46 protein-coding genes and 2 tRNA genes are annotated in these 45471 nt (G+C 66.8%); 16 read left to right on the forward strand and 32 right to left on the reverse strand.

From position 1 onward, the window contains the following. Nucleotides 1–1179 (reverse strand): AMP-binding protein (locus AAFP35_RS25075; protein ID WP_419224402.1); only part of this gene is annotated, 1179 nt, incomplete at its 3' end. Nucleotides 1180–1246: 67 nt separating this feature from the next. Continuing rightward, nucleotides 1247–2047, reverse strand: coding sequence for an enoyl-CoA hydratase-related protein (locus AAFP35_RS25080; RefSeq protein ID WP_419224403.1), 801 nt, complete (start codon nt 2045–2047; stop codon nt 1247–1249). 197 nt (nt 2048–2244) lie between these two features. On the opposite strand from AAFP35_RS25080, the gene AAFP35_RS25085 reads away from it, so the two are divergent. Next, on the forward strand, nt 2245–3459 hold the full coding sequence (locus AAFP35_RS25085) for a TetR/AcrR family transcriptional regulator (protein ID WP_419224404.1): 1215 nt from the start codon (nt 2245–2247) through the stop codon (nt 3457–3459). 61 nt (nt 3460–3520) lie between these two features. Here AAFP35_RS25085 and AAFP35_RS25090 read toward each other — a convergent pair whose 3' ends face one another. Next, nucleotides 3521–4318: a hypothetical protein gene (locus tag AAFP35_RS25090; protein ID WP_419224405.1), complete on the reverse strand. Its 798-nt coding sequence runs from the start codon at nt 4316–4318 to the stop codon at nt 3521–3523. An 80-nt stretch (nt 4319–4398) separates the two neighbouring features. On the opposite strand from AAFP35_RS25090, the gene AAFP35_RS25095 reads away from it, so the two are divergent. Next, nucleotides 4399–5112, forward strand: coding sequence for a GntR family transcriptional regulator (locus tag AAFP35_RS25095; RefSeq protein WP_419224406.1), 714 nt, complete (start codon nt 4399–4401; stop codon nt 5110–5112). Between the two features lie 112 nt (nt 5113–5224). Here the strand turns inward: AAFP35_RS25095 and AAFP35_RS25100 are convergent, their stop codons facing one another. Then, nucleotides 5225–5650 carry a pyridoxamine 5'-phosphate oxidase family protein gene (locus tag AAFP35_RS25100; RefSeq protein ID WP_419224407.1) on the reverse strand — a complete coding sequence of 142 codons (426 nt, stop codon included), beginning with the start codon at nt 5648–5650 and terminating at the stop codon, nt 5225–5227. Nucleotides 5651–5712: 62 nt separating this feature from the next. Between AAFP35_RS25100 and AAFP35_RS25105 the strand changes: the two genes are divergently transcribed. Beyond that, nucleotides 5713–6612, forward strand: a complete 900-nt coding sequence (locus AAFP35_RS25105; RefSeq protein WP_419224408.1) for an acyl-CoA thioesterase domain-containing protein — start codon at nt 5713–5715, stop codon at nt 6610–6612. A gap of 67 nt (nt 6613–6679) precedes the next feature. Here AAFP35_RS25105 and AAFP35_RS25110 read toward each other — a convergent pair. Then, nucleotides 6680–6755: transfer RNA gene (locus AAFP35_RS25110), tRNA-Asn, on the reverse strand. 145 nt (nt 6756–6900) lie between these two features. Between AAFP35_RS25110 and AAFP35_RS25115 the strand changes: the two genes are divergently transcribed. Continuing rightward, nucleotides 6901–6977: transfer RNA gene (locus AAFP35_RS25115), tRNA-Ile, on the forward strand. A gap of 61 nt (nt 6978–7038) precedes the next feature. On the opposite strand, the gene AAFP35_RS25120 is transcribed toward AAFP35_RS25115, so the two are convergent. Further along, entirely contained in the window at nt 7039–7542 is a 504-nt protein-coding gene (locus AAFP35_RS25120; protein ID WP_419224409.1) for a hypothetical protein, read from the reverse strand. Between the two features lie 231 nt (nt 7543–7773). Between AAFP35_RS25120 and AAFP35_RS25125 the strand changes: the two genes are divergently transcribed. Then, nucleotides 7774–9219, forward strand: coding sequence for a cutinase family protein (locus tag AAFP35_RS25125; RefSeq protein WP_419224410.1), 1446 nt, complete (start codon nt 7774–7776; stop codon nt 9217–9219). A 51-nt stretch (nt 9220–9270) separates the two neighbouring features. Here the strand turns inward: AAFP35_RS25125 and AAFP35_RS25130 are convergent, their stop codons facing one another. Together AAFP35_RS25130 and AAFP35_RS25135 are read right to left on the reverse strand one after the other, a co-directional pair. Beyond that, on the reverse strand, nt 9271–10653 hold the full coding sequence (locus tag AAFP35_RS25130) for an HNH endonuclease (protein WP_419224411.1): 1383 nt from the start codon (nt 10651–10653) through the stop codon (nt 9271–9273). 212 nt (nt 10654–10865) lie between these two features. Then, the gene (locus AAFP35_RS25135; protein ID WP_419224412.1) at nt 10866–11249 is read right to left on the reverse strand and encodes an acyl carrier protein; all 384 of its coding nucleotides are present in this window, start codon (nt 11247–11249) and stop codon (nt 10866–10868) included. Between the two features lie 168 nt (nt 11250–11417). Here AAFP35_RS25135 and AAFP35_RS25140 point away from each other — a divergent pair, with 168 nt between their 5' ends. Together AAFP35_RS25140 and AAFP35_RS25145 are read left to right on the forward strand one after the other, a co-directional pair. Then, nucleotides 11418–11804 (forward strand): TA system antitoxin ParD family protein, encoded by a 387-nt coding sequence (locus AAFP35_RS25140; RefSeq protein WP_419224413.1) that lies wholly within the window; start codon nt 11418–11420, stop codon nt 11802–11804. Continuing rightward, the gene (locus AAFP35_RS25145; protein WP_419224414.1) at nt 11801–12388 is read left to right on the forward strand and encodes a zeta toxin family protein; all 588 of its coding nucleotides are present in this window, start codon (nt 11801–11803) and stop codon (nt 12386–12388) included. The genes AAFP35_RS25140 and AAFP35_RS25145 overlap by 4 nt, the downstream gene beginning before the upstream one ends. 7 nt (nt 12389–12395) lie before the next feature. Here the strand turns inward: AAFP35_RS25145 and dnaG are convergent, their stop codons facing one another. The 4 genes from dnaG to AAFP35_RS25165 form a co-directional block, all read right to left on the reverse strand. Then, nucleotides 12396–14306 carry a DNA primase gene (gene dnaG, locus AAFP35_RS25150; protein ID WP_419224415.1) on the reverse strand — a complete coding sequence of 637 codons (1911 nt, stop codon included), beginning with the start codon at nt 14304–14306 and terminating at the stop codon, nt 12396–12398. A gap of 40 nt (nt 14307–14346) precedes the next feature. Further along, nucleotides 14347–15645, reverse strand: coding sequence for a deoxyguanosinetriphosphate triphosphohydrolase (locus tag AAFP35_RS25155; RefSeq protein ID WP_419224416.1), 1299 nt, complete (start codon nt 15643–15645; stop codon nt 14347–14349). Then, nucleotides 15638–16111 carry a cold-shock protein gene (locus AAFP35_RS25160; RefSeq protein WP_419224445.1) on the reverse strand — a complete coding sequence of 158 codons (474 nt, stop codon included), beginning with the start codon at nt 16109–16111 and terminating at the stop codon, nt 15638–15640. The genes AAFP35_RS25155 and AAFP35_RS25160 overlap by 8 nt, the downstream gene beginning before the upstream one ends. A 103-nt stretch (nt 16112–16214) precedes the next feature. Continuing rightward, nucleotides 16215–17603: a glycine--tRNA ligase gene (locus AAFP35_RS25165; RefSeq protein WP_419224417.1), complete on the reverse strand. Its 1389-nt coding sequence runs from the start codon at nt 17601–17603 to the stop codon at nt 16215–16217. Between the two features lie 140 nt (nt 17604–17743). On the opposite strand from AAFP35_RS25165, the gene AAFP35_RS25170 reads away from it, so the two are divergent. Continuing rightward, nucleotides 17744–18115, forward strand: a complete 372-nt coding sequence (locus AAFP35_RS25170) for an ArsR/SmtB family transcription factor (protein WP_419224418.1) — start codon at nt 17744–17746, stop codon at nt 18113–18115. Further along, nucleotides 18112–18528, forward strand: a complete 417-nt coding sequence (locus AAFP35_RS25175) for a Fur family transcriptional regulator (protein ID WP_419224419.1) — start codon at nt 18112–18114, stop codon at nt 18526–18528. Before AAFP35_RS25170 ends, AAFP35_RS25175 begins: the two co-directional genes overlap by 4 nt. 9 nt (nt 18529–18537) lie before the next feature. Here the strand turns inward: AAFP35_RS25175 and AAFP35_RS25180 are convergent, their stop codons facing one another. From AAFP35_RS25180 to hrcA, 13 genes are all read right to left on the reverse strand, one after another. Then, nucleotides 18538–18951, reverse strand: coding sequence for a hypothetical protein (locus AAFP35_RS25180; protein ID WP_419224420.1), 414 nt, complete (start codon nt 18949–18951; stop codon nt 18538–18540). After that, entirely contained in the window at nt 18948–19763 is an 816-nt protein-coding gene (locus tag AAFP35_RS25185; RefSeq protein ID WP_419224421.1) for an isoprenyl transferase, read from the reverse strand. The genes AAFP35_RS25180 and AAFP35_RS25185 overlap by 4 nt, the downstream gene beginning before the upstream one ends. A gap of 13 nt (nt 19764–19776) precedes the next feature. Further along, nucleotides 19777–20535: a DNA repair protein RecO gene (gene recO, locus AAFP35_RS25190; protein ID WP_419224422.1), complete on the reverse strand. Its 759-nt coding sequence runs from the start codon at nt 20533–20535 to the stop codon at nt 19777–19779. 87 nt (nt 20536–20622) lie between these two features. After that, nucleotides 20623–22032, reverse strand: a complete 1410-nt coding sequence (locus AAFP35_RS25195; protein ID WP_419224423.1) for a YhgE/Pip domain-containing protein — start codon at nt 22030–22032, stop codon at nt 20623–20625. Nucleotides 22033–22062: 30 nt separating this feature from the next. Continuing rightward, nucleotides 22063–23007: a GTPase Era gene (gene era / locus AAFP35_RS25200; protein WP_419224424.1), complete on the reverse strand. Its 945-nt coding sequence runs from the start codon at nt 23005–23007 to the stop codon at nt 22063–22065. Next, nucleotides 23007–23363 (reverse strand): cytidine deaminase, encoded by a 357-nt coding sequence (locus AAFP35_RS25205; RefSeq protein ID WP_419224425.1) that lies wholly within the window; start codon nt 23361–23363, stop codon nt 23007–23009. Before AAFP35_RS25205 ends, era begins: the two co-directional genes overlap by 1 nt. Next, nucleotides 23360–24769 (reverse strand): hemolysin family protein, encoded by a 1410-nt coding sequence (locus AAFP35_RS25210; RefSeq protein ID WP_419224426.1) that lies wholly within the window; start codon nt 24767–24769, stop codon nt 23360–23362. Before AAFP35_RS25210 ends, AAFP35_RS25205 begins: the two co-directional genes overlap by 4 nt. Nucleotides 24770–24771: 2 nt before the next feature. Then, on the reverse strand, nt 24772–25323 hold the full coding sequence (gene ybeY / locus AAFP35_RS25215; protein WP_419224427.1) for an rRNA maturation RNase YbeY: 552 nt from the start codon (nt 25321–25323) through the stop codon (nt 24772–24774). Continuing rightward, a complete protein-coding gene (locus AAFP35_RS25220) occupies nt 25320–26408 on the reverse strand; it encodes a PhoH family protein (RefSeq protein WP_419224428.1) in 1089 nt (362 codons plus the stop codon). The genes ybeY and AAFP35_RS25220 overlap by 4 nt, the downstream gene beginning before the upstream one ends. A gap of 116 nt (nt 26409–26524) precedes the next feature. Next, entirely contained in the window at nt 26525–27307 is a 783-nt protein-coding gene (locus AAFP35_RS25225) for an alpha/beta hydrolase family protein (RefSeq protein WP_419224429.1), read from the reverse strand. A gap of 10 nt (nt 27308–27317) precedes the next feature. Beyond that, complete coding sequence (locus tag AAFP35_RS25230) at nt 27318–28070, reverse strand: 16S rRNA (uracil(1498)-N(3))-methyltransferase (RefSeq protein ID WP_419224430.1); 753 nt, start codon at nt 28068–28070, stop codon at nt 27318–27320. 15 nt (nt 28071–28085) lie between these two features. Beyond that, a complete protein-coding gene (dnaJ, locus tag AAFP35_RS25235) occupies nt 28086–29249 on the reverse strand; it encodes a molecular chaperone DnaJ (RefSeq protein ID WP_419224431.1) in 1164 nt (387 codons plus the stop codon). A gap of 94 nt (nt 29250–29343) precedes the next feature. Beyond that, nucleotides 29344–30378 carry a heat-inducible transcriptional repressor HrcA gene (gene hrcA / locus AAFP35_RS25240; protein ID WP_419224432.1) on the reverse strand — a complete coding sequence of 345 codons (1035 nt, stop codon included), beginning with the start codon at nt 30376–30378 and terminating at the stop codon, nt 29344–29346. A gap of 98 nt (nt 30379–30476) precedes the next feature. Between hrcA and AAFP35_RS25245 the strand changes: the two genes are divergently transcribed. Further along, complete coding sequence (locus AAFP35_RS25245) at nt 30477–30914, forward strand: type II toxin-antitoxin system VapB family antitoxin (RefSeq protein ID WP_419224433.1); 438 nt, start codon at nt 30477–30479, stop codon at nt 30912–30914. A gap of 2 nt (nt 30915–30916) precedes the next feature. On the opposite strand, the gene hemW is transcribed toward AAFP35_RS25245, so the two are convergent. Next, the gene (gene hemW / locus AAFP35_RS25250) at nt 30917–32128 is read right to left on the reverse strand and encodes a radical SAM family heme chaperone HemW (RefSeq protein ID WP_419224434.1); all 1212 of its coding nucleotides are present in this window, start codon (nt 32126–32128) and stop codon (nt 30917–30919) included. A 407-nt stretch (nt 32129–32535) separates the two neighbouring features. On the opposite strand from hemW, the gene AAFP35_RS25255 reads away from it, so the two are divergent. Genes AAFP35_RS25255 through AAFP35_RS25275 form a run of 5 tightly spaced genes read left to right on the forward strand, consistent with a single transcriptional unit; the run spans nt 32536 to nt 38098 of the window. Next, complete coding sequence (locus AAFP35_RS25255; RefSeq protein ID WP_419224435.1) at nt 32536–34332, forward strand: nitrite/sulfite reductase; 1797 nt, start codon at nt 32536–32538, stop codon at nt 34330–34332. Then, nucleotides 34329–35096, forward strand: a complete 768-nt coding sequence (locus AAFP35_RS25260; RefSeq protein ID WP_419224436.1) for a phosphoadenylyl-sulfate reductase — start codon at nt 34329–34331, stop codon at nt 35094–35096. Before AAFP35_RS25255 ends, AAFP35_RS25260 begins: the two co-directional genes overlap by 4 nt. After that, nucleotides 35078–36046 (forward strand): sulfate adenylyltransferase subunit CysD, encoded by a 969-nt coding sequence (cysD, locus tag AAFP35_RS25265; protein WP_419224437.1) that lies wholly within the window; start codon nt 35078–35080, stop codon nt 36044–36046. The genes AAFP35_RS25260 and cysD overlap by 19 nt, the downstream gene beginning before the upstream one ends. Nucleotide 36047: 1 nt before the next feature. Continuing rightward, the gene (locus AAFP35_RS25270; protein WP_419224438.1) at nt 36048–37364 is read left to right on the forward strand and encodes a sulfate adenylyltransferase subunit 1; all 1317 of its coding nucleotides are present in this window, start codon (nt 36048–36050) and stop codon (nt 37362–37364) included. Beyond that, nucleotides 37361–38098 (forward strand): sirohydrochlorin chelatase, encoded by a 738-nt coding sequence (locus AAFP35_RS25275; RefSeq protein ID WP_419224439.1) that lies wholly within the window; start codon nt 37361–37363, stop codon nt 38096–38098. The genes AAFP35_RS25270 and AAFP35_RS25275 overlap by 4 nt, the downstream gene beginning before the upstream one ends. Before the next feature lie 44 nt (nt 38099–38142). Here the strand turns inward: AAFP35_RS25275 and AAFP35_RS25280 are convergent, their stop codons facing one another. From AAFP35_RS25280 to AAFP35_RS25300, 5 genes are all read right to left on the reverse strand, one after another. Beyond that, nucleotides 38143–39138, reverse strand: coding sequence for a sulfate/molybdate ABC transporter ATP-binding protein (locus tag AAFP35_RS25280; RefSeq protein ID WP_419224440.1), 996 nt, complete (start codon nt 39136–39138; stop codon nt 38143–38145). A 1-nt stretch (nt 39139) separates the two neighbouring features. Further along, complete coding sequence (gene cysW, locus AAFP35_RS25285; protein WP_419224441.1) at nt 39140–40093, reverse strand: sulfate ABC transporter permease subunit CysW; 954 nt, start codon at nt 40091–40093, stop codon at nt 39140–39142. Continuing rightward, nucleotides 40090–40971: a sulfate ABC transporter permease subunit CysT gene (cysT, locus tag AAFP35_RS25290; RefSeq protein WP_419224442.1), complete on the reverse strand. Its 882-nt coding sequence runs from the start codon at nt 40969–40971 to the stop codon at nt 40090–40092. Before cysT ends, cysW begins: the two co-directional genes overlap by 4 nt. Further along, nucleotides 40968–42047: a sulfate ABC transporter substrate-binding protein gene (locus AAFP35_RS25295; RefSeq protein ID WP_419224446.1), complete on the reverse strand. Its 1080-nt coding sequence runs from the start codon at nt 42045–42047 to the stop codon at nt 40968–40970. The genes cysT and AAFP35_RS25295 overlap by 4 nt, the downstream gene beginning before the upstream one ends. A gap of 224 nt (nt 42048–42271) precedes the next feature. Beyond that, nucleotides 42272–42472: a hypothetical protein gene (locus AAFP35_RS25300; protein ID WP_419224443.1), complete on the reverse strand. Its 201-nt coding sequence runs from the start codon at nt 42470–42472 to the stop codon at nt 42272–42274. Between the two features lie 168 nt (nt 42473–42640). Between AAFP35_RS25300 and AAFP35_RS25305 the strand changes: the two genes are divergently transcribed. Continuing rightward, a complete protein-coding gene (locus tag AAFP35_RS25305; protein ID WP_419224447.1) occupies nt 42641–44569 on the forward strand; it encodes a glycoside hydrolase family 15 protein in 1929 nt (642 codons plus the stop codon). Between the two features lie 55 nt (nt 44570–44624). Here AAFP35_RS25305 and AAFP35_RS25310 read toward each other — a convergent pair. Next, the coding region (locus AAFP35_RS25310; protein WP_419224444.1) for a DUF222 domain-containing protein at nt 44625–45471 on the reverse strand (847 nt) is incomplete at its 5' end.

Genomic DNA, 45471 nt, shown 5'->3' on the forward strand with positions numbered 1-45471 from the left:
CTGCGGGTTCTGCCAGTAGCCCTTCATCATGTTCGGGCCGCGGTAGACGATCTCACCGACCTCACCCTGGGCCACATCGTTCATCTCGGGATCGACCACGCGAGCGGTGACTGCGGGTACGACCTTGCCGATCGAGCCGAGCTTGCGCAGCGCGTCGCGACCGTCGAGAGCACAGGTGATCGGCGACATCTCGGTCTGACCGAACACCGCAACGTTGAGCGCATCGGGGAAGGTCTCGCCCATCGCCCGCAAGACCGTGTCAGACGCGGGCGCGGCACCCCAGCTGATCACGCGGAGCTTGAGGTCACGCGGCTTGGCCTGTTGCGCCGCACACACCGCCTGCCACTGGGCGGGCACCAGGAAGATCGACGTGATGCCCTCACGCTCGAGCATGTCGAGCATGTCGTCGGGATCGAAGGCGCCGAGCGGGTGGATCACCGAGGTCGCGCCCATGTAGAACAGCGGGGTCATCGCACCCAGACCGGCGATGTGGAACATCGGTGCCACACATGCGCCGATGTCGTCGGCGCTGGTGTGCAGGCACTGGATGCAGGTCACCGCCTGCGCCTGCAGGTTCTGGTGGGTCAGCATGGCGCCCTTGGGCTTTCCCGTGGTACCCGAGGTGTACATGATCATCGAGATGGTGTCCTCGGGGATGTCGATCTCGGGGAGATCGGACGAATCCTCGGCGACCAGCGCCTCGAAGTCGAGGTGCGCCTCGTTCTGGGTCTCCCCCACGACGATCGTCGCGTCGATGGCGCCGGTCGATGCGGCGACCGCGTCGGCCAGCGGAGCGAGCATCGACTCGGTCACGATGACCTTCGCTCCGCTGTCGGACACGAGGAACGCGATCTCCGCCGGGCTCATACGAATGTTGACCGGAACCGGGATCGCACCGATCAGGTTCGCACCCAGGACGGCTTCCACGTACTCGCTGCGGTTGAGCAGCAGCACCAGGATCCGGTCCCCGAAGCCGACTCCGCGCCGGTTCAGCGCCGCGGCGAAAGCTTGCGTGCGCTCGTCGAGTTCGCGCCAGGTCGTGGTCTTGCCGAGGAACTTCAGTGCGGCTCGGTCGGGGGTCATGAAGGCGTGGCGGCGAACCTGGCTGTTCCAGTGGTTACGCCGGGAACGCCACGGCTCGGTGGTGAGATCGCTCGCGGTGTCAACTGTGGCGGTCATCGGGTGCTCCTTGTCATGTGACGCGGCGTCGGTCACGAATTGTGCTGAGTAGGGGGTTGGTTCGGAATCACTTCTTGGCGGCGCCGGCAAAGGCGGTCATCGCGGCCTGGAACTCGGGAGACTGCAACAGCGCGGTCTGACCGTCCAACTCGCGATCGAGCGCTCCCTCGAAGTCGCTCAGGCTGTGGGCATCGAGCGCCGCCTTGGTCAGACGCAGCGCGCTCGACGACGTCGCGGTCAGCTTCGCCAGCGTCTTCTCCACGAGCTCGTCGAGGGCGGCACGGTCGGCGACCAGCTTGGTGATCAGACCGGCGTCGAACGCCTCGCCGGCAGGCAACTTCTCACCGAGGAGCGCCATCGCGTTGGCTCGGGCACGCCCGACCGACGCCGCGACCAACATCGACGCACCACCGTCGGGCATCAATCCGATGTTGATGAAGGCCAGCAAGAAGTAGGAGCGTTCGGTCGCGAACACGAGATCGGAAGCGAGGGCGAGTGAGGCGCCGATCCCGACGGCCGGACCGTCGACCGACGCGACGACCGGCACCGGCACGCGACGTACTGCTCGCGCGAGGTCGGAGCCCGACGAGATCACGCCGCGCGCCTGCGCCGGATCCAGTCCGCCACCGGCGTTGGACCCGGCGACCTGCGCGATGTCGACGACGTCGGCACCCGTGCTGAAGCTGCCGCCCACTCCGTCGATCACCACGACTCGGACATCGTCACGCTGCGACCATTCGTCGAGCGTCGCCATGATGACGCTGCTCGCCGCGCCGTTCAGAGCGTTCATCCGATGCGGTCGGTTGATCTCGATCCGCGCCACCCCTCGGTCGTCTACACCGACGCGGATCTCGTCGTCACCACTCACCCGTACTCACCCTCGCTTCCCGCAGATCTCGGCCACGTCGGCCTGAGGTCTCGACCACACACTACTATCACAGTGCGATACAGATCACGAGAATACTGATTAACTTATTCCAACGGAAGAGGCCGTTTTCCTGCCTGTTCAACGAACTCAATGGAAAACCAGATCGTGAACGACAACTCCGGATAGGCTTCCAACCCATGACCGCCCGCCCACCTGCTGCCGCGCCGTCGACACCGACCCGCGCGACCCGTCGCCGCCCCGCCGATCGCCGTGACTCGATCCTGCGGTCGGCGGCGAAGGCGTTCAGCACGAACGGCTATCACGCGGTACGTCTCGACGACATCGCCTCGGACGTCGGCATCTCCACGCCCGCGCTGTACCGACACTTCCCGAACAAGTACGCGCTGTTCGCGGAGACGGCGCGGACCCTCGCGGACGCCCTCGCCGAGGCGACCGGCTCGGTACCCGTCACCCCGGACGATCCTCAGCAGGAACTACGCGGGTTGCTCACCGCGTTGACCGGCGCATCGGTCGAGCACCGACGATCGGGCAGCCTCTACCACTGGGAGGCCGATTACCTGCACCCCGAGGACGCCGACCACGTGCGGCGCATCGTGATCGGCCAGCACCGACGCATCCGGGCGACGCTGATGGGTGTGCAGCCCAGCGTCGACCCCGTGACGGCCGATCTCATCACCGCTGCGATGACCAGCGTCGTGGCCAGCCCGGCGACACACCGGGCTACCCTGCCGGCACGCCAGATCGAGGAACTGATCACCGATGCCGCACTCTCGCTGGCGATGGTGACGGTGCCCGAGGAACCGGCCGAACCCCGTCTCACCTCGGCCCCCGGCCTGGCGCCGAACTCGAAACGTGAAGTGCTCCTGACCGAGTCGATCCGACTGTTCGCTGCCCACGGGTTCCACGAGGTCACCATCGACGACATCGCCACCGCGGCCGAGTTGCCGGCCTCCGGCGTCTACCGACACTTCGACAGCAAGGCGGCCATCCTGTCCGCGGCGTTCTGGCGGGCATCGGACCGGGTCACCACACTCATCGCGGACGCCCTGTCGTCGTCGCAGACACCACGTGAGGCGATCGTCTCGCTGGTGACGCGCTACGTCACCCTCTGCTCGACCAACAACGACATGCTGAGCGTGTACGTCTCCGAGATCGGCAACGTGCCCGGACCACAGCGGCGCGAACTGCGCAACCAGCAGCGCATCAACGTCGAGGAGTGGGCCGCCTGGGTCGGCCGAACCCGCTCCGAGCTCTCGCCGGTGCAGTGTCGCTTCCTGGTGCAGGCCGCGCTCAACGTCGCGATCGACCTCACCCGTCTGCGGCGCGCACCCTCAGCCGACCAGATCTCGGCACTGTGCATCCGCCTGCTCCTCGGCGACGGGACGGCCTAGCCGAAACCGAGGGGTGCACGGCCGACGGTGCGTCAGGCGGTCGGTCGTCCAGCCGGCTCACTCAGACCGTGTCGAAATCCGAGAGCAACCAGCGTCCGTCCTGCCGCACCAGGGTCACCTTGACCCGCGACTGATACGGAATCCCCTGGGGCACCTGCGCACTCACGTCCGGAGATCTGACCGTCTGGTCCAAGGTCACCAGCACCACGGCCTTGGAGTCGGAGATGGACTGCAGTCCCGCCTCTTTGGATTCCGCGTGGGAGGTGCCCTGGACACTAGCGTTGCCGCGGCGGGCGTCCTGCGACGACGTGATGTAGGTCTTCGCGAACTCCGGGGTCGAGATCCCCTGGATACGACGGTCGAGGTCCGCATAGTCCTTGGGGTCGTAACTCGCGAGTTGCGCGGCATAGTCGCGAGCGAGATCCATGGTCTCCTGGCGCGCGGCTTCGGTCGGGCCTGCGGCCTGATCGTCGGCGCGCACCGCAGCGTAGGCGAACCACGCCGTCGACACCGCGAGTGCGACGACGAGCACCGACAACACGATCAGCGCGATCGTGGTCTTGCCCGGCCGCCGCCGACGACGCACGGGCTCGACGATTCCCGGCGTTCGGTCGGATGGGGCCGCGGACCCCGGTGCGGACTCCGATTCTGATTCGGGCTCGGACTTCGGCGTGGGCTGGTCAGCGTCGCTGCGGTCACCGCCACCGCGTCGAGCGGCGCGTTCGGCCTTGCGTTCGGCCTCCTCGCGGTAGCGTTCCCGATTGGAACGGTTGGCCGCCAAGAAGTCGTCACCGTCGAGTGGCGTCACCTCGTCGTCGACGGACGACGGCGAACCGGACGGTCGCGTGGACTTGGGCATGCGACCAATGTAGCGACCGGATCCGTGTGCCAGATCACCAGGAGCCATATCAGATATATGTTGGGTGTTAGTTTGGTGAGATGAGTCCGAGCACGACATCCCCGCGTGAACGTCTGCGTCGGCGGCCCCAGTTGTCCGAGGAAGTCGCCGCCCACCTTCGCGAGCAGATCATGACCGCCGCGATTCACCCCGGCGAGTTCGTGCGCATGGACGAGACGGCGGAACGTCTGGGCGTGAGCGTGACCCCGGTGCGGGAGGCACTGTTGACGCTGCGCGGCGAGGGCATGGTGAATCTCGCGCCACATCGAGGTTACGTGGTCAGCGAACTCAGCCGGACCGACGTGGAGGACCTCTTCTGGCTCCAGGGCGAGATCGCGGTCAAATTGGCGTTGCGCACCGCCGACGCCATCACCGCCGAACAGATCAAGGAACTCGAGGCACACAACGAACGGCTGAAGGCGGCCATCGCCGCCGGTGACGGCGATCAGGTCGCCACCGCCGAGTTCGAGTTCCACCGGGCGCACAACCACATCGCGTCCAGCGGCAAGCTCGCGTGGTTCCTGCTCAGCGCCACCCGCTACACCCCCTCCCGTCTCTACGCGACCGATCCGGAATGGGGTGAGGTGGCCATGGATTCGCACACCAAGCTGATCGAGGCATACCGCGGCGGCGACCGCGAACAGGTCATCGAACAGACTCGACGCCAGTTCACCGACGGCGCGAGCCGCCTGACGCGACACCTCGAGAACACCGGCATCTGGGATGGCGAGTCGGAATCGCACAGCCCGGGCTGAGTCACGAGAGGACGTCAGGTAGTCTCGATGACGCGCCGCCCAGGGCGGGGCTGGTCACCCCCGACGACCAGCCCCGCCCTGGGCGGCGCAGTCGTCTCCGTGGACCGTCCGGTCAGATGGTTCCGAGGTCCAGTGAGACCCACTGGTGAGGTTCGAGAACCACCTTGGTCTGGGGTCCGTGGTCGGCGGATGCGAACTCGACGTAGCCGGCGACCTTGTCGGCCGGTAGGTAGCGCGAGGCCATCTCGGTGAGATCGTCACGGGTGCCGTCGGTGTATTCCACGGCATCGCCGGACACCGAGACATAACGGATGGTCGGTTCGAGTGTGTCCACCATCAACGTGAATCGACCTGCCGCCCTGATCAAGTCGAGCTTTCTGGACTGCGTACCGGTCAGTAGCCACGGGCGGCCGCCCGGCTGGTACTGATACCAGATCGGTACCACCAGCGGCGCACGGCCGGGCCCCGCCTCGACCGACAACGCGGCTACGTGGGGTTGGGCGAGGAACTCTTCGCGTTCTGTTCTGTTGAGTGCCATGTCTCGACGGTAGGCACGACCTCCGACATCCGAGCCCGTTTGCGCCGTGCTGTGATGATTCGATGAGTGATGTCTCGCCCGCGCACCGCCGCGGCCCGGCCCTCGTGCCGTCAGCGACCAACAGCTTCACCTCCGATATGGGGCTCGTCTCCCTGCAGGTGAGCCGTGACCGATCGTTGATCCTCGCCGAACTCACCGACCTCCTGCGCTCACCGGCAGGTGCCGCGTCGCTGGGACTATTGATCACCGTTGTCGACTTCGTCGCATCCGATCCCGCACTCGTCTCGGCGGCCCCGGACTGGACTGCCACGCAGGATCTCTCGTTGCATACCGTGGACTGGTTGCGCGACGGGCCCATCGTCGTCGATTGCTCAGCCGTCCGTGTCGGTTCGAGGACCGTCGTGGTGGCGGCCGACGTCTATGACGCGCACGGCCGGACCGACCTTCGCGCCCTGGCCGCATCGCTCGGCGAGGTGCGCGACGGCTCCGGACCGACACCGGTCGCGCGCGGCCTCGTCACGTTCGCCCGGATTCCTCGCTCGGCGGCCGTCGACGCCGACGACTACACCCCGGACCGCTGGATCGGCGAGGTCCGTTCCCGTCCACACGTCCCGATCGAGACGTCCATCTACGACCGCCTGGGCATGCGCACCGTCGATGCCGGTGCAGGCGTCCTCGAGCTGGACCTCACCGCCTTCGTGGCCAACCAGATCGGGACCATCATGGGCGGTGCACAGGCACTACTGGTGGAGTCGGCCGCGCACGCGATGCGGCCGGGCATGGTCGCCACGGACATGCAGGTGCACTACCTGTCCCAGGTGCGAACCGGACCGGCCCGCACCCGCGGCACGGTCCTCCGAGACGGCCTGGGCCACAGCGTCCTTCAGATAGAGATCGTCGACGCGGGAGCAGACGATCGGGTGCTGGCGCTCACCACCGTCACCATGCAGCCCGTACCCTGACGTCACCGAGGCCCCGGGCATCCGAGACGACAACGCCCGCCACCAGGGGCTGGTGGCGGGCGTTGTGTGGCTCCCCCAACTGGACTCGAACCAGTAACCGTTCGATTAACAGTCGAATGCTCTGCCAATTGAGCTATGGGGGAATGCTCTCGAACCGAGTGCAAACTTTAGCGCATGGACCGCCCGGAGAACAAAACGCCTGTACGCGGTGACACCGGGCCCACCACGCGTCGCGCAGCCGACCGCCGAGTGTGCGGTAATGTGCTGCGTCGGGCACGCGTTGCCCACGGGGCGGTAGCTCAGTCGGTTAGAGCCGCGGACTCATAATCCGCTGGTCGTGGGTTCGAGCCCCACCCGCCCCACCACATCTGGGCGACTCGGCGACCGCGCACCCATCCACACTACAGTGAATTTTGTTTGGTATCGTCACGCACGCTCCGGGATTGCCTCCTCCCCCGACGGGCAATCCCGGGGCCCTCCGGACACGAACCGCTCCTGCAGCCGGCGGATGTAGTCACGCACCTGCCGCAGCTCCGCGGTCGCAGCCTGAGTACGTCGCGGCCCCGTCCGCGGATTCTCGATCTCGCTCACCAAACCGTCCGCAATGCGCTCGAGCTCCTGCACGAACAGTGCCGCCTGCGCGTTATCTGACCCATCCCCCACCTGCATAGCTTGCGAATGTACGTGACCTCCGACATCGACGCAGCGGTTGGGCAGAGGCCGGGAAGCCGCCGCAACCTCGCCCAGGATGCGGATCTCCCGGGCCTCGACCGCGCGGACGCCACTGCCACGCCGAATCCATTTGGCGCAGAAGTTAGTTCGCAACGCAAAAGAGAAACTCAGCTGATCTTCGAAATCCGTTGCAGGAACAGGACATCCATCGATCGAGACTGCGTCAAGACAGAGGCGAAGAGATGAAATCTCGCCCATGTCTCATCGTTCACTCACACAACACGTTGCCGCACAACCTATTTCGGCCGACACCCCAGCCGTCCGGGACCGTGGCGGGCAGCTTGCGCAATTCGCTCCGCGGGCGACGGCTTCGGAGTATCTTCGAGATCGTCACACCGCGCATCACCATCGAACATCGCCGTCCTCACGTCCAACCGCGTCCCGCGCCCGCTCCTCCTTCTCCCACTTCCTCAGCCCGTGAGCAGCCCCATGGCAGATCCGCCTGTCTCGACCCAGCCGCCAGCGACCCGACACCGCCGCGTATCGCGGTCGGGATGCTGCGCAGCGCTGGCCGCGACGGCACTCGCCGCGGCTTTTGCCCCCGGCGTCGCCACCGGCCACCCGATCGACGCGGCCTCAACGTTCAACTTGTTCATCCCGGGCACATGGGAGACGGACGCCTCAGCCGACCCGGCCCAGGAAACCGGCGCCCTGCGTCCGATCGCGGACCGGATCCGCCACGACCACGGCGACTCGGCCGTCGTCTACTTCCTCCCCTACGTGGCGCGCGCCTTCGACAACGGCGAGAGTTACGGCTCGAGCAAGGCGACCGCCGTCGCCAACGCCGCGCAGGTCCTGCGCGCTTTTGCCGACGACCACCCGGGTGCACGGTTCACCATCACCGGCTACAGCCAGGGTGCCGACGCCGCCGGCGACCTCGCAGCCGCCATCGGCAACGGCTTGGGACCGGTCGCCGCCGACGCCGTCCTCGCGGTCGCGCTGTTGGCCGATCCACGGGCCGGGACCTCCGGGGAAACCACCGTGGGGCCGCGTCCCGACGGCGTCGGCATCGCCGACCCTCGTCCGCAAGGGATGGGCAGTCTGGTCGGGCGGGTGTCGTCGATCTGCGACCCCGACGATCTGTATTGCTCGATCGACAAGAGGCGCAACCCCTTCCTGGGTCAACTCGGCACCGCACTCGGCAAGACCGCGGACGAGGCGACCGTCGCGGCCGACGAGGCGGCGACCTTCGCCACGACCATCGCCTCGATCGACGTCGTCGGCATCGTCCGGGGGTTCGAGTCCCTGCCCCGCGCCATCGCCGACGGTGACCTACAGGCAGCCCATGAGATCTCCGGTGACCTGAACGGTCGCCTCCGCCCCCTCGTGACCCTCGCCGACGCCGTCGACTTCGAACAGATCGCCACCGTCCTCGCACTCATCCCCGACAAGACCGGCTTCACAGCAGCCGCGTCCGTGCTCGCCCGGGCCCTGGCCCATGTCGACTTCATGAAGGCCGCCGACCTCGTCGGCCGCATCCAGGAGGTCACCTGGTCGGCCGTCGGCCCGGTTGCCGTACGCGCCGGCGCCAAGACACTGCCCGACTCGACGCCCACGACACCGGCCGACCTGGCACACCTCGGCCGCGAGCTCGCCTCGATGGCTTCCAGGGTGATCTCTCCCTCCGCCAAGGCCGACACCGAGATGGCCGTGGTCGCGCCCGATCTGAGCAGCATGGCGACCTCGGTCACCGAGATCTCCGCACGGTATGCGATCACAAACCCGCGCACGTTGATCCACGATGCGGTCAGTGCACGGGATTTCTACGAGGGCGACAGCCACAACCGGTACGGCTCCTTCATCGTCGACGACCAGGGACGCAACGCGATCACATGGTTCGCCGACTGGATCTCCGGACGTATCGCGGGCGCCTGAGCCGAGACACAGGGCCGACGACCTCGGCGGTCCGGAGTCCACACCGGTAGATCACGGATAGACGGTGATCTCCTGTCCGGTGCCGACATCGCGCCACGTGATCGAGCGGTCGGCGTTCATCGTGGGCACCCACCTTCCGCCATGCTTGCGCTGGTGATCGGGCCGGCACAGTGGGCCGAGGTTTCCCTCGACGGTCCAGCCTCCACCGCGTGGGTCGTCGTGGTCGAAGGGCACCAAGTGATCGAGTTCGCACTCCTCGGCCGGCCGACCGCAGAACGGATACACGCAGTGCCGGTAGATCCTGGTGACCTCCTCTCGTAAGGCTGTCGACGGTGCGTACGTGAGCGCTCCCGGTGGCGGGACGGTGTGTCCTCCATGGCCTGAGCGGTCCAGCGGCGGTGCAGGCCCGGCGTCATCGGCGGTCCGTCCGCTCGCTTCTCGGGCGGGCGCCTCGCGAAGGCGGCGCACACGCACTCGTGTCGCCTGCGCCGCGATCTCCTCGGCTTGCTTGCGGTCGATCGCCCCGTAGCCACGCAGATACGGGACGGGGATGCTCGGGTCGACGACGACCGTCACCTCGACGGCAGGCCCGTCATGATCGGTCGGCCTGTCATGATCGGTCGGCCTGTCATGATCGGTCGACGACGGGGCACTGCGCCGTTTGGGGCAGTCGTCGGCTCCACACTGACACTCCAACCGTCGGCCGGGCAGCCGATGGATATCCGCCAGTGCGGCCACGCGCTGCCGTCCGATCGACCGCGGACCCCGCGGGCACAGCCTGCGCGCGATGAGCGCTGCGATCCGCTTCTTCAGATAGACGCCGTGCTCGGCAGGAACGCATGCATCGATGGTCGAATGCCCTTGTCCCTCACTGACGATCGTCACGTTCTCGTGGAAGTCCGCGTACTGTTCGCGGCTGTCCACGGCGGCGTCGACATCGGTGTCGATGACGAGTTCATCAAGCTGGTCACGTAACACCGGGTCGGTCACCGGCCGCTCCGCCAGTTCGCGGACACGATCCCAGATGTCCTCGCGCCGGTCGCTGTCCACGCGCAGCAACGCGCGGGCCATGATCGTCACCCGGTTGACGCTGTACTCCCCGGCCAAGAACGCCAGACGTAGTCGGGGCAGTTCGGCGAGCATGCTCGCCAACTCGATCCACCGCCCGGCCATCGTCCTCGACACACCGAACCGCAGCGACACCTCACCGATCGCGATCTTGTCCGCGGCGTTTCCCACATGCGGGTTGAATCCCGATTCCTCGGCGATCAACCGTTCGAAGGCCGCCAGCCCCACCCGATGAGCGGAGAGGATCTTGCGGGCTGCGGCCTTGCGTTCGAGCCGTTGCGCGTCACGGCCGGCCGCTGCGAGGACCGATGCCGCACCGGACGACAGCACCGCGTCGTCGGCGGCGGGGTCGGTATAGCAGAACACGACAGACACCTTCGGGGAGGAGCGAACACGGAGAAACCCGCATCAACGTGAGCCCGCATCGAGTGACTGACCTGTATCAACTGAACTGCATCGACTGAACTACATGAACTGAACTATGTCGCAGGCTATCTCAACCCACCGACAACCCTGCGCTCGCCGATCACCACAGCGCCGATCACCACAGCCGCCGACCACGACAGCGCCGATCATCCCTAGCGACGACCCGGACGCACTTCGTCGTCGACGAACTCGATGCCCTCGGCCTCGCGGACGGCCCGGTTTCCGACGACGGAGTGGACATAGTCCACGATCCGGTCGACCGTGCTCAGCAACTCGAGGTCACGGCCGGGCACCCGGATGTCGAAGTCTTCCTCGAGTGCCACCATCAGCTCGACCGCATCGACGGAGTCCACGCCGTATTCGGCCAGGTCTGTGTATCGATCGACCACCATCGGCGGCAGTCCCACGATGTCCGACACCGCCTCGCGCACGAGCATCTCCACCTCGTCCTCGCGAGCATCGACCTTCGGTTGCCACAGATCATCGACCGGCAGATCATCGGCAGGCGTCAGCCTGCCCCCGAACAACAACCCCATGATTCCCCCACGTATCGGTGACGATGTGTCCTTCTCCCCAGCACGCAGTGTGCCATGCGATCAGTCGTGTGACTGAAAAACGTTCGGATTCCGAGCACTGGCACGCTGCCGTTACACCCTGCTACAGTGGTTCGTGTAGCACACTGCAACGGCGACTCCGGAGGACTCATGGCCGAAGCAACAGCCGACAAGGTGACCCGGTTCTCGGCTGCCCTGGTCAACGAGGCGAGCAACGAGGGCGCCCGTGAGCACCGCTCCGCCCGTCAGCAACTCGAACACTGGGCGCGCGTCGGCCAGGGCGTGTCGGCCCGTACCAGCGCCGCCCGTCGTCGGATCGAGGCCGCCCTGGCCGGGAACCTGCCGATCGGCTCACTCACCGACGAGGAGGCTGTCGTCTTCGACGCCGAGGTCGACGCGCTGCTCGAGGAACGTCTCGGTGCAGTTGACCACGTGGAAGTACGTGCTGCGCAAGGCTTCTCATCGGTCGCTGTCGATGATCAGGGCCGGATGGTCGAGTACCGGCCGGATGGGACCACGGTCGTCCTCGACTCGTGAGCCCGCGCCTGGATCTGGTCATCGGATGCAACGGGGCCGGTAAGACCACGCTGATCACCGAACACCTCGTCCCTATCTTGCGAACGCCGTTCGTCAACGCCGACGAGATCGCCCGACAGCGATGGCCCGACGCTCCGGCCGAGCACGCCTATGAGGCGGCGAAGGTGGCGGCCGACACCCGTACGGCACTGATCAAGCTCGATCGCTCGTTCATCGCCGAGACGGTGTTCTCGCATCCGTCGAAACTCGACCTCATCGACGACGCACACGATCACGGGTTCCGTGTCGTGGTCCACGTCGTGATGGTGCCCGAGGACTATGCGGTCGAACGTGTCCGTCTGCGCGTCGCCAGTGGCGGTCACCCGGTGCCGGTCGACAAGATCCGGCAGCGATACCGCCGGGTGTGGCCGCTGGCCGTGCAGGCCATCCGTCGATGCGATCAGGCGACCGTGTACGACAACCGCGGCCGACGGACCCGCATCCTGGCGCGCTTCTTCGACGGTGTCCCGACGTCGCCGCCGGACTGGCCGGACTGGACGCCGCACGACTTCTCCGAAGCCTGGCCGGCGCACATCAGCATCTGAGACCTCGTCAGGCGCCCGGGTCCACGGCCTGTTCGAGCAAGCTGCGCCGGTAGGCCTCGAGCGCGACGAGATCCCCGAACACGGCGTTGTAGCCGTCCGGGTCCTCCCCCGGCGCCATCCGCCGCAGCCGCGACTTGATGTCGGCGATCTGCGCGCCCACCCACACCTCCTGGAGGCGGGCCATCACGCTGGAGATGTAGCGCGGGATGTTGTCCTCGGCGACCGGCAGAGCCTCCACCGCGAGTTCGGTGACCAACGGCCCCACCACCGGATCGTCGATCGAGTTGTGCACGGCGTCCACCCATTCGGCGCCACCCATACCCGACGACGTTCCGCCGAGATCAGCCATCACGGTGCGGATACTCGCGTAGGCGGTCTCGGTGAAACACTCCACCGGCAGCGAGTCGAAGACCGTTCCGGCGATCGCGGGATACTGCAGCGCGGCCTTGAGCGCCTCACGCTGTGGCCACAGCCGCGGATCCGTCGCTATCGGACGAGTCATCAACGGCTCGGACTGCGCCTCGGGACGCTGGCGCCGCATCGACGTGACGCGCTCACCACGGGCACCGTTGCCGGTTGCCCGCGCGAACCGTCCGCCTTCCTCGCGGACACGGGAGAGCACCTGGCCGACGTCTTCCCAACCGACCCAGCCCGCCAGCTGGCGGGCATATTCGTCGCGCAGGGCGATGTCCTTGATCCTGGCCACCACCGGAACCGCCTCGCGCAGGGCGTGCACACGTCCCTCCGCGGTGTCCAGATCGTGTGCGGCGATGAGCGTCTTGATCGCGAACTCGAACATCGGCACCCGTCGTGCGATCAGGTCGCGGACGGCGGCGTCGCCGTTGTTCTGCCGGAGTTCGCACGGATCCATCCCGTCGGGGGCGATCGCCACGAATGTCTGGCCTGCGATGCTCTGCTCCCCTTCGAAAGCCTTGAGCGCGGCCGCGACTCCGGCGTCGTCTCCGTCGAACGTGTAGATGACCTCACCGCGGAAGTAGGAGTCGTCCATCATGAGGCGGCGCAGCAGAGCGAGATGGTCCTCACCGAACGCTGTACCGCACGACGCGACGGCCGTGGTGACACCTGCGAGATGCATGGCCATGACGTCGGTGTAGCCCTCGACGATGACCACCTGGTGGCCCTTGGCGATGTTCTTCTTCGCGTGGTCGAGACCGAACAGCACCTGAGACTTCTTGTACAGCATGGTCTCCGGCGTGTTCATGTACTTGCCGAGGTTGTCGTCGTCGAAGATCTTGCGGGCCCCGAAGCCGATGATGTCGCCACCGAGATTGCGGATCGGCCACAGCAACCGCCGGTGGAACCGGTCAATCGGTCCCTTGCGCCCCTGCTTCGACAGCCCGGCCGCTTCCAGCTCACCGAACTCGAACCCTTGGGAGAGAAGGTGTTTGGTCATCGTGTCCCACCCGGCCGGGGCGTAACCGCAACCGAACTGGGCGGCCACCGCAGCGTCGAAATCCCGCTTCTTCAGATAGTCGCGGGCCGGCGCGGCCTCCGGTGACTCGAGTTGCTGGGCGTAGAACTTCTGGGCCGCCGCGTTGGCGGCGACGAGCCGGGCGCGCGTGCCACGATCGCGGATGATCGCGGTGCCGCCACCTTCGTAGTGGATCTGATAGCCGATCCGGTCGGCGAGCTGCTGGACCGCCTCGACAAAGCTGACGTGCTCCTGCTTCTGCAGGAAGCTGTAGACGTCACCGCCCTCGCCGCAGCCGAAACAGTGGAAGTGCCCGTGATTGGGACGCACGTGGAACGACGGTGTCTTCTCGTCGTGAAACGGGCACAGGCCCTTGAGGCTGTCCGCTCCGGCCCGCCGCAACGCGACGTACTCGCCGACGATGTCCTCGATGCGTGTCTGCTCACGGATTGCCGTGATGTCACGATCGGGGATTCGGCCTGGCACGCCGACCAGTGTAGTGATCGCGCCGCAGCGGCCGTGTCCCCTATCCCAAATGCGCTTGAGCGCCGGAGTTCTGTTTGTCGGTGCGCTCGAGTCTGCCCTCGGTCATCGAGGCGATCTGATCGACGATGACGCGCAGTCGGGCCGCATCGTCGGCGGCCTGCTGCCAGAACGGCACGAAGATGGGATCCAGACCACCGGGGGCCGCCGCGGTCAACCAGATCGCGACGCGGTGGATGCGTTCGCGCTGACGCTGCTGATTGGCCTTGTGTCGCTCGTTGGAGAAGATGTAGCGCAGCGCGAGTGTCTTGAGGATCGCGACCTCAGCGGCCACCAGGGGCGACACGGTGAGGTCGGCGTCGTAACGGGAGATCGACCGATCGCCGACCACGTCTCGGGTACCGGTGATCGCGGCCGAGGCGAACCGACCGATGAGTTCGCTGGTCAGACGCTTGAGCCGGACAGAGGCGTCGAGACTGCCGTCGAAGCGCCCGACGGCGCGCACGATATCCATCTGCGACAACCGGTTTGCCGCATCGATGAGCGGCTCGGGTTCCAGTTCCGGAAACTCCTTGACACCGATCTCGGCGAGCGCGCGCTGATCGGCCGGATCTCCCAGGGTCCGCAGGTCGATGCGTTCGGAGATGACGCCGTCCTCGAGGTCGTGCACCGAGTAGGCGACGTCGTCGGACCAGTCCATCACCTGCGCCTCGATGCATCGCCGATCCGCGGGCGCGTCCCGTCGCACCCAGTCGAGCGCTGCGGCATCGTCGTCGTAGGCACCGAATTTCGTCGATGGTGGCCTGCGTGTCCACGGGTATTTCAGGGTCGCGTCGAGCGAGGCACGGGTCAGGTTGAGGCCGGCGCTGCGCCCGTCGTCGTCGAGGAGTTTCGGTTCCAACCGGGTGAGGATGCGCAGATTCTGCGCGTTGCCCTCGAAGCCACCGATGTCGGCGGCGACCTCGTTGAGGGCGCGTTCGCCGTTGTGCCCGTACGGCGGATGGCCGATGTCGTGCGCGAGCCCCGCAAGCTCCACCAGGTCGGGTTCACAGCCCAACCCGATCGCTATGCCACGGCCGATCTGCCCGACCTCGAGCGAATGGGTCAGGCGGGTGCGCGGGGTGTCGCCCTCGCGGGGACCGACGACCTGCGTCTTGTCGGCCAGGCGGCGCAGGGCCGCCGAATGCAGGACCCGTGCACGATCACGCGCATAGTCGCTGCGGTGATCGGTGCGGGTGCCGGGCAGACTCGCGACCTTGGCGCCCTCGGGCACGATCCGTTCGACGGCCTCGTCGCCGTAGTGCGCCGTCGGTGGGATGCCGGTGGACGGTGCGCTAGTCAACCCATCCCCGGGCGACCGCGAAGTCGATGACGCGCTGGCGGATGGCGATGATCTGACCGGCGGTCAGGTCGTCGTCGGAATCGAGCAGCAGCTCGGTGATCTCCTCGGAGATCGACGACGAATCGACCGAGCCGCCACCGTGTCCACCCCGGGGACGTCGGCCGCGATCACCGCGATCGCCCCGATCACCGCGGTCTCGACCGTGATCGTGGTTGTCGCGACGATGTGCACGAGCGCTCGCCGCGTCGTCGGCCGGTGCCGCCTCGGTGACGGCCACGTTCACGGCCTTGCTGCCCCGGTCGGTCTCCTCGACGTCGAACTCGACCTTGGCGCCGGGTTTCAGCGAGCTCTCGTCGATGTCGATGTCATTGATGTGCAGGAAGATGTCGGCTCCGCCCGCCTCCGGTGCGAGGAACCCGAACCCCCGATTCGCGTCGTAATGGACGACCTTGCCGCTGACGGTCACTGCTGCACTCACTCTCCTCGTCGGGCGGGACCGGACCCCATGCCCGGGCGCGCGACAAACTCCACCCTCAACTATGACAGAAATCCGCAGGTCGAGCTGAGCTTCACGCCCCCACGAGCTTGCCGCCGAGATACTCGACGACCTTGTCGAGCGCGACCCGCTCCTGGCTCATCGTGTCGCGTTCGCGCACGGTGACGGCCTGATCGTCGAGTGTGTCGAAGTCGACGGTCACGCAGAACGGCGTGCCGATCTCGTCCTGACGGCGGTAACGCTTGCCGATGCCCTGGGCGTCGTCGAACTCCACGTTCCAGTACTTGCGCAGTTCGGCCGCGAGGTCCTTTGCCTTCGGCGAGAGCTTCTCGTTGCGCGACAGCGGCAACACGGCCACCTTCACCGGCGCGAGCCGGCGATCGAGACGCAGCACGGTGCGGGTGTCGGTGCCGCCCTTGGCGTTCGGCACCTCTTCCTCGGTGTAGGCATCGCACAGGAACGCCATCAGCGAGCGGGTCAGGCCCGCCGCAGGCTCGATGACGTACGGGGTGTAGCGCTCGCCGCTGGCCTGGTCGAAGAACGACAGGTCCTCGCCGGAGTGCTTGGAATGGGTCGACAGGTCGAAGTCGGTCCGGTTGGCGACACCTTCGAGCTCACCCCACGGATTGCCTGCGAAACCGAACTTGTACTCGACGTCGACCGTGCGCTTGGAGTAGTGCGAGAGCTTGTCCTTGGGATGTTCGAACAAGCGGAGATTCTCGGGGTCGATACCGAGGTCGACATACCAGTCGAATCGCTGATCGATCCAGTACTGGTGCCACTGCTCATCCTCGCCCGGCTTGACGAAGTACTCCATCTCCATCTGCTCGAACTCGCGGGTGCGGAAGATGAAGTTGCCCGGCGTGATCTCGTTGCGGAAGCTCTTGCCGATCTGCGCGATACCGAACGGGGGCTTGCGCCGCGCGGTGGTCATCACGTTCTTGAAGTTCACGAAGATGCCCTGCGCGGTCTCCGGACGCAGGTAGTGCAGGCCCTCTTCGTCGTCGACCGGACCGAGGAAGGTCTTGAGCAGTCCGCTGAACGCTCGCGGCTCGGTCCATTTGCCGGGCTGACCCGTTTCCGGGTCGTTGATGTCGGCCAGACCGTTGGCCGGCGGGTGGCCGTGTTTGGCCTCGTATGCCTCGATCAGATGATCGGCGCGGTAGCGCTTGTGCGTGTGGAGCGATTCGACCAGCGGATCGGTGAACACCTCGACGTGGCCGGATGCCTCCCACACGCGACGCGGCAGGATGACCGACGAGTCGAGGCCGACGATGTCCTCACGGCCGGTGACCATGGACCGCCACCACTGCCGCTTGATGTTCTCCTTGACCTCGACACCGAGCGGGCCGTAGTCCCAGGCGGAGCGTGTCCCGCCGTAGATCTCGCCGGCGGGGAACACCAGACCTCGACGCTTGGCGAGGTTGACGACGGCTTCGACTTTGGACGGGGCGGCGGCCACGATGATTCGCTCTCCACGGACGTTGGGACAACAACCCCTACAGGTTAGCCGCAGGCATTGCCGTTTCGAGAATCCGCAGGCCGTGGGCTCACATCCGACGCAGCGGTCAAATGACAACGACTTCCGATAAGATGGCGGGCATGGATTCCGCACCGCGACGCAGCCCGGACGTGACCGGCCTCCGCGACGCGAGCGCACGCGAGGCCGCCAGCGACCTGCTGCGTGCCCTCGCCTCCCCCACCCGCATCGCGATCGTGCTCGCACTGCGCGACAACGCCCAGTGCGTCCACGAGCTCGTCGGCACACTCCGGATCAGTCAACCGTTGGTGAGTCAACACCTCCGGGTTCTCAAGGACGCCGGCGTCGTCCACGGCAACCGCAACGGCCGTGAGATCGTCTACGAACTCGTCGACGAACACCTCACCCGCATCGTCACCGATGCACTCGATCACGCGAACGAGACCGACGACCAGGCCGTCGACGACCGTCCGTCGCATCCGGCGGCGCGATGAGCACCGCCGACGCCGAACGTCCGGTCACCGGGCAGCGGTCCACCAAACAGCGGGCGGCCATCGCCGACGCCCTGGCCGCCGGTGACGACTTCGTCTCCGCCCAGGAACTCCACGACCAGCTCAAGGCGCGCGGGCAGTCGATCGGTCTCACGACGGTCTACCGCAATCTGCAGGCGTTGAGTCAGTCCGGCCAGATCGACGTCCTGTGGGACGGGTCGGGCGAGACCCGCTATCGGCACTGCTCGTCCGGCCACCACCATCATCTGGTGTGCCGTCGCTGCGGCACGACGGTCGAGGTACAGGCCGATCCGGTGGAGAAGTGGGCGTCGAAGGTGGCCGCACTCCACGGGTTCTCCGACATCAACCACACCGTCGAGGTGTTCGGGTACTGCCCGACCTGTCAGGCCGGCTGAGCGTCGCGTTCAGTTCCCGGAGAGCCGTCGGGCCACGTCCGCGCCCGCCGACAACACGATGTGCAGCACCGTGAGAAGTGGCACGTCGCCGAGCGAACCCGCCGGGAAGGTGTAGTAGAGCAGCACGTCGGTGGTCACGCCCGCCGGATCGGAGCGACGAAGAGCTCCGAAACTCAACCCTGCATCACTGGATTCGACGTCGTCGCGCAGATCGTCGGTGTTCGGCAGATCCATCGCGACGAGCTGGGTCACCGTCAGCACGTCCAATCCGTCCGCGAGGCCCACCGCGCGGATCGACGCCCGCGTCGGGCCGACGCGCACCACCACCGAGTCCGCATCGGTCTCGCCCACGTCGCCGAGTTCGGCGACCAGATCGACGACCCGTGCCAGCAACGCCGCCGGGCCGGTGGAGGAATCCGTCACGTCGGCAACACTCCGCCGAACCGGCGATCACGCGACGCGTATTCGACGCAGGCCGCCCACAGGTCGCGGCGATCGAAATCGGGGAACAGCTTCTCCTGGTAGACCATCTCGGCGTAGGCGGACTGCCACAGTAGGAAGTTGGAGAGCCGCTTCTCGCCGGACGGACGTAGGAACAGGTCGACGTCGGGCATGTCCGGCTCGTCGAGGTAGCGCGCGAACGACGATTCGGTGATGCGCTCGGGATCGATCTCGCCTGCCGCTGCCCGACGGGCGATCTCCTTTGCCGCGTCGGCGATCTCGGCTCGGCCGCCATAGTTCACGCACATCGTGAGAGTCATCACCGTGTTGTCACGGGTGAGCTCCTCGGCGACCTCGAGTTCACGGATCACACTGCGCCACAGTCGAGGTCGACGACCGGCCCAACGCACCCGCACCCCCATCTCGTGCATCTCGTCGCGGCGCCGTCGGATCACGTCCCGATTGAAGCCCATCAGGAAGCGGACCTCCTCCGGACTGCGCGACCAGTTCTCGGTGGAGAACGCGTACGCCGACAGCCAGGTCACCCCGAGCTCGATACATCCGCACACGGTGTCCATGAGCACCGCCTCGCCCTGTTTGTGCCCCTCGGTGCGCGGCAGCCCCCGATCCTGTGCCCATCGCCCGTTGCCGTCCATCACCAGCGCGACGTGCCTGGGGATCAGTTCGGGTTGAAGTCTCGGCGGACGCGCACCGCTCGGATGCGGGTCGGGTGGGCGAACGGTGACGGGCGTCGAGGTGGCCGGTTGCCTCTTGGAACCGGGTCGTAGCGCCATCAGCCGTCTCCTCTCACGCGGTGTCCACCAGCCTATGAGGTGCTTCGCGTTCGATGAGTGGCAGGGTTCGCAACTGACGTTCCAGGTGCCATTGCAGATGGGCGGCGGTCAGTCCGCTGGCCTGTCGTCGCTGCGAGGTGGTGACCTCCACGGTGTGCTCCCATTCGCCGCGGAAGAGCGCGTCCATCAGATCCAGCACACCGGGTGACGGGGTTGCCGCCCCCGGCGGCCGACAGTGGATGCACACCGCCCCACCCGCGGCGACATGGAATGCCCGGTGAGGTCCGCGGCACCCGCACCGGGCACATTCGTCGAGCGTCGGCATCCATCCGGCGCAGTGCATCGCCCGCAGCAGATAGGCATCCAGGATGAGTTGGTTGTCGCGGCGGTGCTCGGCCAATGCCGCCAACGCGCCGACGGTGAGTCTGTGCAGTTGCGCGGCGGGCGCCCGCTCTTCGCCTGCCAGCCGCTCCGCGGTCTCCAGCACCGCGCACGCGGTCGTGTAGCGGCTGTAGTCGGCGACGATGGCATCGGCGAAGGCATGCAGCGTGTGCACCTGGGTCACCACGTCCAGGTTGCGGCCCGGATAGAGATGGACGTCGACGTGGGCGAACGGTTCGAGCCGCGCACCGAACTTCGATCGGGTCCGCCGAACTCCCTTGGCAACCGCACGCACCAGCCCGTGCTCCTGGGTGAGCAACGTGATGATGCGGTCGGCCTCCCCCAGCTTGTGCTGGCGCAGCACCACCGCGTCATCCCGATAGAACCTCACGTCTGTGATTCTTTCACGTCACCGAGCCGACGCACCCCCACACGCCATGGCGGCACGAATGCCGGTCGCCCCCGCGCACGACCGCGGTCAGGAATCCGCCAGCTTCGCCAGCCACGGCGGCAAGGTCATCCCACCCGGATAGCGGTGCCAACGTTTGCGGTCGTAGAACTTGGTGCCCAGCACACCCAGCAGCAGACCGACCAGCAGACCGATGGCGCACTGGATGACCGATCGGCCCAGTCCCGCGTCGAAGTCCGCGTCGAAATAGAGGATGGCGCGGACACCGAGATAGACCAGGTGCATCGGTTCGATGTCGGCGATCCACGCGAACAGGCGCGGGCTGGCCTCCAACGGCACGGTGCCACCCGACGACGGCAGCCCCAGGATCACGAAGAACGCCAGGTTGAGGACGAGTCCGGGGTTGCCGAACACCGCCATCATCGAACTCGCCGAGATCCCGACGGCCGAGATCGCCAGCACCGAGAACATCCACAGGGAGAAGGCATTCGGCAGTGATGTGCCGACCGCCGCGCAAACGCCGATGAACAGCGCCGACTGGATCACCGCGACGAGCACCATGATCGTCCACTTGGCCGCGAGGGTGCCCCACCGCGATATCGCGAGTCTGGCGCGCAATTGGTAGAACGGCCCGTATTCGATCGGGGTCTGCCCCAGCATCGCGTCGACGACGATGCTGACCATCATCGCGCCGGTGAAGCCCGCCAGGATGAGCAGCAACGTGATGTAGAACGCCGACAGGCCGTTGCCCGAACCCTCCGGAAGCGGATTGGGTTCCACGACCTTGACGTCCACCGGGTTCGAGATCGCCAGCTGCGCGGCACCGGAGAACGCGACGTCTGCTTTCGCCAGCTGGCCGCGCACCGTCTGGACCAGCTGCTCGCCGATCTGCTCGTTCACCTGTGTCGACATACGTTCGGCGAAGGTGGTGGTCACGGCCGACGCGAAGGCACCCGATCCGCGGTTGATGAAGACGTCGATGGCCATCGGATCGGGTTTGGCCTGTAAGACCGCCGACTGCCCGAGCGCCACCGCACGGTTGGTGAAGTTGGCGCCGATGACGACGACGCCGTACACCTTTCCGGAGTTCAGCTCGTTGAGGGCTGTCGTCCGATCTGTCGGGGTGACGACGATCCCGCTCTCGGCAGCCGTGGAGACAACCCCTTTGGCGACCTGGTCGCCGATGTTCTGATGGGTGGTGCTGCCGTCGGCATTGCTCACGTCTCCACCGGAGTCCTCGTTGACGAGCGCGATCGGGAAATCGTGCAGATTTCCTTCCGGATCGGCGACGGCACCCATGTAGAGCGCCGCCATCAACGACATCACCACCAGAACAAGTGCCAAGGGGGCGAGCCAGAATCGGGGCGACCGGACCACACCGGCGATGGTGGTGCCGGCCTCGGCTTCGTGGTCGGGCGCCTCGTGTTCGCCGATCTCGGGTTGTTCGGCGTCGGTACTCGTCTCCTCGTGCCGGCCCATCCGATCTCCACCTCTCCCCGACCCCTGTGGTCAGAAGCCCATGCGCCCCAGCTGTTTCGGATCCCTCTGCCAGTCCTTGGCGACCTTGACGTGCAGGTCCAGGTAGACCTTGGTGCCCAGGAGCTTCTCGATCTGTGCCCGCGCGACGGTCCCGACCTCTTTCAGTCGTGACCCACGATGTCCGATGATGATGCCTTTCTGACTGTCGCGCTCGACGTACAGGATCGCGTGCACGTCCACCATCGACGGCGCCGCCACGGTGTTGTCATCTGAGTAGGCGTCATCTGAGTCCGCGTCGGACCCGCGCGGGATGACCTCTTCGATCACCACGGCCAGGGAATGCGGCAGTTCGTCGCGGACGCCTTCGAGAGCGGCTTCGCGGATGAACTCCGCCATCAGCACTTCTTCGGGCTCGTCGGTGAGTTCACCGTCGGGATAGAAGGCGGGTCCGGGCTCCATCAGCGACACGAGAACGTCGGTCAGCACGTCGAGTTGACGGCCCGACTTCGCCGACACGGGAACCACTTCCGACGACGGGCCGAGCAGTTCGGACAACGCGACCAGCTGGGCGGCGACCTTGTCCGGGGTGACCTTGTCGATCTTGGTGACCACGCCGAGCACCGTGGTCTTGGGCGCCATCTGGCGCACCTGGGTCACGATCCACCGGTCCCCCGGACCGATCGGTTCGTCGGCGGGGACGCAGACACCCACCACGTCCACCTCGGCGTAGGTGTCGCGCACCAGATCGTTGAGTCGCTGCCCGAGCAGGGTGCGCGGCCGATGCAGTCCCGGCGTGTCCACGAGGATGAGTTGCGCGTCGTCGCGGTTGACGATGCCTCGGATGGTGTGCCGGGTGGTCTGCGGACGGTTGGAGGTGATGGCGATCTTCTCACCGACCAACGCGTTGGTCAGCGTCGACTTCCCGGTGTTCGGTCGACCGACGAAACAGACGAAACCCGAACGGAACCCGGTCATCACACCGCACCGGTCCGGCCGGTCGGCCGGCCCGCCGTGTCGGTGAACACCGCGTACGCCTCCGAGCTGATCTCCGCGAGGGTCGCCAACCCCGGATCGTCGGCGGCCCCGTTGACCAGCACGGCCGCCTCGAAGGCACGCGCGCCGCTGGACAACGCGCTCGCCACGGCCACCTGCAGACCGGACAGGGTGAGGGTCGCGGTGGTCACCGGGGCACCGGCGTACGTGCGGCCGTCGCCGTCGCGCACGGCGGCAGCGGTGGCGGTCTCGGCCCGGGCCAGCGCGCCGCGCGCCAGCACGACGAGCTTGCCGTCTTCGTCGGTCAGCTCGGTTGGTCCGCTCTGCGGTGCCGTCACTGTCGGTCCTCGTTCCCGGTGGTCTCGGCTGGACTGGACATGGAGTATTCCGTATCGCGCGGTCCGGCCGACGCAGCACGCTCGGGAATGTCGGTGTCGACCCGGTCACGACCCGCCGTGGTGGTGTCTGCGGTCGCCTCGTCGTCGGGATCGGACACCCGACTCACCAGCACCGTGGTGATGCGCTGGCGGCCCCGGCGATTCGGACCGCCCTCCGCGACCAGCAGCAGGCCGTCGGCCTCCACCCGCGCACCGGGCAGCGGCACGCGACCGAGTTCGAGCCCGAGGAAACCGCCGACCGTCTCGACCTCGTCGTCGTCGATGTCGAGCCCGAACAATTCGCCGAGGTCCTCCACGGGAAGTCGCGCCGACACCCGGTAGTGGCCGTCGCCGAGGTCTTCGACCGGAGCGACCTCGTCGGTGTCGTATTCGTCGGTGATCTCGCCGACGATCTCTTCGAGTACGTCTTCGATGGTGACCAGCCCGGCGATGCCGCCGTACTCGTCGACGAGCATCGCCATGTGGTTGCGGGTGCGCTGCATGTCGGCGAGGACCTTGTCCAGTGGTTTGGAATCCGGGATGAACTCGGCTGGTCGCATCTGGTCGCGGACGGTGCCCGAGGAGACGGGCCCGCTGCTGGCCACCAGATCCTTCAGATAGACGACCCCGACGATGTCGTCGGGGTTCTCGCCGATCACCGGGATGCGCGAATGACCGGATCGCACGGCCAGATTCGTGGCCTGGGCAGCCGTCTTGTCGGCCTCGATCCAGATCATCTCCGGTCGCGGCACCATCACCTCGCGGGCGTTCGTGTCGCCGAGGTCGAAGACGGACTGGATCATGCGGCGTTCGTCGGCCGCCACCACCCCGGACGCCTCGGCGAGGTCGACGACCTCACGCAGTTCCACTTCCGTCGCGAACGGCCCGTTCCGATACCCCCGGCCCGGGGTGACCGCGTTACCGACCAGGATGAGCAGCCGGATCAGCGGCTTGAGGAGCACACCGATCCCGACCAGGACGGCCGCCGCGGGCAGCGCGATGCTGTACGCGTGCTGACGTCCCAGCGTCCGCGGCCCCACGCCGATCGCGATGTAGGAGACGAGCGCCATACCCACGATCGCGGCGCACAGCCCCCACCCCACGCCGAACGAGTCGGTGGCCGCGAGCGCGACGAGCGCCACCGAGGCGGTCTCGCACACCACCCGCAGCAGCACGGCAAGACCGACGTAGGTGCCACGGGAGTCGAGCACCGACGCGAGACGGGCGGCACCGGGCCGCTGCTCCTTCACCATGTCCTCGACACGGGCGAGCGACACGGTGGTCAAGGCGGCGTCGATCGCCGCGAACAGTCCGCCGAGCGCGATCAGGATGATCGCGGCGACGACGAACCAGACGTCGTCGGGCACGGTCAGTCGTCCTCGGAGACGGCGTTCTCGGTGAACCCGATGTTGGTCAGCAGCCGCGTGTCCCGATCGGATTGACGCTGTTCCTGCGCGCGACGGTGCCGTTGCGCATAGAACTCCTCGAGGATGCGGTTCTGCAGCCCGAACATCTCCTTCTCCTCTTCGGGCTCGGCGTGGTCGTAGCCGAGGAGGTGGAGCACACCGTGGATGGTCAACATCGACAACTCGTACTCGAACGAGCGTCGCGCCGACTTCGCCTGTTGCGCAGCGAATTCCGGACAGAGAACGATGTCACCGAGGATTGCGGGGCCGGGTTCGGCGGCGTCGGGCCGACCACCCGGCACGAGCTCGTCCATCGGGAAGCTCATCACGTCGGTCGGGCCGGGCAGGTCCATCCACTGCATGTGCATGTCCGCCATGACCTCTTCGTCGACGCACAGCACCGACAGTTCGGCCGCGGGGTTCACATCCATCGCGGTGACGGCGAACCGGGCCGCCGAGACGATCAGGTCGGCCGGCACCTCTACACCGGACTCGTTGGCCAGTTCGATGCTCATGAGCGTCGTCCGTGGTCTGCGGCGCGGCGGGCCGCCCGGTTGCCGGGCAATCGGTCGGCGTCGCGCAGACGGTCACCGCGCTGGTTCTCCTCGGCCCGACCGTAGGCGTCGACGATGTCGGCGACGAGCCGGTGCCGCACGACGTCACTGCTGGTGAGACGCGAGAAATGGATGTCGTCGATCCCCTCGAGGATGCGCGTCGCGGCCATCAGCCCGCTCTGCGCACCGCCGGGCAGATCCACCTGCGTGACGTCTCCGGTGACCACCACCTTGGACCCGAAACCGAGACGGGTGAGGAACATCTTCATCTGCTCACCGGTCGTGTTCTGCGCCTCGTCCAGGATGATGAAGGCATCGTTGAGCGTGCGGCCACGCATGTACGCGAGCGGGGCCACCTCGATGACACCGGCGGCCATGAGTTTCGGGATGGACTCCGGGTCGAGCATGTCGTGCAGGGCGTCGTAGAGCGGCCGCAGGTAGGGGTCGATCTTCTCGCTCAGCGTGCCGGGCAGAAAGCCCAGGCGCTCGCCCGCCTCCACGGCGGGCCGGGTCAGGATGATCCGATTCACCGACTTGGACTGCAGGGCCTGCACTGCCTTCGCCATCGCCAGGTACGTCTTGCCGGTGCCCGCAGGTCCGAGCCCGAAGACGATGGTGTGGTTGTCGATCGCATCGACGTAGCGTTTCTGGTTCAGCGTCTTGGGACGGATCGTCTTACCGCGGCGCGAGATGATGTCCAGCGACAACACGTCGGCAGGCGACTCCTCGGTGCCCTCGGACAGCATCGACACACTGTGCCGGACCAGATCCGGGGTCAGGGGTGTGCCCCGGCCGACGAGATCGACCAGTTCGGCGATCACGCGTTCGGAGGCGGCGACGTCGGCCGGTATCCCCGTCAGGGTGACCTGGTTGCCACGAACGTGGATGTCGGCAGGGAGCAGTTGTTCCAGGGTTCGCAGGTTGACATCGCTGGCGCCGAGCAGCCCGAACACCACCTCGGGAGAGATTTCCACGTTGGAGGTGACATTTCGGCCCGCAGGAGGTCCGCTCGTCGGCACGCTCACATCGGGGTTGTCGTCACTCACGTATGAAATCACTCCTCGCAGGGATCGGTCTCGGCGCATCGGCGCGCCGGGATGTTGCCAGTCTAACGCCAATGAACCGCGCATCAGCAGGCAATATTCCGGCCCGGCACCGCCGCTCAGATGCCGAGGAGTCGTACGGTCTGTCTCGTCGAGGCACTTCGCGGGTCGACGAACGCGTCATGCCCCTCCCCGGGTACCACGATCAGTTCGGCCGATTGTCCACGCGCGGTGACCGTCTCCACGTAGTGCCGGCTCGACGCCACCGGGATGGCGGTGTCGTCCTCGGCATGCAGGGCCACCACGTGTGCGGGGAACGGTTCCTGGCTGATCGGCGAGGCCTCCCGGTACCGATGCGGGATCTCCGCATGAGGTCGACCCATCAGACCGCGGATGGACTGCCGGTCGGCTCCGCCTTCCAGATCGAGCGCCGCCGACTGCGCGATCACCGTCGTGATCCGGCAATTCCGGGTGACCGCACGCAGCTGCGCCGTGCCCCACACCGCGAGCTGCCCACCGGCCGAGTGCCCGACCACGGCCACCGACGACCAATCGGCCCGCTCGACGACCTCGGCGGGCAACGCGGACCGGACCGGGCCGTCGAGGGCACCGATCGCGGCGAGCACATCGCGGCCGGTCGTCGGCCAGCCACCGCCCTCCTCACCGACCCGGCGGTATTCGATGTTCCACACCACCGCGCCACGTTCGGCGAACTGCCTGGCGATGGCGGTCTCGATGGTCAGTCCGAACTCGGTGGTCCAGTAGCCGCCGTGGATCAGCACGATCGGCCGGATCGGCGCCTGCGGATCCAGGCCGCCGGAAGCGTGATATACGTGGCCGAATTGCGATGGGGCACTTCCGTATTCGACCTTGACCCGATGGGCGGCACACTTCTTCGTCACCGCGCCGCCCTCACGTCGCGTCCCATCGGTCGGTCAGCACACCGATGGCCCCGAGTGCCACCGCGGCCGCGGTCGAGGTCCGCAAGACCTGCGGGCCCAGGATCACCGAAGTGCCGCCGAGCGCGGTGAGGTCGGCGATCTCGGCGTCGTCGAGCCCACCTTCGGGGCCCACCACGAGCACGATCTCGGGCACATCGGCCAGCGGGAGTTCACGGATCGGCGATGCGCCGTGCTCGTGCAGCACGGCGACCACACCGCCCGCGGCGATGACGTCTGCGCACCGCGCACGGACATCGATGGTGGCCGCCAGCGGCGTGATCTCCGGGATCCATGGCCGCCGACTCTGTTTCGCCGCCGCCGCGGCCGTCGCGGTCCATTTCGCCACACCCTTGTCGGCCTTCGCCGCCCACCGGGCGACACATCGGGCGGCCTGCCAGGGCACGATCCGGTCGGCGCCTGCCTCGGTCGCGAGGTCCACGGCCAGCTCGGATCGTTCGGACTTCGGCAACGCCTGCACCACGGTCACGCGTGGCCGTGGTGCCTCGACGTAGGAGAAGGTGTGCGCGTGTGCGGTCAGCGTGTCCTTGCCGGTGATCGCGGTGACATCGCAGCACGCCGTGCTGCCCCGGCCGTCGCCGACGATCAGCGGTTCACCCACGGTCAGACGGGCGACGGTGACCGCATGCCTGCCCTCCGAACCAGACAGGACCACATCAGCACCCGCGGGTGGAACCTCATCGACCCAGAACAGGGGTGGACTCACGCGGCTACCCGGCCGTCAGCGCCCGGCGAACGCGTTACGCAGCCGCGAGAACAGGCCGCCCGATGCGGTGCTCGTCGCCGACGAGACCACCTCGGCATGGTCGTCGGACGCGTTGCGGAATGCGTTGAGCGCCTCGGTCTGCTCGGCATCGAGTCGGGTGGGCACCACCACGTCGAGGTGAGCGTGCAGCGTGCCACGCACCCCGGAGTTGAGGTGCGGCATGCCCTGGCCCTTGACCTTGACGACGTGTCCGGGCTGGGTGCCCGGCTCGATGGTCACCGTCGCGGTGCCGTCGAGGATCGTGTCGACCACGAGTTCGGTGCCGAGTGCGGCATCCACGATCGGGACGCGGATGGTGCAGTGCAGATCGTCCTTGTCACGGATGAACACGTCGTGCGGACGCTCGGAGACCTCGACGTAGAGATCGCCCGCGGGTCCGCCGCCGGGGCCGACCTCGCCCTGCCCGGCGAGACGTACCCGCATGCCGTTCTCGATACCTGCCGGGATCTTGACGGTCATCGTGCGTCGTGACCGCACCCGGCCGTCGCCGCCACACTTGCGGCAGGGATCGGGGATCACCTCGCCCACGCCGTGGCATGTGGGGCATTCCCGCACGGTCATCACCTGGCCGAGGAACGACCGCTGTACCGCCTGGATCTCACCGGCACCCTTACATGTGTCACACGTGATGGGCTTGGAGTCGCCGCTGGTCCCGGCGCCCTTGCACAGGTCGCACAGAACCGCGGTGTCGACGGTGATCTCCTTGTGCACGCCCGCGGCGCACTCCTCGAGGTCGAGTTGGACTCCGACGAGGGCGGGCTCGCCCGGCTGCACACGACTGCGTGGGCCACGACCCGAGCCGAAACCGCCTCCACCGAAGCCGCCGCCGGATCCGAAGAACGCCTCGAACACGTCGCCGAGACCCCCGCTGCCGAAGCCGCCGCCGGAGAAACCGCCGGCACCGGCGCCGGCGAGCGGATCGCCACCGGCATCCACGATGCGACGCTTCTCCGGGTCCGACAGCACCTCGTAGGCCGCGCTGACCTCCTTGAAGCGGTCCTCTTCCCCGGGATTCACATCGGGGTGAAGCTCGCGCGCCTTCTTACGGTAGGCGCGTTTGATCTCCTGGTCGGAGGCCCCTTTGGCCACTCCCAGGATTCCGTAGTAGTCACGTGCCACGGTCGTCTCGGTCCTCTATCTCGCTAGCTGTCCGGGCGGGGGCGGGCTCGGCGGCCGACCACGACGGCCCGGGCCGTCTGCACGGCCGCACAGGTCATCGTTCGGCCAACACCTCGCCGACATATTTGGCAACGGCGGCCACCGACGCGATTGTTCCCGGATAGTCCATGCGTGTGGGGCCGACCACGCCGACACCACCGAATACCGTGCCGGAAGCACCGTACCCCGTCGATATGACCGAGGTGCCACGCAGGTTCTCGTCCTGCGTCTCCTCGCCGATCTGCACGGTCACGCGACCCATCCGCTGTGTCGTGGTGAGGAGTTTGAGCACCACCACCTGTTCTTCGAGGGCGTCGAGCACCGTGTCCATCCCACCCGCGAGGGGCGCGAAATCGGCCGCGGCCCGGGCGAGGTTCGATGTCCCGCCGAGCACGAGCCGATCGTCGCCTCGTTCGACGAGGGTCTCCACGAGGACGGTCGCGACGTTGATCACGACGTCGCGGATGTCGTCGGGCGCCTCGTTGGCCACGTCGGCGACCGCTGCGGATGCGGCTTCCAGACGCTTGCCGTCGAGCGCCGCGGAGAACATGTCGCGCAGTCGGATCACGTCGTCGTCGGCGAGGTCGGTCGACAACGCCACCATGCGCTGTTCCACTCGGCCGGTGTCGGTGATCACCACCAGAAGCAGCCGCGACGGCGACAGCGACACCACCTCGAGATGTCGCACCGTGGCGGTGGACAGCACCGGCACCTGGATCACGGCCACCTGGCGGGTCAGCTGCGCCAGCAACCGCACCGATCGCCGCAGCACGTCGTCGAGGTCCACGCCCGAGTCGAGGACCGACAGGATGGCACGTCGTTCGGCCGCCGACAACGGTTTGATCTCGCTGATGCGGTCGACGAACATGCGATAGCCCTTGTCGGTGGGCACCCGCCCGGAACTGGTGTGCGGCTGGGCGATATACCCTTCCGCCTCCAGGACGGCCATGTCGTTGCGCACCGTCGCACTGGACACGCCGAGTTGGTGACGCTCGACCAACGCCTTGGACCCGATCGGTTCCTGCGTGTCGACGAAATCCGTCACGATGGCACGCAGGATCTCGAATCGTCGATCATCCGTACTCGACACGCGACACCTCCCGACTCGTGGACTCTGCCATACAGTAGGTGACGTCCATCTTACGAACCGAGGTGTGAGACCCGCCGGATACGTTCAGGAAGTGCCCGATGATCTTCAAGGGGGTGCGGGAGGGCAAGCCCTATCCCGAGCACGGATTCACCGCCCGGGGGTGGGCCAAGATCCCACCCCGCCAGTTCCGCCTCGACGAGCTGACCACCGTGACCACCGTGCTCGCGCTCGACCGACTGCTGAGCGAGGACTCGACCTTCTACGGTGATCTGTTCTCGCATGTCGTGCGGTGGCAGGGCGTGCTGTACCTCGAGGACGGACTGCATCGAGCAGTCCGCTCCGCGCTGCGTAACCGACACATCATCCACGCCCGGATGCTCGATCTCGACGCCCTCGATCTCGAGGCGGGAGCCGATGCTCTCGACGACCAGATCGACACGGCCCGTCTGCGTCCGCCCACCCGGGCGACCGTCGACACCGGACCGATGCGGCGTGTCGCCCGCAGTACCGGGTGGACGCTGCCACCCGACTCCTGAGGTCATCCGGAGAACAGGATCTCCCGCACCACCCGATCGGCGAGCAGACGTCCGGCGTCGGTCAGTACGAGCCGCGTGCCCACGCTGCCCACCAGTTCGAGCAGTCCGTCGTCGACGAACTCGGTGGCCCGATCGAACTCGTCGGCGGCCAACGAGTCGACCGCGAGCCCGGACCGGCATCGCGCGGTCAGCATCACCGTCTCGACGTGGCGGTCCTCGGTGCTGAGGATCTCGTGCCCGGCGACCGGTAGGTCACCGGCACCGAGCGCGTCGGCGTAGCGCGCCGGGTGCTTGCGGTTCCACCAGCGGACCCCGTTGACGTGCGAGTGCGCGCCGGGCCCGATGCCCCACCAGTCGTGGCTGTACCAGTAGGCCAGATTGTGGAAACACCGACCGGCCTCCGACGACGCCCAATTCGACACCTCGTACCAGTCGAACCCGGCATCACCGAGTCGGTCGTCGAGGATCCGGTACCGATCGGCGAGCACGTCGTCGTCGGGGGCCGGGAGTTCACCGCGCCGGATGCGGCGGGCCAGTGCGGTGCCGTCCTCGACGATGAGCGCGTACGCCGACACGTGATCGACCGGTGTGGACAGCACCGCGTCGAGGCTGGCGTGCAGGTCATCGTCGGTCTCGCCGGGCGTTCCGTAGATGAGGTCGAGGTTGACGTGCTCGAAGCCCGCCGCGGCCGCCTCACGCGCGGCCGCCACCGCCCGCCCCGGCGTGTGGGTGCGGTCCAGGGTTGCGAGCACATGCGGGGCCGCGGACTGCATCCCGAGGGATATCCGCGTGAACCCGGCGCCGCGCAGTCCGTCGAAGAACTCCGGCGACGTCGACTCCGGATTCGATTCGGTGGTGATCTCGGCGTCGTCGGCCAGGTCGAAGTTCTCGCGCACCGCATCGAGCAACCGTCCGAGTCCGGCAGCGCCCAGCAGCGACGGCGTGCCGCCGCCGACAAAGATCGTGGACACCGGCCGTGTCGGATTCATCAGGCGCGCAGCGGCTTCGAGTTCCTCGTCCACCGCACGCTGCCACGATTCCGGCGACGACGAGCTGCCCAATTCGCCTGCCGTGTAGGTGTTGAAATCGCAGTACCCGCAGCGCGTCGCACAGAACGGGACATGCAGGTACAACCCCAGCGGGGTCGTGGGATCGACGGCGCCGCACGCTTGCTCGACGGCGGCCGCGACCCCCGGATCGGTTTCGACGTGCACCCCACCATCATGCTCCGACCATCAGCCGTGAGGCGCGTCACGCCCATATCCTCACGAGTTCTGGGCAACCGGGAATACCCACGCGGCCACCACCCTTGTTCTTGGCATGACAGCGGCGGTTGAGCACTTTGCCTCACTGTGATGCAAAATAACCGCAAGTAGACGACGCGAGGGTGGCCGTGGCACTATGAGGGGCGTGACTTCTCCAGGGGTGTGGCTCGCCGAGCGTCGCCACATCGATTTCAAGCGCGTGTGCAGCGCATTCTGTCGTCGCTAGACGACGTGTCCCCCTGTCGCCCGTCGACGGTTCGGCCCTGAGAAGTTCCCGCCCGAGCGGGTATGCCGGCACGTTTCAGCCCACCTTTTCGTGATCGCTGGCGCGTGCGCGCGCCGGCTCAGGAGACTCCATGACGTCCACCACCGACGAACTCTCTGCGACCACCTCCGACGCCTCCGCGGCGGATGCTGCTGTCGAGACCAATGCCACCCGCCCGGCACCGGCGCGTGGTGAGCGGCCCGCCCGGGGAGAACGTCCGGCCCGCAAGGCTCGCCCCACCAAGCGCCGCTCCGAAGGCCAGTGGAAGCTCGGCTACCGCGAGCCGTTGAACCCCAACGAGCAGGTCAAGAAAGACGACAACCCGCTCAACGTGCGCGCCCGCATCGAGAACATCTACTCCAAACGTGGCTTCGACTCGATCGACAAACAGGACCTGCGTGGGCGGATGCGCTGGTGGGGTCTGTACACCCAGCGCGCCCAGGGCTACGACGGCACCTGGACCGGGGACGAGAACATCGACATCCTCGAAGACAACCACTTCATGATGCGGATCCGCTGCGACGCGGGCGCACTGAATGTGGCGCAGCTGCGCACGCTCGGTCAGATCTCGACCGAGTTCGCCCGCGACACCGCCGACCTCTCCGACCGCGAGAACGTCCAGTACCACTGGATCCGGATCGAGGACGTGCCCACCATCTGGGAGCGCATCGAGGGCGTCGGCCTCAAGACCACCGAGGCCTGCGGGGACTGCCCGCGCGTGGTGCTCGGTTCGCCGCTGGCCGGTGACGCGGTCGACGAGGTCCTCGACCCCACTCCGGCGATCGACGAGATCGTGCGTCGCTACATCGGCGACCCGCAGTACTCGAACCTGCCGCGCAAGTTCAAGACCGCGATCTCGGGTCTGCAGGACGTCAGTCACGAGACCAACGACATCGCGTTCATCGGCGTGAATCATCCCGAACACGGCCCCGGCCTCGACCTGTGGGTCGGTGGCGGGCTGTCCACCAACCCGATGCTCGCGCAGCGGGTCGGTGCGTGGATTCCGCTCGACGAGGTACCTGACGTCTGGGAGGGCGTGGTCTCGATCTTCCGCGACTACGGATACCGTCGCCTGCGCGCCAAGGCCCGACTGAAGTTCCTCATCAAGGACTGGGGCATCGAGAAGTTCCGCCAGGTGCTCGAGGACGAATATCTGGGGCGCAAGCTCATCGACGGCCCGGCCCCCGAACCGCTGACCGCGCCTCGCGATCACGTCGGCGTGCAGAAGCTGAAGAACGGTCTGAACTCGGTCGGCTTCGCCGCGATCGCAGGCCGCGTGTCGGGCACCATCCTGACCGCCGTGGCCGACGCCGCCGAACGCGTCGGGTCCGACCGCATCCGGTTCACGCCGTATCAGAAGCTTGTCGTCCTCGACGTCGCCGACGACAAGGTCGAACAGCTCATCGACGAGGTGGGCAAGCTCGGACTGTCGGCCCGTCCGTCGAACTGGCGCCGCAACCTGATGGCCTGCAGCGGCATCGAGTTCTGCAAGCTCTCCTTCACCGAGACACGTAAGCGTTCGCAGGCGCTCGTCCCCGAACTCGAGGAACGCCTCGCCGACATCAACGCTCGTCTCGATGTCCCGATCACCGTCAACATCAACGGCTGCCCCAACTCCTGCGCCCGCTCGCAGGTCGCCGACATCGGCTTCAAGGGACAGCTCGTGGAGGACGAGAACGGGGAGCCGACGGACGGCTTCCAGGTCCATCTGGGCGGAAGCCTCGGCCAGGACTCCGGTTTCGGCCGCAAACTGCGGCAGCACAAGGTGCTGTCCACCGAGCTCGGCGACTACGTCGATCGCGTGGTGCGCAACTACGTCGAGCAGAAGAACGAGGGAGAACGGTTCGCGCAGTGGGCCGTTCGCGCCGACGAGGAGGCATTGCGATGAGCACGTCCGCCGAGACCGTCACCACCGACGAACAGGTGACCGGACGCCGCTTCGACGAATCCGAACTCCGTGCGATCGCGGAGAAGGGTGCACGCGATCTCGGACCGGATGCGGGTCCCGAAGATCTGTTGCGGTGGACCGCCGAGACGTTCGGCAACAACTTTGTGGTCGCGTCGAACATGCAGGACGCAGCCCTCGTCGATCTCGCGGTCGCCCACATCGACCGGGATCTCCTCGACGGTGATCAGGTCAAGATCCTGTTCCTCGACACCGGCTACCACTTCGCGGAGACCATCGGCACCCGCGACGCGGTCGAGCAGGTCTACGACGTCGACATGATCAACCTGACCCCCGAGCACAGCGTGGCCGAGCAAGACGAATTGTTGGGCCGCAACCTGTTCGCGCGTGAACCCGGTGAGTGCTGCCGGCTGCGCAAGGTGGTCCCGCTCAAGGCCGGACTCGCCGGGTACGACGCCTGGGTGACCGGCATCCGCCGCGTCGAGGCGCCCACTCGCGCGAACGCGCCGCTCATCTCCTTCGACGAAGGCTTCGGTCTGGTCAAGATCAACCCGATCGCGGCCTGGTCCGACGAGACGATGCAGGACTACATCGACTCGCACGGTGTGCTCGTCAACCCGCTCGTCGACGAGGGATATCCCTCGATCGGATGCGCACCGTGCACCGCCAAACCCGAACCCGGATCCGATCCGCGCAGCGGCCGCTGGGCCGGCCGCGCCAAGACAGAATGTGGGCTGCACGCATGACCATCGCCGACACCACCGCCGACGCCGCCGTCGCCGCGAGCGCCGTCGAGAGCTCCGACGACTTCACCACCCTCGACGCGCTCGAGTCCGAGGCGATCCACATCTTCCGTGAGGTCGCAGGCGAATTCGAGCGTCCGGTGATCCTGTTCTCCGGTGGCAAGGACTCCACTGTGCTGCTGCATGTGGCACTCAAGGCGTTCTGGCCCGCTCCCCTGCCCTTCTCGCTGCTGCACGTCGACACCGGGCACAACCTCCCGGAGATCATCACCTTCCGCGACGAGATCGTCGACCGACACAACCTACGTCTGCATGTGGCGTCGGTGGAGGACTACATCAACGACGGCCGTCTCACCGAGCGTCCGGACGGTATCCGCAACCCGCTGCAGACCATCCCGCTGCTCGACGCGATCACCGAGAACCGGTTCGACGCGGTGTTCGGTGGCGGTCGCCGCGACGAGGAGCGTTCGCGCGCCAAGGAGCGGATCTTCTCGCTGCGCAACGCCTTCGGACAATGGGATCCCAAGCGCCAGCGCCCCGAACTGTGGAACCTCTACAACGGTCGCCACGCGCCGGGCGAGCACGTCCGCGTGTTCCCGCTGAGCAACTGGACCGAGCTGGACATCTGGCGCTACATCGCCCGCGAACAGGTCCTGCTCGCCCCGCTGTACTACGCGCACGAGCGCGAGGTCTACTCCCGTGACGGCATGTGGATGACCTCGGGACCGTGGGGTGGTCCGCGCGAGGACGAGGTGGTGGAGACCCGCATGGTCCGCTACCGCACCGTCGGTGACGGATCGACCACCGGCGCAGTACTCTCCGATGCCACCGACAACGAGACCGTCCTGGCCGAGGTCGCCGCTTCCCGGTTGACCGAGCGTGGCGCCACGCGCGGCGACGACCGCGTGTCCGAGGCCGCCATGGAAGACCGTAAGCGCGAAGGATATTTCTGAGATGAACCACGTTCCCGACCTACTCCGCATCGCCACGGCGGGCAGCGTGGACGACGGCAAGTCGACCCTCGTCGGCCGTCTGCTCTACGACACGAAATCCGTTCTGGCCGACCAGATCGATGCGGTGACCAAGGCCTCGGTCGACCGCGGTCTGGACACCCCGGATCTGTCGCTGCTCGTCGACGGCCTGCGCGCCGAACGTGAACAGGGCATCACGATCGACGTCGCCTACCGCTACTTCGCCACGCCCGCACGGTCGTTCGTGCTCGCCGACACACCCGGTCACGTGCAGTACACGCGCAACACCGTGTCCGGCGCCTCCACCGCACAGCTGGTGATCCTGCTCGTGGACGCCCGCAACGGTGTGGTCGCGCAGACCCGGCGTCACGCCGCGGTGATGGCGCTGCTGGGTGTGCCGCAATTGGTGCTGGCGGTCAACAAGATCGACCTCGTGGGCGAGGGCGAGTCGAGTGGTGCCGATGCGGCGACCGTGTTCGCCGAGATCTCCGAGGAGTTCCGCGACCTGACCCGATCGCTGGGGTGGTCGGACGAGCAGGTCATCGCGATCCCGGTGTCGGCGCTGCACGGCGACAACATCGCCACACGCTCGGACAACACCCCCTATTACGACGGCCCCACGCTCATCGAGCACCTCGAGACCGTGCCGAACCTGACCGACCGTTCCGAGGTCGGGCTCCGGTTCCCGGTGCAGTACGTGATCCGGCCGCGCACATCCGATTTCCCGGACTACCGCGGATACGCCGGACAGATCGCCGCCGGACGCGTGGCGGTGGGCGACGAGGTGGTCATCCTCCCGTCGGGCGTGCGGACCACCATCAGCCAGATCGACACGGCGGACGGTCAACTCGCCACGGCGCACACCGGCCGCAGTGTCACCCTGTTGCTCGCCGACGACATCGACGTGTCCCGTGGTGACGTGATCGCGAGTGCGGCCGACGCACCCGAACCCGTCCAGCAGTTCAGCGCCACCGTGTGCTGGCTGGCGGAGAAGCCCTTGCGCCCCGGCGCACGCCTTCTGCTCAAGCACGGCGCCAAGACCACGCAGGCCATCGTCGGCGGACTCGAGGTGCTGTTCGACGAGCAGAACATCACGCAGGTCGATGCCCCGGACACGTTGGAGCTCAACCAGATCGGCCGCATCTCGATTCAGACGGCCGAACCGATCCCGGCCGACGACTATCAGGTGGACCGCGAATCGGGCAGCTTCCTGCTGATCGATCCGCAGGGCGGCAACACCCTCGGCGCAGGCCTCGTCGGCGACGCGCTCGCGGCGCTGCACCTCAACGAGTTGGTGTGATCCCCGACCGGGCACCGCAACTGCTGCTCGTCGCGCACGGCAGCCGGGATCCGCGGTTCGGTGACACCGCGCGACGGGTCCGTGCTGCCGTCGCGCGGGCGTTGCCGCGGGTCGATGTCGAGTTGTCGTTCCTCGATCTCGACGACCCGCTGGTCGGCGATGTACTGGCCGCCGACACCGCCGACCGTGTGGTGGTGCCGTTGCTCCTCGCTCCCGGCTATCACAGTGAGATCGACCTGCCCCGGATCATCGGGGACCGGGCCCGCGGCGATGTGCGATCCAGCGACGTCGTCGGCAGGCACCCTCTGACCGACGCACTCGCCGACCGCCTGACCCAAGCGGGACTCCGGCCCGGGGACGGCATCATCGTGACCGCCGTGGGTTCGACGAACCCGGCAGCGGCGAGCGTGGTCCGCCGCCGCGCGATCGAGTTGTCCACCAAGCTGCACCGCCCGGTCGATGTCGTGTTCGCGACGCGGCTCGGGGCCCAGGACATCAACCTGCGCAACGCGATCCGGCGCCTCGCCGCGGCCGGATCGCAACGCGTCGTCGTCAGCCCGTACTTCCTGTCGGCAGGACTGTTGACCGAGCGGGTCGAGAACGCTCTGGATCGACTCGCGCCCGACTCTCTGGTCGCAGGCCCCATAGGTACGCACCCGGCCCTGATCGATGCCGTCGTCGCGTCCTATCGGCGCGTGGTCGATGCCGCTGCGTTGCCTGCGCAGGCTGGCTGAGCGCAGATCTCCACCTCGGCGGTCTGATCAGGCCTGCCGGCCCCTCACGTGTCACTCAGCGCCGCAACCTTCGTCGCCCGGGCATAGACCGTCTCGCCCGGCGCGAGATTGAGTGCGTTCGCATCGCCACGGGTGATCTGCGCCTGGAACTCGTCCCCGGTGGTGGCCGCGACGAGTTCCACCCGGGTCTCGAACCCGAGGTGCACCACACGCGCAACGGTGGCCTTGATGACGCCGGTGTCCAATGCGCTGTCCACGGCCGGGAGAGCCAGTTCCGGGTTGCGTCCGATGCGGATGTCGTGCGGCCGCACCAGTTCTCCGTTGAGTCGCACGGTGGAGCCCAGGAACGACGCCACGAAGGGATTGACCGGACGGTCGTAGAGATCGTCGGGCGTGCCGACCTGCTCGATCCTGCCCTTGTTGAGCACCGCGATCCGGTCGCTGACGTCGAGCGCCTCCTGCTGATCGTGGGTGACCAGCACGGTGGTGACGTTCATCTCGTCGTGCAGGCGGCGCAACCACTTGCGCAGGTCCTCACGGACCTTCGCGTCGAGGGCGCCGAACGGCTCGTCGAGCAGCAGCACCTGGGGGTCGACGGCCAGCGCCCGCGCCAACGCCATCCGCTGACGCTGGCCGCCCGACAGCTGTGCGGGAAAACGCTTCTGGAACACCGTGAGTCCCACCACGTCGAGCAGCTCGTCGACCTTGGCGTTGATCTCTTCCTTGGGCCGCTTGCGGATCTTGAGCCCGAAGGCGACGTTGTCGCGGACGGTCAGATGTTTGAACGCCGCGTAGTGCTGGAAAACGAATCCGATGTCGCGCTGTTGTGGCGAGGCCTTGGACACGTCGCGTCCACTGATCACGACCGTCCCCGAATCCAGACTGTCGAGACCGGCGATGGCCCGCAACAGGGTTGACTTGCCCGAACCGGACGGTCCGAGCAGCGACGTCAACGATCCCTCCGGGATCTCGATCGACACATCGTCGAGGGCGGCGAAACTGCCGTAGCGCTTGTTCGCGCCGGTGACCGAGATGGACATGTCAGACGCCTTCCGTGTTGTCGACTGTCTGTGACTGCTTGCTGCGGACTTCTTGACGAGCATCGACGGACTCCGGACCATGCGGCGGCGTCAGAGCGAGTTCGTCGGCCGTTTCGGTACTGGCCGTGAAGGATTCGCTGGCGTTGGCCACGCGACTCTTGGCCCGTCGTTCGATCAGGGTCATCGCGACCAGGACGAGGATCGCGACGAGCATGAGCAGGGTTGCGGCCGCATAGGCGCCGAACTCGTTGTAGTCGTCGGTGTATCGCGAGTTGACGAGCAGCGTCAGCGTCTGCGAGATGCCCGGGAAGTTCGACGACACCATGGTCACCGCACCGTACTCGCCGAGGGCGCGCGCGATTGTCAGCACGATGCCGTACGTGAGACCCCAGCGAATGGCGGGCAACGTGATCCGCGAGAACGTCTGCCAACCGTTGGCGCCGAGGGTGGCGGCGGCTTGTTCCTGCTCGGTGCCGATCTCGCGTAGCACCGGTTCGACCTCGCGGACGACGAACGGCAGCGTGACGAACAACGTGGCCAACACCAGACCCGGGAACCCGAAGATGATCTTGAAGCCGGTGCTCTCGATCCCACCGAACCAACCGCCGTATCCCCACAGCAGGATGAGCGCGACACCCGCGACGACCGGCGAGACCGCGAACGGGAGATCGACGACCGCTTGCAGGAATCCTTTGCCGCGGAACCGCCCCCGAACGAGTGCCAGCGCCGTCACGATCCCGAACACCACGTTGAGCGGCACCACGATGACCACGATGAGCAGACTGAGTTGCAGGGCGGAGATCGCGGCCGGCGTGGTGATCCACTCCCAGAACTGGCCGAAGCCGTGTTCGAACGACCGCCAGAAGATCAACGCGACCGGCACGATCAACAGCACGAACAGGTAGATCAGCGCGATGGCCCGCAGTCCGTAGCGAGCGAACGGAGAGATCTTCACTGGTCCTGTTCCTCCCGAATCCGCTGTCGACGACCCACGAGTCGCAGGATCAGCAGCGCGACAAAGGCGATCAGTAGCAGCATCACCGAGACCGCGGCCGCACCGACCGGATTGTCGACCTCGATCTGCTGCTGGATGTACTGCGAGGCCACCTGCGTCTCACCGGGGATGTTGCCGCCGATGAGGACCACCGAACCGAACTCGCCGATGGCGCGGGTGAACGCCAGGCCTGCCCCGGTCAGGATCGCCGGCAGCAGCGCGGGCATCACGATCTTGCGCCACGTGGTCCAGTTGCTCGCCCCGAGCACCACTGCTGCTTCTTCGACATCGGTGTCGAGTTCGAGCAGCACCGGCTGCACCTGGCGCACGACGAACGGCAACGTCACGAACGTCAGCGCGATCACGAGCGCCGGTTTGGTGGCGTTGAGTTGGATGTCGATCGGACTGTTGGGTCCGTACAGCGACAACAGCACCAGACTCGCGACGATGGTCGGCAAGGCGAACGGCAGATCGATGATCGCGTTGACGAACCCCTTGCCCCAGAAGTCGTCTCGCACCAGCACCCACGCGAGGATCGTGCCGAACACCACGTTGATCAACGCGACGATGATCGACACGAGCACCGTGATCCCCAGCGCATCGAGCGCACTGTCGTCGGTGATCGCATCCCAGAACCCGCTCCACCCCTCGTCGAACGACTGGACGGTGATCGCGGCCAGTGGCAGCAACACGATGATCGACAGCCACAGGGCGGCGATCCCGATCCCCATCGGACTCGTCCCGCTGAACGTCCGGCTTCGACCCAGGAATCCTCCCGACGAGCCCCTGCCGGTGCCCCTGTCCGTGTCCCTGTCCTCTTTGGCTACCTGCGTGCTCATTGGCGGCCCCCCGAGTTGTAGATCTTGGTGATGTCGCCCTTCGTGCCGAACAGGGCGCTGTCGACGGCCTTCCAGCCGGTCAGATCCTTGCCGTCGTTGTCCTCGGCAGTACCTTCTCCGAGGACCGCCCCGAGTTCCTTGATGGTCCACAGTTTGTCGATCTCGCCGGGGAACTGGGCGGCCGTGGCCGTGACGATCGACGGCACCACCGGCCGGAACCCCTCCTGCGCCCACAGGCGCTGCGCCTCGTCGGTGAAGAGGTAGTCGACGAAGGCCGTCGCGGCAGCCTTGTCCTTGCTGGTGTTGACCACCGCCACCGGGTTCTCGATCTTGAACGTCTGACGCGGGATGAGGTATTCGACCTGACTGTTGGCGCCTGCCGTCGCGTTCGCGCGATCGAGCATGATGGCCTCGTTCTCGTAGCTGATCAGGACGTCGCCCTGGCCCTGTTCGAATGCCGTGGTGGCCTCACGGCCGGACTTGGGGATCACGCTCACGTGGTCGCGGATCAGCTCGCTGACGTAGTCGAGCCCCGCCTGGTTGTCCCGGCCACCGTTGCTCTTCACCGAATACGGCGCGAGCAGGTTCCATTTGGCCGAACCGGAGCTGCCCGGGTTGGGGGTGACCACCTGCACGCCCGGCTTCAGCAGGTCGTCCCAGTCATGGATGCCCTTAGGGTTGCCCTTGCGCACCACGAGGGCGACGACAGATCCGAATGGGGTGCTGTTGTTCGGTGCCTGCGTCTTCCAGTCCTCGTCGACGACACCTTCCTTGACGAGCCGGGTGATGTCCGGCTCGACCGAGAAGTTGACGACATCGGCGGGCACCCGGCGTGCGACCTTGCGGGACTGGTCGCCGGAGGCGCCGTAGGACTGCGAGAATCCGATGTCGCGACCGGTCTCGGTCTCCCGGAAGGCCGGGATGATGGCGTCGAAACCCGGCTTGGGGGTGGCGTATGCCACCAGGTTGACGTGCCGGCTGCCACTGGAGATGTCGACCCCACCCGGTTCGTCGGTGGAGCCGCCACCACAGGCCGTCACACTCACGATCCCCAACGCAACGGTGACGACCGCCACCGCGGTCCGCCACGCACTCCGTCTCCCCGCCTTCGCCACGCTCTCCTCCAGGCTGTGTCTCTACGAACGGCTAGACGCTAGCAATGGACGGAACCGGTGAAACACCGCGTGAACACACGGGTGGGCACTGCGCTTGAAGTGTGCTATCGAGTGAGTACCCACGCCAGAACCACCAGCACGACGAGTGCGATGAGCGCCCAGGTCACACGTGAACGGATCATGACCTACAACCCCGTTCCGTCGTCGTCGGCGAACCGGCGGCGATCGATCACGTCCGAGACCGTGTCGACCAGCACATTGAGCGCGGCGGCGGCAAGAACCGCCAACGGGATCACCACGATCAACGTCATGAGCAGTTGCGGGACGAAGGAAAGGCCGGTGAGCCATTCCTCCACGCCGTCCCACCAGGCGGCCAGTGACGTCATCGTTCACCTCGTCGGGTTCCGCGCCGAATCAGACATCGGCCACGAGTTTCGTTCATCGTGAATTAAATGCCACCCATCCGTCGTTCTGATCGACTGGCGACAACAGGGGGCCCTCGCAATGATATATCCATGACTCCATCGGAAGACGCCGCGGTCGATCCCGAAGCGATGGCCTTCACCCCGGCCACTCCCGGTCACAATGCGTTCCCGCCGATCGGCGACTACGCCTTTCTGTCCGACACCGAGACCAACTGTCTGATCGCACGCAACGGATCGGTGGAGTGGATGTGCGTGCCGCGGCCGGACTCGCCGAGTGTCTTCGGCGCGATCCTGGACCGCAGTGCCGGGCATTTCCGCTTGGCCCCGTATGGCGTGAACGTGCCCGTCGACCGTCGGTATCTCCCGGGCAGTCTGATGGTGGAGACCACCTGGCAGACCGACACCGGCTGGATCGTGGTGCGCGACGCCCTGGTGATGGGCCCGTGGCACGACAATGAGCATCGCTCCACGACGCACCGGCGCACACCCACCGACTGGGACGCCGAACACATCTTGCTGCGCACGGTGAGATGCGTGTCCGGCACCGTCGAGTTGATGATGAGCTGCGAGCCGGCCTTCGACTACCACCGCGGCAACACGGTGTGGGAGTACGCGGGTCCGGCGTATGGCGAGGCGATCGCGACGGGCGTGCACACCACGGCACCGGCACCGCATCTGCGTCTCACCACGGATCTGCGGCTCGGTCTCGAGGGCCGGGAAGCACGTGCGCGCACCCGCCTCGTCGAGGGCGACGATCGTTTCGTCGCGCTGACGTGGGCGAGCCAGCCTGCCCCACAGGATTTCGCCGAGGCCGCACAGAAGATGTGGGCGACCTCCGAGTGTTGGCGCCAGTGGATCAACATCGGGTCGTTCCCCGACCATCCCTGGCGAAGTCATCTGCAACGCTCTGCGCTGACACTCAAGGGGCTCACCTACTCCCCGACCGGCGCCCTGCTCGCCGCGGCAACCACGTCGCTGCCGGAAACCCCTGGTGGAGAACGTAACTGGGACTACCGATACTCCTGGGTGCGCGATTCGACCTTCGCGCTGTGGGGTCTGTACACCCTGGGTCTCGATCGCGAGGCCGACGACTTCTTCTCCTTCATCGCCGATGTCTCGGGTGCGACCAACTCCGAACATCATCCACTGCAGGTCATGTACGGCGTCGGCGGTGAACGCACCCTCGAGGAAGAGGAGTTGCCGCACCTGTCCGGCTACGACGGCGCCCGTCCCGTGCGTATCGGCAACGGCGCCTACAACCAGTCTCAGCACGACATCTGGGGCACCATGCTCGATTCGGTGTACCTGAACACCAAGTCGACCGAGGCGGTGCCGGAGACACTGTGGCCGGTGCTCAAGGCGCAGGTCGAGGAGGCGGTACACAACTGGCGCAAACCCGACCGCGGGATCTGGGAGGTTCGCGGTGAGCCACAGCATTTCACCTCCTCGAAGGTCATGTGCTGGGTGGCTCTCGACCGCGGGTCCCGGCTCGCGGCGTTGCACGGGGAGAAGTCCTACGCCGAACAGTGGTCGCAGATCGCCGAGGAGATCCGCGAGGACATACTGGCCTCCGGTGTCAACGAACGCGGCGTGTTCACACAGCGTTACGGCTCCGACGCGCTCGACGCGTCGCTCCTGCTCGTCCCGCTGCTCCGATTCCTCCCTCCGGACGATCCGCGCGTCCGTCGCACCGTCCTCGCGATCGCGGACGAGCTGACCGAGAACGGATTGGTCCTGCGTTATCGAGTCGAGGAGACCGACGACGGCCTGAGCGGCACGGAGGGGACCTTCACCATCTGTTCGTTCTGGCTCGTGTCCGCGTTGGTCGAGATCGGCGAACTGCCTCGGGCCAAGACGCTGTGCGAACGGCTGCTCTCGTTCTCGAGTCCGCTCAAGCTCTACGCCGAAGAGATCGATGCCGCGACCGGTCAACACCTGGGCAACTTTCCACAGGCGTTCACGCACCTGGCGTTGATCAACGCGGTCATGCACGTCATTCGCGCCGAGGAGTCCGCGAGCCACGGCACGTTCCAGCCCGCGCATCAGGGCTCGCACTGATCGCTCAGACGCCGCTCGTCCTGGGGGCGCCACTCCCCGGCGTACTGCGTCGGGTTCAGAACTGTGGTGGTCCGTCGGCGGTGTGCCGTCGGCGATTGCGGCTCCTCTCGGCCCGTCGTCGGGCATGTTTGTTCGCCACCCGGGTGTGAGCCCGGGTGGGCTGGTCGGTGTCGAGGATGCGTGGCCGATGCGGTGGCGCATGCGTCGGTGCTTGAAAACGGATACGCCGTAGACCCGGGAACAGGTCCTCGTTGGTTTCGGCCTCACCGGGGATCGTCAGTCCCTCCGGGGTGGTGAACTCGGCCTGTAGGCGGCCATCCAGGTCGCGGTATTGGTCATCGAGCCAGTCACCGAACGTCTTTCGACCATGATCGAACCGACACTTGATGTTCATGCCCTCCGCAGTCGTCTGGCCGCCCCGCGCCGGATTCTCGTGGTCGAACTCGGTGACGTGATCGGCATCCGATCGCCAGGCCGAGGTCTCACACCCCGGTTCGACGCACACACCGTCACGAATACGCAGAAAGGTATCCAGAGCGGTCGACGGCCGGTACGGGTTCGACGGCAGATGCGCCGGGAGCGTGTAGGTATCGTCGGCGCTTGCTGGAATGCCCGACGGGATGAGCGGTTTCGTCACGCTGTCCGGTCGGCCCGCGATGTCGCGCACGTGTTCAGCGGAGATGACACCGTGCCCATCCATGTACGCAGGATGATCCGCCGCACCCGCCAGAGTCGATTCATCACACACAACGTGAATGACCGCCGTGGTGTCGACCGGCGGGATGGTGCCCGGCTCCGGGATGTGCGCGGTGCACGCATCATGGCCACACAAGCACTCGAACCGGGTGCCCGACAACAACGCGAACATCGCATCCGAGGCACGCTGCGGCTTCGTGCGACCA

Origin of the sequence: Gordonia sp. CPCC 206044, from assembly GCF_048537895.1 — a bacterium.
GTDB lineage: Bacteria > Actinomycetota > Actinomycetes > Mycobacteriales > Mycobacteriaceae > Gordonia.

Coding starts and splice junctions, on each gene's coding strand:
- AAFP35_RS25260 (WP_419224436.1), top strand. CDS start 34,329: ATGAGCACGTCCGCCGAGACCGTCACCACCGACGAACAGGTGACCGGA.
- AAFP35_RS25195 (WP_419224423.1), bottom strand. CDS start 22,032: ATGGGCCGGCACGAGGAGACGAGTACCGACGCCGAACAACCCGAGATC.
- AAFP35_RS25280 (WP_419224440.1), bottom strand. CDS start 39,138: ATGTCCATCTCGGTCACCGGCGCGAACAAGCGCTACGGCAGTTTCGCC.
- AAFP35_RS25105 (WP_419224408.1), top strand. CDS start 5,713: ATGAGTGATGTCTCGCCCGCGCACCGCCGCGGCCCGGCCCTCGTGCCG.
- AAFP35_RS25170 (WP_419224418.1), top strand. CDS start 17,744: ATGGATTCCGCACCGCGACGCAGCCCGGACGTGACCGGCCTCCGCGAC.
- AAFP35_RS25135 (WP_419224412.1), bottom strand. CDS start 11,249: ATGGGGTTGTTGTTCGGGGGCAGGCTGACGCCTGCCGATGATCTGCCG.
- AAFP35_RS25185 (WP_419224421.1), bottom strand. CDS start 19,763: ATGGCGCTACGACCCGGTTCCAAGAGGCAACCGGCCACCTCGACGCCC.
- AAFP35_RS25255 (WP_419224435.1), top strand. CDS start 32,536: ATGACGTCCACCACCGACGAACTCTCTGCGACCACCTCCGACGCCTCC.
- cysT (WP_419224442.1), bottom strand. CDS start 40,971: ATGAGCACGCAGGTAGCCAAAGAGGACAGGGACACGGACAGGGGCACC.
- AAFP35_RS25270 (WP_419224438.1), top strand. CDS start 36,048: ATGAACCACGTTCCCGACCTACTCCGCATCGCCACGGCGGGCAGCGTG.
- AAFP35_RS25175 (WP_419224419.1), top strand. CDS start 18,112: ATGAGCACCGCCGACGCCGAACGTCCGGTCACCGGGCAGCGGTCCACC.
- ybeY (WP_419224427.1), bottom strand. CDS start 25,323: ATGAGCATCGAACTGGCCAACGAGTCCGGTGTAGAGGTGCCGGCCGAC.
- AAFP35_RS25245 (WP_419224433.1), top strand. CDS start 30,477: ATGATCTTCAAGGGGGTGCGGGAGGGCAAGCCCTATCCCGAGCACGGA.
- AAFP35_RS25300 (WP_419224443.1), bottom strand. CDS start 42,472: ATGACGTCACTGGCCGCCTGGTGGGACGGCGTGGAGGAATGGCTCACC.
- AAFP35_RS25095 (WP_419224406.1), top strand. CDS start 4,399: ATGAGTCCGAGCACGACATCCCCGCGTGAACGTCTGCGTCGGCGGCCC.
- AAFP35_RS25085 (WP_419224404.1), top strand. CDS start 2,245: ATGACCGCCCGCCCACCTGCTGCCGCGCCGTCGACACCGACCCGCGCG.
- era (WP_419224424.1), bottom strand. CDS start 23,007: ATGACCGGGTTCCGTTCGGGTTTCGTCTGTTTCGTCGGTCGACCGAAC.
- AAFP35_RS25125 (WP_419224410.1), top strand. CDS start 7,774: ATGGCAGATCCGCCTGTCTCGACCCAGCCGCCAGCGACCCGACACCGC.
- AAFP35_RS25100 (WP_419224407.1), bottom strand. CDS start 5,650: ATGGCACTCAACAGAACAGAACGCGAAGAGTTCCTCGCCCAACCCCAC.
- AAFP35_RS25120 (WP_419224409.1), bottom strand. CDS start 7,542: ATGGGCGAGATTTCATCTCTTCGCCTCTGTCTTGACGCAGTCTCGATC.
- AAFP35_RS25140 (WP_419224413.1), top strand. CDS start 11,418: ATGGCCGAAGCAACAGCCGACAAGGTGACCCGGTTCTCGGCTGCCCTG.
- AAFP35_RS25305 (WP_419224447.1), top strand. CDS start 42,641: ATGGCCTTCACCCCGGCCACTCCCGGTCACAATGCGTTCCCGCCGATC.
- cysD (WP_419224437.1), top strand. CDS start 35,078: ATGTGGGCTGCACGCATGACCATCGCCGACACCACCGCCGACGCCGCC.
- AAFP35_RS25090 (WP_419224405.1), bottom strand. CDS start 4,318: ATGCCCAAGTCCACGCGACCGTCCGGTTCGCCGTCGTCCGTCGACGAC.